Source organism: Rossellomorea sp. QJM3NY_18 (genome assembly GCF_056173145.1).
Genome location: NZ_CM149659.1, coordinates 2,796,660 through 2,854,330, shown reverse-complemented (window position 1 = coordinate 2,854,330; position 57,671 = coordinate 2,796,660). Strand labels below are relative to the sequence as shown.

The 57,671-nt window shown below is 42.9% G+C and carries 58 protein-coding genes; 48 read left to right on the top strand and 10 right to left on the bottom strand.

Features of this window, described 5'->3' with window-relative positions:
- Positions 1–53 precede the first annotated feature (53 nt).
- The 4 genes from AC0VXY_RS14780 (at position 54) to recO (ending at position 2,413) form a co-directional block, all read left to right on the top strand.
- Positions 54–452 carry a cytidine deaminase gene (locus AC0VXY_RS14780; protein WP_435990104.1) on the top strand — a complete coding sequence of 133 codons (399 nt, stop codon included), beginning with the start codon at positions 54–56 and terminating at the stop codon, positions 450–452.
- Positions 445–1,365 (top strand): GTPase Era, encoded by a 921-nt coding sequence (gene era / locus AC0VXY_RS14775; protein ID WP_475525684.1) that lies wholly within the window; start codon positions 445–447, stop codon positions 1,363–1,365. The genes AC0VXY_RS14780 and era overlap by 8 nt, the downstream gene beginning before the upstream one ends.
- A 106-nt stretch (positions 1,366–1,471) precedes the next feature.
- Positions 1,472–1,615 (top strand): YqzL family protein, encoded by a 144-nt coding sequence (locus tag AC0VXY_RS14770; RefSeq protein WP_224519495.1) that lies wholly within the window; start codon positions 1,472–1,474, stop codon positions 1,613–1,615.
- 45 nt (positions 1,616–1,660) lie between these two features.
- Positions 1,661–2,413: a DNA repair protein RecO gene (gene recO / locus AC0VXY_RS14765; RefSeq protein WP_435990106.1), complete on the top strand. Its 753-nt coding sequence runs from the start codon at positions 1,661–1,663 to the stop codon at positions 2,411–2,413.
- A 73-nt stretch (positions 2,414–2,486) separates the two neighbouring features.
- Here recO and AC0VXY_RS14760 read toward each other — a convergent pair whose 3' ends face one another.
- Positions 2,487–3,860 (bottom strand): glycine--tRNA ligase, encoded by a 1,374-nt coding sequence (locus AC0VXY_RS14760; protein ID WP_475525683.1) that lies wholly within the window; start codon positions 3,858–3,860, stop codon positions 2,487–2,489.
- A 464-nt stretch (positions 3,861–4,324) separates the two neighbouring features.
- On the opposite strand from AC0VXY_RS14760, the gene ccpN reads away from it, so the two are divergent.
- The 10 genes from ccpN (at position 4,325) to AC0VXY_RS14710 (ending at position 14,521) form a co-directional block, all read left to right on the top strand.
- The gene (ccpN, locus tag AC0VXY_RS14755) at positions 4,325–4,951 is read left to right on the top strand and encodes a transcriptional regulator CcpN (RefSeq protein WP_435994457.1); all 627 of its coding nucleotides are present in this window, start codon (positions 4,325–4,327) and stop codon (positions 4,949–4,951) included.
- Between the two features lie 13 nt (positions 4,952–4,964).
- Positions 4,965–5,777, top strand: coding sequence for a pyruvate, water dikinase regulatory protein (locus AC0VXY_RS14750; protein WP_435994459.1), 813 nt, complete (start codon positions 4,965–4,967; stop codon positions 5,775–5,777).
- Between the two features lie 711 nt (positions 5,778–6,488).
- Positions 6,489–6,962, top strand: coding sequence for a YaiI/YqxD family protein (locus AC0VXY_RS14745; RefSeq protein ID WP_475527873.1), 474 nt, complete (start codon positions 6,489–6,491; stop codon positions 6,960–6,962).
- A gap of 47 nt (positions 6,963–7,009) precedes the next feature.
- Positions 7,010–8,821, top strand: coding sequence for a DNA primase (gene dnaG / locus AC0VXY_RS14740; RefSeq protein ID WP_475525682.1), 1,812 nt, complete (start codon positions 7,010–7,012; stop codon positions 8,819–8,821).
- A gap of 33 nt (positions 8,822–8,854) precedes the next feature.
- Complete coding sequence (gene rpoD, locus AC0VXY_RS14735; RefSeq protein WP_435990108.1) at positions 8,855–9,985, top strand: RNA polymerase sigma factor RpoD; 1,131 nt, start codon at positions 8,855–8,857, stop codon at positions 9,983–9,985.
- A gap of 118 nt (positions 9,986–10,103) precedes the next feature.
- Positions 10,104–10,643, top strand: coding sequence for a hypothetical protein (locus AC0VXY_RS14730; RefSeq protein WP_475525681.1), 540 nt, complete (start codon positions 10,104–10,106; stop codon positions 10,641–10,643).
- 165 nt (positions 10,644–10,808) lie between these two features.
- On the top strand, positions 10,809–11,951 hold the full coding sequence (locus AC0VXY_RS14725; protein ID WP_475527872.1) for an acyl-CoA dehydrogenase family protein: 1,143 nt from the start codon (positions 10,809–10,811) through the stop codon (positions 11,949–11,951).
- A 254-nt stretch (positions 11,952–12,205) separates the two neighbouring features.
- Positions 12,206–12,580: a cytochrome c550 gene (cccA, locus tag AC0VXY_RS14720; protein ID WP_435990111.1), complete on the top strand. Its 375-nt coding sequence runs from the start codon at positions 12,206–12,208 to the stop codon at positions 12,578–12,580.
- Positions 12,581–12,695: 115 nt separating this feature from the next.
- On the top strand, positions 12,696–13,406 hold the full coding sequence (locus AC0VXY_RS14715; protein WP_435994463.1) for a tRNA (adenine(22)-N(1))-methyltransferase: 711 nt from the start codon (positions 12,696–12,698) through the stop codon (positions 13,404–13,406).
- Positions 13,403–14,521, top strand: coding sequence for a Nif3-like dinuclear metal center hexameric protein (locus AC0VXY_RS14710; RefSeq protein WP_475525680.1), 1,119 nt, complete (start codon positions 13,403–13,405; stop codon positions 14,519–14,521). Before AC0VXY_RS14715 ends, AC0VXY_RS14710 begins: the two co-directional genes overlap by 4 nt.
- A gap of 46 nt (positions 14,522–14,567) precedes the next feature.
- Here the strand turns inward: AC0VXY_RS14710 and AC0VXY_RS14705 are convergent, their stop codons facing one another.
- Both AC0VXY_RS14705 and vrrA read right to left on the bottom strand, forming a co-directional pair.
- Positions 14,568–15,524: a 4-hydroxy-3-methylbut-2-enyl diphosphate reductase gene (locus AC0VXY_RS14705; RefSeq protein WP_475525679.1), complete on the bottom strand. Its 957-nt coding sequence runs from the start codon at positions 15,522–15,524 to the stop codon at positions 14,568–14,570.
- Between the two features lie 182 nt (positions 15,525–15,706).
- A complete protein-coding gene (gene vrrA, locus AC0VXY_RS14700) occupies positions 15,707–16,447 on the bottom strand; it encodes a VrrA/YqfQ family protein (RefSeq protein ID WP_475525678.1) in 741 nt (246 codons plus the stop codon).
- 835 nt (positions 16,448–17,282) lie between these two features.
- On the opposite strand from vrrA, the gene AC0VXY_RS14695 reads away from it, so the two are divergent.
- Together AC0VXY_RS14695 and AC0VXY_RS14690 are read left to right on the top strand one after the other, a co-directional pair.
- Positions 17,283–18,590, top strand: coding sequence for a DEAD/DEAH box helicase (locus AC0VXY_RS14695; protein ID WP_475525677.1), 1,308 nt, complete (start codon positions 17,283–17,285; stop codon positions 18,588–18,590).
- Between the two features lie 69 nt (positions 18,591–18,659).
- Complete coding sequence (locus tag AC0VXY_RS14690; RefSeq protein WP_475525676.1) at positions 18,660–19,553, top strand: deoxyribonuclease IV; 894 nt, start codon at positions 18,660–18,662, stop codon at positions 19,551–19,553.
- Between the two features lie 57 nt (positions 19,554–19,610).
- Here the strand turns inward: AC0VXY_RS14690 and AC0VXY_RS14685 are convergent, their stop codons facing one another.
- Complete coding sequence (locus tag AC0VXY_RS14685; RefSeq protein WP_435990117.1) at positions 19,611–19,865, bottom strand: DUF2624 domain-containing protein; 255 nt, start codon at positions 19,863–19,865, stop codon at positions 19,611–19,613.
- An 89-nt stretch (positions 19,866–19,954) separates the two neighbouring features.
- Between AC0VXY_RS14685 and AC0VXY_RS14680 the strand changes: the two genes are divergently transcribed.
- From AC0VXY_RS14680 to AC0VXY_RS14660, 5 genes are all read left to right on the top strand, one after another.
- A complete protein-coding gene (locus AC0VXY_RS14680; protein ID WP_475525674.1) occupies positions 19,955–20,836 on the top strand; it encodes a YitT family protein in 882 nt (293 codons plus the stop codon).
- Between the two features lie 161 nt (positions 20,837–20,997).
- The gene (locus AC0VXY_RS14675) at positions 20,998–21,774 is read left to right on the top strand and encodes a metal ABC transporter ATP-binding protein (protein ID WP_475525673.1); all 777 of its coding nucleotides are present in this window, start codon (positions 20,998–21,000) and stop codon (positions 21,772–21,774) included.
- Between the two features lie 18 nt (positions 21,775–21,792).
- Entirely contained in the window at positions 21,793–22,650 is an 858-nt protein-coding gene (locus AC0VXY_RS14670) for a metal ABC transporter permease (RefSeq protein ID WP_435990120.1), read from the top strand.
- Between the two features lie 3 nt (positions 22,651–22,653).
- Positions 22,654–23,070 carry a Fur family transcriptional regulator gene (locus tag AC0VXY_RS14665; protein ID WP_475525672.1) on the top strand — a complete coding sequence of 139 codons (417 nt, stop codon included), beginning with the start codon at positions 22,654–22,656 and terminating at the stop codon, positions 23,068–23,070.
- A gap of 103 nt (positions 23,071–23,173) precedes the next feature.
- Entirely contained in the window at positions 23,174–23,536 is a 363-nt protein-coding gene (locus tag AC0VXY_RS14660) for a DUF1499 domain-containing protein (protein ID WP_475525671.1), read from the top strand.
- A 34-nt stretch (positions 23,537–23,570) separates the two neighbouring features.
- On the opposite strand, the gene AC0VXY_RS14655 is transcribed toward AC0VXY_RS14660, so the two are convergent.
- Entirely contained in the window at positions 23,571–24,140 is a 570-nt protein-coding gene (locus AC0VXY_RS14655) for a hypothetical protein (RefSeq protein WP_475525670.1), read from the bottom strand.
- Positions 24,141–24,573: 433 nt separating this feature from the next.
- Here AC0VXY_RS14655 and AC0VXY_RS14650 point away from each other — a divergent pair, with 433 nt between their 5' ends.
- Positions 24,574–24,957 (top strand): DUF4190 domain-containing protein, encoded by a 384-nt coding sequence (locus tag AC0VXY_RS14650; protein ID WP_475525669.1) that lies wholly within the window; start codon positions 24,574–24,576, stop codon positions 24,955–24,957.
- 87 nt (positions 24,958–25,044) lie between these two features.
- Here the strand turns inward: AC0VXY_RS14650 and ispG are convergent, their stop codons facing one another.
- The gene (gene ispG / locus AC0VXY_RS14645; protein ID WP_142245354.1) at positions 25,045–26,151 is read right to left on the bottom strand and encodes a flavodoxin-dependent (E)-4-hydroxy-3-methylbut-2-enyl-diphosphate synthase; all 1,107 of its coding nucleotides are present in this window, start codon (positions 26,149–26,151) and stop codon (positions 25,045–25,047) included.
- 123 nt (positions 26,152–26,274) lie between these two features.
- Positions 26,275–26,643, bottom strand: a complete 369-nt coding sequence (locus AC0VXY_RS14640; protein ID WP_475525668.1) for a hypothetical protein — start codon at positions 26,641–26,643, stop codon at positions 26,275–26,277.
- A gap of 58 nt (positions 26,644–26,701) precedes the next feature.
- Between AC0VXY_RS14640 and AC0VXY_RS14635 the strand changes: the two genes are divergently transcribed.
- Positions 26,702–27,877: an MFS transporter gene (locus AC0VXY_RS14635; RefSeq protein WP_475525667.1), complete on the top strand. Its 1,176-nt coding sequence runs from the start codon at positions 26,702–26,704 to the stop codon at positions 27,875–27,877.
- Positions 27,878–27,928: 51 nt separating this feature from the next.
- Here AC0VXY_RS14635 and AC0VXY_RS14630 read toward each other — a convergent pair whose 3' ends face one another.
- Complete coding sequence (locus tag AC0VXY_RS14630) at positions 27,929–28,696, bottom strand: DUF1189 domain-containing protein (protein ID WP_475525666.1); 768 nt, start codon at positions 28,694–28,696, stop codon at positions 27,929–27,931.
- A gap of 245 nt (positions 28,697–28,941) precedes the next feature.
- Between AC0VXY_RS14630 and AC0VXY_RS14625 the strand changes: the two genes are divergently transcribed.
- From AC0VXY_RS14625 to phoU, 11 genes are all read left to right on the top strand, one after another.
- Complete coding sequence (locus tag AC0VXY_RS14625) at positions 28,942–30,570, top strand: Na/Pi cotransporter family protein (protein WP_435990128.1); 1,629 nt, start codon at positions 28,942–28,944, stop codon at positions 30,568–30,570.
- 71 nt (positions 30,571–30,641) lie between these two features.
- Complete coding sequence (locus tag AC0VXY_RS14620) at positions 30,642–31,121, top strand: DUF456 domain-containing protein (RefSeq protein ID WP_475525665.1); 480 nt, start codon at positions 30,642–30,644, stop codon at positions 31,119–31,121.
- A 494-nt stretch (positions 31,122–31,615) separates the two neighbouring features.
- A complete protein-coding gene (locus AC0VXY_RS14615; protein WP_475525664.1) occupies positions 31,616–32,224 on the top strand; it encodes a superoxide dismutase in 609 nt (202 codons plus the stop codon).
- 106 nt (positions 32,225–32,330) lie between these two features.
- On the top strand, positions 32,331–33,545 hold the full coding sequence (locus AC0VXY_RS14610) for an MFS transporter (protein WP_475525663.1): 1,215 nt from the start codon (positions 32,331–32,333) through the stop codon (positions 33,543–33,545).
- A 231-nt stretch (positions 33,546–33,776) separates the two neighbouring features.
- Positions 33,777–35,903, top strand: a complete 2,127-nt coding sequence (locus AC0VXY_RS14605) for a peptidoglycan D,D-transpeptidase FtsI family protein (RefSeq protein WP_475525662.1) — start codon at positions 33,777–33,779, stop codon at positions 35,901–35,903.
- A gap of 309 nt (positions 35,904–36,212) precedes the next feature.
- The gene (locus AC0VXY_RS14600; RefSeq protein ID WP_435990132.1) at positions 36,213–37,121 is read left to right on the top strand and encodes a phosphate ABC transporter substrate-binding protein; all 909 of its coding nucleotides are present in this window, start codon (positions 36,213–36,215) and stop codon (positions 37,119–37,121) included.
- Between the two features lie 77 nt (positions 37,122–37,198).
- Positions 37,199–38,122, top strand: a complete 924-nt coding sequence (gene pstC / locus AC0VXY_RS14595) for a phosphate ABC transporter permease subunit PstC (RefSeq protein ID WP_098439856.1) — start codon at positions 37,199–37,201, stop codon at positions 38,120–38,122.
- Positions 38,122–39,009, top strand: a complete 888-nt coding sequence (gene pstA / locus AC0VXY_RS14590; RefSeq protein WP_034757612.1) for a phosphate ABC transporter permease PstA — start codon at positions 38,122–38,124, stop codon at positions 39,007–39,009. Before pstC ends, pstA begins: the two co-directional genes overlap by 1 nt.
- A gap of 18 nt (positions 39,010–39,027) precedes the next feature.
- Positions 39,028–39,843: a phosphate ABC transporter ATP-binding protein PstB gene (pstB, locus tag AC0VXY_RS14585; protein ID WP_475525661.1), complete on the top strand. Its 816-nt coding sequence runs from the start codon at positions 39,028–39,030 to the stop codon at positions 39,841–39,843.
- A 23-nt stretch (positions 39,844–39,866) separates the two neighbouring features.
- Positions 39,867–40,640: a phosphate ABC transporter ATP-binding protein PstB gene (pstB, locus tag AC0VXY_RS14580; protein WP_435990134.1), complete on the top strand. Its 774-nt coding sequence runs from the start codon at positions 39,867–39,869 to the stop codon at positions 40,638–40,640.
- A 54-nt stretch (positions 40,641–40,694) separates the two neighbouring features.
- Positions 40,695–41,354, top strand: a complete 660-nt coding sequence (gene phoU, locus AC0VXY_RS14575) for a phosphate signaling complex protein PhoU (protein WP_435990135.1) — start codon at positions 40,695–40,697, stop codon at positions 41,352–41,354.
- 66 nt (positions 41,355–41,420) lie between these two features.
- Here the strand turns inward: phoU and AC0VXY_RS14570 are convergent, their stop codons facing one another.
- Positions 41,421–41,774 carry a hypothetical protein gene (locus tag AC0VXY_RS14570; protein WP_475525660.1) on the bottom strand — a complete coding sequence of 118 codons (354 nt, stop codon included), beginning with the start codon at positions 41,772–41,774 and terminating at the stop codon, positions 41,421–41,423.
- A gap of 351 nt (positions 41,775–42,125) precedes the next feature.
- Between AC0VXY_RS14570 and AC0VXY_RS14565 the strand changes: the two genes are divergently transcribed.
- From AC0VXY_RS14565 to AC0VXY_RS14525, 9 genes are all read left to right on the top strand, one after another.
- Positions 42,126–42,827: a DUF4912 domain-containing protein gene (locus tag AC0VXY_RS14565; protein ID WP_475525659.1), complete on the top strand. Its 702-nt coding sequence runs from the start codon at positions 42,126–42,128 to the stop codon at positions 42,825–42,827.
- A complete protein-coding gene (locus tag AC0VXY_RS14560) occupies positions 42,824–45,145 on the top strand; it encodes a glycosyltransferase family 4 protein (RefSeq protein WP_475525658.1) in 2,322 nt (773 codons plus the stop codon). Before AC0VXY_RS14565 ends, AC0VXY_RS14560 begins: the two co-directional genes overlap by 4 nt.
- Positions 45,142–46,149, top strand: coding sequence for a nucleotidyltransferase family protein (locus AC0VXY_RS14555; protein ID WP_475525657.1), 1,008 nt, complete (start codon positions 45,142–45,144; stop codon positions 46,147–46,149). The genes AC0VXY_RS14560 and AC0VXY_RS14555 overlap by 4 nt, the downstream gene beginning before the upstream one ends.
- Positions 46,150–46,155: 6 nt before the next feature.
- A complete protein-coding gene (locus tag AC0VXY_RS14550; protein ID WP_475525656.1) occupies positions 46,156–46,737 on the top strand; it encodes a hypothetical protein in 582 nt (193 codons plus the stop codon).
- A gap of 57 nt (positions 46,738–46,794) precedes the next feature.
- Positions 46,795–46,944, top strand: coding sequence for a 50S ribosomal protein L33 (gene rpmG / locus AC0VXY_RS14545; RefSeq protein ID WP_064091498.1), 150 nt, complete (start codon positions 46,795–46,797; stop codon positions 46,942–46,944).
- Between the two features lie 141 nt (positions 46,945–47,085).
- Positions 47,086–47,652, top strand: a complete 567-nt coding sequence (locus tag AC0VXY_RS14540; protein WP_435990141.1) for a 5-formyltetrahydrofolate cyclo-ligase — start codon at positions 47,086–47,088, stop codon at positions 47,650–47,652.
- Positions 47,642–48,424: a DUF92 domain-containing protein gene (locus AC0VXY_RS14535; protein WP_475525655.1), complete on the top strand. Its 783-nt coding sequence runs from the start codon at positions 47,642–47,644 to the stop codon at positions 48,422–48,424. The genes AC0VXY_RS14540 and AC0VXY_RS14535 overlap by 11 nt, the downstream gene beginning before the upstream one ends.
- Positions 48,425–48,504: 80 nt before the next feature.
- The gene (locus AC0VXY_RS14530; protein ID WP_318019851.1) at positions 48,505–48,687 is read left to right on the top strand and encodes a hypothetical protein; all 183 of its coding nucleotides are present in this window, start codon (positions 48,505–48,507) and stop codon (positions 48,685–48,687) included.
- 138 nt (positions 48,688–48,825) lie between these two features.
- Complete coding sequence (locus tag AC0VXY_RS14525) at positions 48,826–50,349, top strand: rhomboid family intramembrane serine protease (RefSeq protein WP_435990143.1); 1,524 nt, start codon at positions 48,826–48,828, stop codon at positions 50,347–50,349.
- Here AC0VXY_RS14525 and AC0VXY_RS14520 read toward each other — a convergent pair.
- Complete coding sequence (locus AC0VXY_RS14520; protein ID WP_435990144.1) at positions 50,346–51,221, bottom strand: hypothetical protein; 876 nt, start codon at positions 51,219–51,221, stop codon at positions 50,346–50,348. The genes AC0VXY_RS14525 and AC0VXY_RS14520 overlap by 4 nt on opposite strands.
- Before the next feature lie 141 nt (positions 51,222–51,362).
- Here AC0VXY_RS14520 and AC0VXY_RS14515 point away from each other — a divergent pair, with 141 nt between their 5' ends.
- The 5 genes from AC0VXY_RS14515 (at position 51,363) to AC0VXY_RS14495 (ending at position 57,650) form a co-directional block, all read left to right on the top strand.
- Entirely contained in the window at positions 51,363–52,823 is a 1,461-nt protein-coding gene (locus AC0VXY_RS14515) for a spore germination protein (protein ID WP_475525654.1), read from the top strand.
- 145 nt (positions 52,824–52,968) lie between these two features.
- Positions 52,969–53,175: a YqgQ family protein gene (locus tag AC0VXY_RS14510; protein WP_435990146.1), complete on the top strand. Its 207-nt coding sequence runs from the start codon at positions 52,969–52,971 to the stop codon at positions 53,173–53,175.
- 5 nt (positions 53,176–53,180) lie between these two features.
- Positions 53,181–54,149 (top strand): ROK family glucokinase, encoded by a 969-nt coding sequence (locus AC0VXY_RS14505; protein WP_435990147.1) that lies wholly within the window; start codon positions 53,181–53,183, stop codon positions 54,147–54,149.
- A gap of 328 nt (positions 54,150–54,477) precedes the next feature.
- Positions 54,478–56,355, top strand: coding sequence for an LTA synthase family protein (locus tag AC0VXY_RS14500; RefSeq protein WP_475525653.1), 1,878 nt, complete (start codon positions 54,478–54,480; stop codon positions 56,353–56,355).
- 98 nt (positions 56,356–56,453) lie between these two features.
- Entirely contained in the window at positions 56,454–57,650 is a 1,197-nt protein-coding gene (locus AC0VXY_RS14495; protein ID WP_475525652.1) for a M14 family metallopeptidase, read from the top strand.
- Positions 57,651–57,671: the final 21 nt, after the last annotated feature.

Genomic DNA, 57,671 nt, shown 5'->3' with positions numbered 1-57,671 from the left:
TATGAAAATTGTAGTAAAATGAATGTGTAAGGGTTAAAAGGAGAGTTAAATCAATGAATGCAGAACAATTGATACAAGAAGCTAAACTAGCGAGGGAAAAAGCATACGTACCCTATAGTAAATTCAAGGTGGGAGCGGCACTTCTGTCAAAGGACGGTAAGGTCTATCACGGATGCAATATTGAAAATGCAGCGTACAGCATGTGTAACTGTGCTGAACGGACTGCGTTATTCAAGGCGTACTCAGAAGGCGATACAGACTATTCGATGATTGCGGTTGTGGCCGACACGGCAAGACCTGTTCCACCATGCGGGGCATGCCGGCAAGTCATTTCAGAACTTTGCCCGAAAGAAATGAAAGTCGTATTGACGAACCTGTCGGGCGATGTAGAAGAATTAACCGTAGCAGAACTATTACCAGGAGCTTTTTCACCGGAGGATCTAAATGAGTAATAATATCAGTAACACTGAATACAAATCAGGCTTTATCTCCATCATTGGAAGACCTAATGTAGGGAAATCCACTTTTCTGAACCGGGTCATCGGTCAAAAGATTGCCATTATGAGTGATAAGCCCCAGACGACACGCAACAAAGTCCAAGGAGTTTATACGACAGATGATGCCCAGATGATATTCATCGACACTCCTGGAATTCACAAACCGAAACATAAACTGGGAGACTTCATGATGAAGATTGCTCAGAACACTTTAAAAGAAGTGGACGTCATATTATTCATGGTGAACGTCGAAGAAGGATTGGGAAAAGGAGATCACTTCATCATAGAGAAGTTGAAAGGTGTAAAGACACCGGTCTACCTCATTCTTAATAAGATTGACCAGATCCATCCAGACGCCTTACTGCCTATTATTAAACAATACAATGACCTGTTCCCGTTTGCGGCGACTGTCCCGATTTCAGCACTCGAAGGAAACAACGTGGACCAGCTGCTGCATTTACTGAAGGATCAACTACCGGAAGGGCCTCAATTTTATCCTGCAGATCAGATTACCGATCATCCAGAACGTTTTATCGTATCAGAACTGATCCGGGAAAAGGTTCTGCACCTGACACGGGAAGAGATTCCGCACAGTATCGCAGTCGTGATCGACAAGATGGAGAGAAAAGAAGAAAAGGACCTCATTGACGTCATCGCCACCATCATTGTAGAGAGAGATTCCCAAAAGGGGATTGTCATCGGCAAGCAGGGTTCCATGCTCAAAGAAGTCGGAAAGCGCTCGCGTTTAGATATTGAGAACCTGTTGGGATCAAAGGTTTACCTCGAAATATGGGTGAAGGTACAGAAGGATTGGCGTAACCGATCTGCAAACCTCCGTGACTTTGGCTTCAGCGACGACGAATATTGATAATTAACAATATTTAGGCCACATGTTTTAGAGAGAAAATGCTCATTCTAATCACAAGAAAGCTTATGAAGTCTTGCTAGTTTAAATCCAGAAAGGTGGGTTTTTTATGTTAGACTTAACATGGAAATTTTTTTCGCAGACAGGAAGTATAGACACCTATCTCCTTTTTAAGGAGCTTGAAAAGGAATCATTTGAAGATCCTTACAGCTTTGAAGAAGAAACAGCGGAAGTAGATTTTCCTTTAACGTGATAAGTTTGTCATCACCCGGGAAAGTAGAGATCGGGAGGTGGCTAAATGCTGCAGAAGTGTGAAGGAATTGTCATTCGAACCAACCATTACGGTGAGTCGAACAAAATTGTTACCATATATACACGGGAATTCGGAAAGATTGGATTGATGGCTAGAGGGGCAAAGAAACCTAATAGCCGTCTATCCGCCATTTCACAATTGTTTACATATGGTTATTTCCTTTTTATTAAAGGAAGTGGGCTGGGTACCCTTCAACAGGGAGAGATGGCAGAGTCCCTGAGGCATGTGAGGGAGGATCTGTTTAAGACAGCTTACGCTACTTACATCGTGGACCTCCTTGATAAAGCGACGGAGGACCGAAAGCCGAACCCCTTCCTGTTTGAATTGCTTTACAAGACTCTTCACTACTTGAATGAAGACTATGACCCGGAAATCCTGATGCATATTTTTGAAATGAAGATGCTCCCTGTAATGGGGTTGTATCCTCACTTGAATGGATGTGCTGTATGTGGGGAGACCGATGGTGAATTCGCTTTTTCCTTTAAAGAAAATGGATTCATCTGTCATCGCTGTTTAAGTGAAGACCCACATCATTTACCGATCTCACAAAGCACTGTGAAGCTTCTCAGGGTATTTTACTATTTCGACCTCAATCGATTGGGAAATATATCGGTGAAAGATGAAACGAAAAGTCAGTTGAAGCGGGTAATCAGGACTTATTACGATGAAAACTCTGGTCTGACATTAAAATCCAGGAGGTTTCTTGACCAAATGGATAACCTTAAGGACTTATTCTAGTTTTATAGATGCTGCTTGTGATATAGAAAGGCCCATTCACATTTGTGAATGGGCCTGATTTTTTTAAAAAATTTTAGAATTTAATTTTCTCCTGCAAGAATGATTTCACTTCACTGATTGGCATTCTTACTTGATCCATTGTGTCACGGTCACGTACGGTTACTTGGCCGTCTTCTACAGAGTCAAAGTCAAATGTGATACAGAATGGTGTACCGATTTCGTCCTGGCGGCGGTAACGTTTCCCGATGGATGCCGTTTCGTCGAAGTCGATCATAAGATCTTGAGAAAGCTCTTCGTACACTTTGAATGCGTCATCGGAAAGCTTTTTCGAAAGTGGCAGGACAGCCGCTTTGAACGGAGCCAGTGCAGGGTGAAAACGTAATACGGTACGTGAATCGTTCTCGAGTTCTTCTTCTTCGAACGCATCGCATAGGAATGCAAGGGTTACCCGGTCAGCCCCAAGGGAAGGCTCGATGCAGTATGGTACATATTTTTCATTCGTTTGTGGATCCATATAGTGGAAATCCTCATTTGAATGTTCCATATGACGCTTCAGGTCGAAGTCTGTACGATCTGCCACACCCCAAAGCTCACCCCAGCCAAACGGGAATTTGTATTCAATATCCGTTGTCGCGTTGCTGTAATGGGATAATTCATCTTGATCATGATCACGCAGTCTCATATTGTCTTCGTTGATTCCAAGATTCAATAACCAGTTTTTACAGAATTCGCGCCAGTACGAGAACCACTCTAGGTCTTCACCAGGTTTGCAGAAGAATTCCAGTTCCATCTGTTCGAATTCACGGGTTCTGAATGTGAAATTACCAGGAGTGATTTCATTTCGGAAGCTTTTACCTACTTGCGCAATACCAAAAGGCATCTTCTTACGCATGGATCGCTGAACGTTTTTGAAGTTTACAAAGATTCCCTGTGCTGTTTCGGGACGTAAATAAATTTCATTTGTAGAAGATTCCGTCACTCCCTGATGCGTTTTGAACATAAGATCAAATTGGCGGATATCCGTGAAATCGTGGCTTCCGCAATCAGGACACGCAATATCATGCTCTTTGATGATTTCTTCCATTTTCTCGAATGAAAGACCATCGACGATCATCTCGATGCCTTTTGCTTCCAAGGCGTTTTCGATGATTTTGTCTGCACGGTGACGCGTCTTACATTGCTTACAGTCGATCATCGGATCATTGAAGTTTCCAACGTGCCCGGAAGCTACCCATGTTTGCGGATTCATCAGGATACTTGCATCAAGGCCCACATTATAAGGGGACTCCTGTACAAACTTTTTCCACCATGCTTTTTTAATATTGTTTTTCAACTCTACACCAAGCGGGCCGTAATCCCATGTGTTCGCAAGTCCTCCATATATTTCTGAACCGGGGAAAACAAACCCTCTGTGCTTTGCTAAGTTGACTACTTGTTCCATTGACATATAAGTCACTCCTTTTCATTATTTATGTAAATAAAAAAGCTCGTCCTTAGGCGCTTGAGGCCTAGGGACGAGCTTGTTACTCGCGGTTCCACCCTAGTTGATATACAAAAATGTATACCCACTTTAAAAACGGTAATTAGCTCCGGATTGCCGTCTCCATGCCATCTGGGCTTTCACTGTCCCCAGTCGCTTATCAGTTAGCAAGGATTAATGATCCATCATAGCCTTATTGGTTATAAGATGAAGACATTTTACCATGATAAAGAAATAAAAACAACTAATGATTTTGAGAAGAGAAAAGATTTGAAGTTTTGTTCAAAAGAAGATACTCTTTGTAAAGTGAATTTCAGCTATAGGTTGTCACGAATGGATGATAATATGCTCTTTTCATTTTGGTTAAATAGTATATAATATTTAATATAAAGTATAACATAAATTGTTAAACCGTTAGGTGGTGAGTAACAATCGAACTTAATAAGCGTCAAGAACGTATTCTGCAAATAGTGAAAGACAACGGACCTATCACTGGTGAACATATTGCGGATCAATTAAATTTAACCAGGGCGACTCTAAGACCCGATCTTGCCATCCTGACCATGGCAGGTTACTTGGATGCCCGTCCGAGGGTAGGGTATTTCTATACAGGGAAGACAGGGACACAGCTGTTGACGGAGAACCTGAACAAAATATTCGTCAAGGATTATCAATCGATTCCGGTTGTGGTGAATGAAAATGTTTCCGTGTATGATGCCATCGTAACGATGTTTCTGGAAGATGTGGGAACATTGTTTGTAGTGGACGCCAATACATACTTAGTGGGTGTCCTGTCCCGTAAAGATCTTTTGAGAGCGAGTATCGGTAAGCAGGAACTCAGTACATTGCCGGTGAATATTATTATGACAAGGATGCCCAATATCACGGTTTGTGAAAAAGATGACCAGCTGATCGGTGTGGCGAAGGACTTGATTCATAAGCAAATCGACTCTGTCCCCGTGATTAAAAAGACCGAAAATGGTGATTTAGAAGTCATCGGCAGGATTACGAAGACCAATATAACAAAAGCATTTGTTGCGTTGGCAGATGAATATTAGAAGGTGGTGAACGATCGTGAAAGAACCGATCATCTATGTAGTATCCGACTCGGTCGGTGAGACTGCTGAATTAGTCACAAAAGCGGCGATTAGCCAATTCAATGGTTCCAATACGGTCATTAAACGCTTTCCGTATATAGAGGACACCGAACATATCGATGAAGTGATTTCCTTGGCAAAGCTCAATCAGGGGTTGATTGTGTACACCCTTGTAAAGCCGGATATGCGTGCTTACATTAAAGAACAATCTGAAAAGGAAGAGCTCTATGCATTTGATATCATCGGTCCATTAATGGACAAATTTCAATCTTCCTACCAAAGGGAACCGTTGTTTGAACCAGGGACTGTCAGAAAGCTTGATGACGACTACTTCAAGAAGGTGGAAGCCATTGAATTTGCCGTCAAATACGATGATGGGCGTGACCCGAGGGGGATACTCAGGGCGGATATTGTTCTTGTCGGGGTGTCCAGGACGTCAAAAACACCTCTGTCGCAATACCTTGCACTGAAAAGGATCAAAGTGGCGAATGTTCCACTTGTACCGGAAGTAGATCCCCCTGAAGAATTATTTATGGTTTCACCCAAGAAATGCTTCGGATTAAAAATCAGCCCGGAGAAGCTGAATACGATCCGCAGGGAAAGATTAAAGTCTCTCGGTCTGAACGATCAGGCAAGCTACGCGAATATAAAACGTATAGAAGACGAACTGAAGTATTTTGAAAAAATAACGGACCGCATCGGCTGTCACGTCATCGACGTAACCAACAAAGCCGTCGAAGAAACAGCCAATGTCATCACAAATATTTACCAAAAAGCCAACGATTGATCGGCGGTCATTCGAATGACCGTGTACATAAAAAGATGATTCCCCCTAAAAAACGGAGGAATCATCTTTTATTTAGGCCATTTTCATAAACCAGAACTATTAGCAATATTTAAAATCGATATTTTCTGCAACTGGAGAATGATGGGTTGATTAAATTGACAATCTGTTTAGTTTTAGTGAAAAACTATCCTTTGAAAGTTGATTGGAGCGGAAGGTGCTCGACTCCTGCGGGAAACAACGAAAAGCGGAGGCGGCTTGCTCAGCCCCGACAAGCATAAGATGAATGGGCCGGGAAGGCGTTTTTTGCCTTCTTGGACCATTTAGCTTATGACCTCGAGGGGCTAGCCGCCGGAGCTGGACAAGGGTAGGGCACCACTTGCAGCCGAGGAGGCTCACCGCCAGCCCCGCGGAAAGCGAGCACCTGGAGCGGAAATCAACCACCACTCGCTTTTTTGTAAACAAAGTTTGATGAATTTCAAAGCATAAACAAAAACCTAAAGGAATTAAGTTTTAATAGTGGTCAAACTTGTCCGATTATACTATAATAAAAAATTGTGATAAAAATATTTAAAATAGGTTTAGACTAAACTCTTAAGGAATAAACTAATTATTGTGATATGTCAAGTCTCATCTGAGTTAAAATTCGACAATTTTAATCAAATCTCTGGGAAAGTTCTAAAAAGAGAGAAGGATAATGCGGAGTGATGTAGAATAGTTAGTAATAGCGAACATAACCCTACCGTATATGTAGATGCGGATGCCTGTCCGGTAAAACAGGAAATTATTAAAATAACAAGAGGTTATGGCTTTAAAATCATTTTTGTTGCTTCCCATGCCCACAGGAAGAACACACCTGATGAAGGTGAATGGGTATATGTGGATAGTTCGAAAGAAGCGGCAGACTTATACATCATGAATCATGTAAAGGCAGGAGAGGTCCTGGTGACACAGGACATAGGGCTTGCAAGTCTGGTATTACCGAAAAAAGTTTATGCCATCTCTCCCAGGGGAAAAGCCTACAGGGAAGAGAGTATTGTCACGGCACTCGATTATCGGTATGTCGCAGCCAAAGAACGCAGGAGAGGCAACTATGGTAAAGGTCCCAAGCGTTTTACAAATGAAGACAGAGAAACATTTTGTACGTCCTTCGATAAAATCTTGTCGGAAATTGCAGGAGAATCGTAATAAGTACAGAATGGATTAAGAGGGTAAATAAAAACAGGTGATAGAGTATGTCTGAAAGAATCCCTGAAGATAAGTTAAATAAAATTTTAACGTCAACCGATATTGTCGATGTTGTCAGTGATTATGTACAACTGAAAAAGCAGGGCAGAAATTATTTTGGTTTATGTCCGTTCCATGGAGAAAATACTCCATCTTTTTCTGTTTCTCCCGACAAGCAAATTTTTCATTGCTTTGGATGTGGTGCAGGAGGAAATGCATTTACGTTTCTCATGGATGTAGACGGCCTCAACTTCCTTGAAGCGGCTCAAAAGCTGGGATCAAGAGTCGGCGAAGAAATTTCCATCCAAACCCCTTCTTCGGATCAACCGCTTCCTCCTCAAGAGGATGAGAAGCAAATGATGGAAGCTCACAGCTTATTAAGTAAATTTTACCATCATCTCCTTCTGAATACAAAGGAAGGTCAGGAAGCATTGGAATATCTACTTGCAAGGGGCTTTACAACGGAAAGCATCACGAAATTCCAGATTGGATGGTCGCTCCCAAGTTGGGATTTCACGGTCAAGTTCTTGGAAAAGAGAGGTTACTCCCTCGAACTGATGGAAGCCGCGGGTTTACTCGTGAGAAGGGAAAGGGACGATTCCTTCCTCGATCGCTTCAGGGGAAGAATCATGTTTCCGATTGTGGATACAAAAGGGAATACTGTTGCATTTTCTGGCAGGACGATCGATGCGGATGACCAGCCTAAATACTTAAATAGTCCTGAAACGAAGATCTTTAATAAAAGCAGCATCCTTTATCATTATCATGATGCACGATCCATGATTAGAAGGAAACAGCAGGCGATATTATTTGAAGGGTTCGCAGATGTTATTTCATCAAGCGAAGCCGGGGTTGAAAACGGGGTAGCCACCATGGGTACTTCTTTGACGGAACAGCAAATAGGCCTGTTAAAGCGATTAACGGATTCCATTATCATTTGTTACGATGGTGACTCTGCCGGAGTGGAAGCCGCATTCAGAGCCGGGAAGCTTCTTCATAAGCATCAGTTGGACATACGCGTAGCCGTGATACCTGAACAATTAGACCCTGATGACTACATCACCAAATATGGTCCAGAAAGATTTCAACAGGATGTAATAGGGGCAAGTTTGACGTTCATGGCGTTTAAGCTTCGGTATTATAAACTGAATAAAAACTTAAATGATGAAGGAGATCGGCTTAAGTATATAGAAGACATACTTAAGGAAATTACTCAATTAAGTAAAGCGGTTGAAAAGGATTATTATTTAAGATACCTGGCAGATGAGTTTGAACTATCGTTAGAGGCTCTTCAACAACAGCTATCTGAATTGCAAGGTCCGGAAAACCGCGTTGCTAAACCACCTAAACAGGTCGGTATGCCAGGGAATTTCAAACAGCCCACACAGTCCAGGCTGCTGCCTGCATACCAAACCGCTGAGCGAAGATTGATTGCTTACATGCTGAAGGATCCGAATATCGCTTATAAGATTCAGGAGTGGCTTGCAGGCACGAACCTCAATATTGATGAGCATCAGGCTATTATTACTTATTTATTGGGTTATTATGAAGAAGGTCTGCCTCCAAGTGCCAGTTCGTTTATCGGATATCTTCCCGATGAAAGGCTCAGAAGGATCGTGACGGAAATCGAAATGATGTCCATTAGCGAGGAAAGTACGGATCAGGAATTGACAGATTACGTTAACCAGGTGTTAAAACATCAAAAGATGTTGAGAATAAAAGAAAAAGAAGTGGAAAGAAAAGAAGCGGAAAGACTAAAGGATTACAGGCAGGAAGCCCAAATAGCAATGGAAATCTTACAGCTGCGTAAGTCTCTATAAAGTTTTGTAAGGAAGTTGGAAGGAGGGGAACAAATGGCTGAAAAGTCAGCGCGTTCCAAACAAATAGCGTCAGAATTAACAGTTGATCAGGTGAAAGAATTTTTAGTAAACCAAGGTAAGAAAAGAGGAGTCCTCACATACGAAGATATTGCGGATAAATTATCCGGCTTCGAATTGGATTCCGATCAAATGGACGAATTCTATGAACACTTAGGTGAACAGGGTGTGGAAATCGTTAATGAAAGTGACGAAGATGATGATCCAGGTGCCACGGAGTTAGAGAAGGAAGAGGAAGAAGAGTTCAATCTGAATGATTTAAGTGTTCCTCCCGGGGTTAAGATAAATGATCCTGTACGTATGTACCTGAAAGAAATTGGGAGAGTCGATTTACTTTCTGCAGAGGAAGAGATCAGTCTTGCCAAGCGAATTGAAGATGGTGATGAGGAAGCGAAGCGACGTCTGGCTGAAGCGAACCTTAGACTCGTTGTCAGTATCGCAAAACGCTATGTTGGCCGCGGAATGCTATTTTTAGATCTTATCCAAGAAGGAAACATGGGCCTTATTAAAGCGGTGGAAAAGTTTGATTACCGGAAAGGGTACAAATTCAGTACGTATGCGACTTGGTGGATTCGACAAGCCATCACCCGTGCCATTGCTGACCAGGCAAGAACGATACGTATTCCGGTTCATATGGTTGAGACCATTAACAAGCTGATTCGCGTACAAAGACAGTTACTTCAAGACCTGGGCCGTGAACCTGCACCGGAAGAAATTGCTGAAGAAATGGATCTGACTCCTGAAAAGGTTCGTGAAATTCTCAAGATCGCTCAAGAACCAGTATCCCTTGAAACACCGATTGGTGAAGAAGATGATTCTCATCTCGGGGACTTCATTGAGGATGCAGAAGCTCAATCCCCTTCGGAACATGCAGCTTACGAACTGTTGAAAGAACAGCTTGAAGATGTCCTGGATACTCTTACAGACCGGGAAGAAAATGTTCTGCGGTTACGTTTTGGTCTGGATGATGGCAGAACCCGTACATTGGAAGAAGTGGGTAAAGTGTTCGGTGTTACCCGGGAACGTATTCGTCAAATCGAAGCGAAAGCCCTTCGGAAACTGCGCCATCCTAGCAGAAGCAAACGATTGAAAGACTTTCTGGAATAGAATCGCTCTTTACTGCCTCTATTGTGCTTAGAGGCAGTTTTTTTGTCCAATTTAAAGGGTTTTTCCTGATTGTTGCCGAATAGAACTAAAGGATGCAACTACAAAAGGTGTGACAAAAGTGACCAGAATAAAGGATTCAAAAACAGAGACCATTATCCATGAAATTCTTCTGTGGAAGCAAACGAAGATGCTTCCTGAACAATATTGTGACTATCTTCTTGCACTATATACGGAAGGAGCAGGGATCGATGACAATCAATCAGCGGAACCACAGAAAAAAACCTTCCTAAACGAATTCCTTATTTCCATTTCTACGTTAGTAATTTCATTATTTGTCATTTATTTTACTGAATTGTCAATCGTTTTGCAAACAGCGATTTTGGCAAGTTTTGTCGGATTATTAATGGGGGTAGGAATTTATTATACTAAGAAACAATTCTCGCCTTTACTTCTCTATACGGCAGCTGCGTGCATCCTGCTTCTTTCATCCATAGAAATAACGGAGAAGATCTTTGCAGGCAACACTTCGCGATTATACATAACCTTATTTATGAACTGTTTGATTTGGATAGGTGCAGGGGTGAAGTGGAGGCTGAATTATTTCACGCTGGCAGGATCGGTGGGATCGGCACTTGTAGGAATTTATATATTACTATAACTTCTGAAAATTTAAAAGTTTTTTAAAGTTGAGAAAATTCACGATTCCCTCTTATAATAAGAATGAGAGCGTATTCATAGATTCGTATGACTATGCTTGAAAGCGCTATCTGTACTGTAGAAGGCTGTGGCTTTCAGTCATCAAAGTTAGACAAGGGGGATAATGATGAATTTCGACTTAACACAAGAGCAAGCAATGATTAAGAAAACGATCAGGGAATTCGCTGAAGAAGAAGTGGCGCCCGGTGCGTTGGACCGTGACCGCACAAAGGAATTCCCAAAAGAAGTTTTCAAGAAACTTTCTGATCTGGGGATGATGGGACTTCCCTTTCCGGAGGACTATGGTGGAGCCGGAGCGGATACAGTAAGCTTTGCCATCGTAACAGAAGAACTCAGCCGTGCATGTGCTTCAACAGGGATTACGTACTCCGCCCATATTTCACTGGGAGGCGCCCCAATCAATTTATTTGGTACACACGAGCAGAAACAGGAATACTTAACGCCGATCTGTACAGGGGAATCATTTGGAGCTTTCGGCCTGACTGAACCCAATGCCGGTTCAGATGCGGGTGGAACCCAGACCACTGCTGAAGATAAAGGGGATAAATGGGTCATTAATGGGAATAAGTGTTATATCACCAATGCAAGTTATGCGAATCATCTCGCGTTAACGGCGATTACAGGCAGGAACAACGGGCATAAAGAAATTAGTGCCATCATCGTTCCTACTAAAGCCAAAGGTTTTACGGTCATCGATAATTATGAAAAAATGGGCCTTCATTCCTCCAATACAACTGAGCTGGTCCTTGAGGACGTGGAAGTCCCGAAGGAAAACCTTTTAGGGAAGCAGGGGGAAGGATTCAAGCAGTTCCTTGTCACTCTTGACGGGGGCAGAATCGGAATCGGGGCAATGGCTGTCGGTGTGGCTCAGGCTGCTTTTGACAAGGCTCTTCAATATTCGAAAGAAAGAAAACAATTCGGTAAAACGTTATCTCAATTTCAAGTTACACAATTTAAGCTGGCTGACATGGCAATGAAGATCGAACTCGCAAGGAACATGGTCCATAAAGCAGCCTGGTTGAAAGATCAGGGAAGACCATTTTCTAAAGAGGCTTCAATGTGTAAGCTTTACGCTTCGGAGATCAGTATGGAAGTAGCCGACGAAGCCATTCAGATCCATGGCGGATACGGTTACATGAAAGAGTATCATGTTGAGCGATACTTACGTGACGCGAAACTCCTTGAAATTGGAGAAGGCACATCAGAGGTGCAGAGAATGGTTATATCAAGGTTGATCGGCTGCCAATAGGGGCTAACTCCCATATAGGGAGGAGTGAGCTCTATCGGTCCACTGGGGGCTGATAGAGCTCACCTGTTTGTTAAGGGATACGTGAGAAGAAATTGAAGATGGAAACAGGAAAAAAGAAGGAAATGTGTCTAATTTGTGAGAAAGATGGAAAAGTTAATTGATAGTACTTTTACTTTGTCGGTTTTTACAGTAAAATATAAAGTGTTGAAAAGAGCACTAATTTTTGGATGTTGTACATAAAGGAGGTTAAAATCATGAATCGTAATCCAATCATTCCATTCGTACTGATCATGGCCCTTGGAATTGGTCTTGTTTTCTTCTTATCGATTGAAGGCCTTAACAATGCCGATGAAAAAGCGAAGGAAGAAAAGCATGGTGAGACTGCTGGCAAAGAAGGCGAAAAAGCTTCAAGCGGGGAGTTCGATCCGGAAGCTAAGTACAAGGAGTCTTGTGTATCTTGTCATGGTGGGAACTATGAAGGTGGCGCGGGTCCTGCTCTTAAAGGAACGAAGCTGTCAAAAGACGAGATCAAAGATAGAATCAAAAATGGTGGAGGGATCATGCCTGCTGGTCTTGTAGCAGATGAAAATCTTGATGCAATGGCAGACTGGATCAAATCACTTAAATAATCAATGAATAAAAAAGGTTCTTTGTCTTTGGGCAAAGAACTTTTTTTATATGGAAAAGTTGGTTAGAATGAGTATCAGATAAGCAGGACCAATAAAAATGAGTAAAGGTGAACAAATGAATATTCAACAATTATCAAAACGACTTGAAACAGTTGTTTCATACATACCGGAACAATCTAAAATTGCCGATATCGGTTCAGATCATGCCTACCTTCCCTGCTATGCAGTCAATAAAGGTATCGCTTCTTCTGCGATTGCCGGTGAGGTGGTAAAAGGCCCTTATCTTTCTGCGAAAAAACAAGTGGAAGATGCCGGATTGACCCGGGAGGTAGAAGTCAGATTAGGCAATGGTTTAGAAGTCATCTCTCCCGGTGAAGTCAATTGTATTACGATTGCGGGAATGGGTGGTGCATTGATTGCATCGATTTTGGAAGCAGGCAAGGACAAACTGACAGGCGGACCCAGATTGATCCTCCAGCCCAACGTGAGTGCGAAATCAATCAGGACGTGGCTGATGGATAATGAATGGGATCTGATCGGCGAGGAAATTCTTGAAGAAGATGATAAGTTATATGAAATTTTAATAGCAGAAAAAGGAAATCCACATACCCACTACTCCGAAGAACGTGAAAAAGAGTTACTGCTCGGGCCGTTCTTGATGAAGGATCGAAACGATGCATTCATTAAAAAATGGAATCAGGAACTCCGTCAGTGGAAGAATATCGTGAATAACATGGAAAAGGCAGAGCAGACTGAAGCGCTGGAAGTACGTAAAAATGAGCTTCTGCATAAAATCAAAATGGTTGAGGAGGTCCTTATCTCATGAAAACAGTGAACGGCCATGAAATAATTCAGCTTTTTGAGGAGTTCTCCCCAAAATATCTGGCTGAAAGCGGAGATCCCATCGGACTTCAAATCGGTAAGTTGAATGAGAAGGTTGAAAATGTCATGATCACCTTGGACGTGTTGGAAAATGTCGTGGATGAAGCGATCAAGAATAATGTCAAGTTGATCATTGCCCATCATCCCCCGTTATTTCGTCCCCTGAAATCTTTGCAAACTGATTCGTATCAGGGAAGAATGATTGAAAAGCTGATCAAACATGATATAGCCGTATATGCTGCCCATACCAATCTGGATGTGGCATCAGGCGGTGTGAATGATATGCTCGCTGCTAAGCTCCAGTTACAGGACCCTTCTGTCCTTATGCCTACCTATCAGGAAGAAATTCGTAAATTGGCTGTATATGTGCCCAAAGAACATGCAGGGGAACTGAGGGAGGCATTAGGGAAAGCCGGCGCCGGACATATCGGGAATTATTCCCATTGCAGCTTCTCCTCCGAGGGACAGGGGAGATTTCTACCCGGGGAGGGAACCGATCCTCATATAGGAAAGCAAGGCGCCCTTGAAGAGGTTATAGAAGAAAAGGTGGAGACGGTTTATCCTGTTTCCCTGGAGAAAAAAGTATTGAAAGCGATGTTTACCCATCATCCATATGAAGAGATCGCTTATGATATCTACTCCCTGGAAAACGGGTCTAAAGCCCTTGGACTGGGCAGGATAGGATATTTAGCAGAGGAAATGAGCCTGAAGGACTTTGCACTATTTGTGAAGAAAACAATAGGCATGGATGGAATCAGGTTGATTGGGGACGGGGAAGCAAAGGTGAAGAAAGTGGCGGTACTCGGCGGAGATGGAAATAAGTTCATCGGAAAAGCCAAGAGGCAGGGTGCCGATGTATTCGTTTCCGGTGATATCTATTATCACACGGCCCATGACGCCATGATGATGGGGCTCAATGTTGTGGATGCAGGTCATCACATTGAAAAAGTGATGAAAGAGGGAGTAGCCGCTCATTTAGCCAAAAGATGCTCGGAAAAAGGGTATATTGTGAATATCTTCGCTTCGAAAGCTGAAACGAACCCATTTACGTATATGTAAAAAAAGAAAGGCCCCTTGCCATTTCGCAAGGGGCCTTTCAGCACTCTTATTTTGTTCCCATTTTCGCTTTCCGGACTTTAGGGAGTATTTTATTTAAAGGGACATTGCGCTCTCTTGTCCAGGTGGATTCGTCATTTGGATCAAAAGCTTCCAGGAATTTAATGACTTCTTTTACAATCGGCGTTGGAGTGGACGCACCGGCCGTGACAGCGACGACACTCGCATCTTTGATCCATTCTACGTCTAGCTCACTGATGTCCGAAATGCGGTGGGCAGGTGTACCTGCGATATCAATCGACACTTGTGCAAGGCGATTGGAGTTATTGCTCTTCGGATCGCCGACGACAATGAGGACATCGGCATCCCCGGCCTGCTCTGCCACTGCCTCCTGCCGTACTTGTGTAGCCAGGCAGATTTCTTTGTGCAGTTCGACATGAGGATACATTTCCTTCACTTTATCCATTGTATCGAGCACATCCCATTGACTCATGGTCGTTTGGTTCGTCACGATGATCTTATCGTTGTCGATGGATAATTCTTCAACGTCGTCGGCTGTTTCGACGAGATGAACGATTTCGGGTGCGACACCGACCGCCCCCTCAGGCTCGGGGTGCCCCTTTTTCCCGATATAAATCACATCATAGCCCTCGGCTTCTTTGGCGCGGATCAAGTCATGTGTCTTTGTGACATCAGGGCAGGTAGCATCCAGCGTGACCAGTCCTTTTTGCTTGGCAATTTCTTTCACCTCAGGAGAGACTCCGTGGGCGGTGAAGATCACCGTTCCTTCCTTCACCTGTTCAATGATTTCTTTTCTATTGCTGCCATCGAGGGTGATGATACCGTCTTCTTCAAACGCATCCGTTACATGTTTGTTATGGACGATCATCCCAAGAATATAAATTGGACGAGGAAGCGATTTGTCTAATGCGGCATTTCTTGCAATGACCATTGCGTCTACCACACCATAACAATAGCCTCTCGGAGTAATCTTAACAATATCCATTTATAAATATCCTCCTACATGAGAGAGTCTTTTGTCTTCATTATAAAGGAGAAAGGTCCGTCTGACAAAGAGAACGAAGTGAAACGCTATTTTTACATGATATCCAATCATTGGATCCCTCAGGAGGCGCTTCAAAAAAATAATCCCTGTCAGGTGATGGAATACCTTTAGGGATGCGGCCTTTATATATATAGTTTTGGTTTTGATTGTGATTTAGACGGTGCGTCATCTTCCCAATCTTCTTCATCATTGATTTTTACAGAAGGTTTTTTTTTCTTTTTCTTAACAGGGATTTCTGCTTCAGGGATATCATCACTTTCTTCATTTTTTATCTCTGTCGATGGTTCATCAGGCGTTTCAGCCGACATATCCTTGAACCCGCGGTACAGCTTCCACAGAGAAGGGATATTTTTGACCATCGGACCGTATTGCTGAAACATCGGACCCAATTGCTGGGCTGTCTGCAACATTTGTTGAGTGTTAGACAGAAAGGAATTGACATTGCCGGGATTCAAGAGTGTTTGCATGATTCCCCCTGCTGCCTGCGGTGATCGCTCGAATCCGGTTTCACCGGCAGAAGACCTCGTAAATTGTTCTAGAAGTCCGCCACCGCCTGCATTGCGATTTTCTCCTTTTTTCAGGAACTTCGACAGCAACCCTTTGCCTTGCCCTCTGCCTCTTCCTCTTTGATTCATTCCCATATTAAAGCCTTGATTTGGATTTTGCCTTCCAAATTGAAAAGGCGGGGGCTGTGTCTGTCCGATCCCGAAATGATTCCTGCCAGATTGCTGCATGCCGAACCCGTTACCTTGCCGTTGTCCCAACCCGAAAGTGTTTTTCACGGGTTGCTGTAACCCGAATCCGTTACCCTGGCGCTGTCTCATTCCGAAAGGATTTCGCATATCCTGACCTTGGTTTCTCATTCTTCTAGGCGGCATAATGACAGCCTCCTTTCATTTCAATAAATTCGTTGTCATTATAGAGTATGCAACAGGTCAAAAAAGGGTATTGTGACAATAACATCTGAAATAAAATCAAGTTGACCTAGATGTTTTGCTGAAAATTGATTATAATGATTAGATGTTCTTTAAATATGACGCTTGCTAACGTTAAAATAAAATTCACTTTTATTATTAGGCAATTTTGTCAAAGGTTATTTTTCCTATAGCTCTGTCATTGAGTGTGTGCTGCAGGGTGAGGTGAACTACTTCGCTTTCCGCGGACGTACGGCCGAGCCTCCTCAGCTCTCGCTTCCGGGGTCTCGGCACGCCCGTTTTCCGCAGGAGTCTCCGCAGTTCACCTTACCCTCTAAACAAGTATTTGGTGACAGAGCTAAATGGGTATTATGGAAATCTGTGAGCAATAGATTTTTTACTATTAAAGATAATTAATCTGCTGTCTTAATAGGATGCTGGAAAGCGATTATGACATTGATAACAGTTATAGTAAATAATTCAACCATTGAAATTGATTGGAGCGGAAGGTGCTCGACTCCTGCGGGAAAAGCGGGAAAGTTGAGACCCCACAGGGCTTCAGCCCGAGGAGGCTCAACTCACGCCCCGCGGAAAGCGAGCACCTGGAGTGGAAATCAATTACTGCTCGCTTTTTTAATAGCAACAATGTTAAAGATAATAGCCTAATATAAACAAGTGATCCGTACATTTTATATAAATCTGTGGTGATGATGTGAACGGCATAGACATCCATCCCGATGACAGCGTAGATAAAAGGATATGAAGATAAAAGGAGATGTACTCAATGAAAAAGAATTTATTTCTGCAATTTGGATTTCAGTCTTTCATCACTGAAGCTGTAGAAGAACTGGGTTTCTATGAACCAACTGAAATCCAGAAGAAAATGATCCCTCTGATTTTAAAAGGACAAAGTGCGATCGGCCAATCTCAAACGGGAACGGGGAAAACCCACTCGTATCTATTACCGATCATCGAAAAGGTAGATGCAGCTGCTGAACAGGTACAAGCTGTCATCACTGCACCTACCCGTGAATTGGCACATCAGATTTATCAGGAAGTACTTAAGATTACAAAGGGTACTGAGATTGTATCCCGTTGCTATATCGGGGGGACGGACAAACAGAGAACGATCGAGAAGTTAAAACATCAGCCTCATATCGTTGTCGGCACGCCGGGACGGATCAATGACCTGGTGAAGGACCAGGCACTATTTGTCCATACAGCGAAGCTTCTTGTGATCGATGAAGCTGATTTGATGCTCGATATGGGATTCATTGAAGATGTGGATCAAATTGCTGCGAAGATGCCTGAAAAACTACAGATGTTAGTATTTTCTGCCACGATCCCGGAGAAGCTGAAGCCTTTCCTGAAGAAGTATATGGAAAATCCCCAGTATGCCCACGTGGAACCGGAACAGCTGTCGGCAAAAAATATTGAACACGTGATCGTACCTTTGAAGAGCCGTGATAAAACCAATCTCCTTTACAATATTTTAGTGGAGATAAATCCTTACTTAGGGATTGTGTTCACCAACACGAAGCAAAAGGCGGATGAAGTAGCCGATGCCCTGATTGCCAAAGGATTGAAGGTCGGCCGTATTCACGGTGATCTTTCTCCACGTGAGCGTAAGAAAATGATGAAACAAATACGGAACCTTGATTATCAATACATTGTGGCAACAGACCTTGCCGCCAGAGGGATCGACATCGAAGGGGTAAGCCATATCATCAACTATGAACTGCCTCAGGATCTGGATTTTTATGTTCATCGTTCAGGCCGTACAGCACGTGCGGGAAATAGCGGTATTGCCTTTACCATTTATACGCCTTCGGATGAAGATGCGCTGAATCGTCTGGAGAAGCTTGGAATCAGCTTTTCCCATCGGGACATTAAAAAAGGTGAATGGTCCGAGCTGCCTCCTCTGAACAAACGTAAAAACCGTCAAAAATCGAACGTTGATGAAATCGATGAAAAGGCGAAATCGTTAGTCCGTAAACCGAAGTCGGTTAAACCGGGATATAAAAAGAAAATGAAATATAAAATGGATCAAATCAAGAAGCGGGAAAGAAGAATAAAAAACAGAAACAAATAAGGGTTTGAACGTGATTCATTTGTACACATTCGATACAATAAAGAGAGATTTTCTTAGGAGTTGAGAAGAATGGTTAAGATTGGATCCCATGTTTCCATGAGTGGAAAGAATATGTTACTTGCTTCAAGTGAAGAAGCCGTTTCGTATGGTGCGAATACCTTTATGATTTATACAGGTGCACCACAGAACACGAGAAGAAAAAAAATCGAAGACCTGAATATTGAAGCGGGTCTTGCTCATATGAAAGAAAATGGAATAGAGGACATCATCGTGCATGCTCCTTATATCATCAACATCGGAAATACGACCAACCCGTCTACATTCGAATTGGGAATCAATTTCCTTCGCTCTGAAATGGAGCGCACAGAAGCGATCGGGGCAGGACAAATCGTCCTTCATCCTGGTGCTCATGTCGGTGCGGGAGCAGATAAGGGAATTGCGAAGATTATTGAAGGCCTTAACGAAGTATTGACCAAGGATCATAAAGTTCAAATTGCCCTTGAGACAATGGCCGGAAAAGGCTCTGAATGTGGGAGATCCTTTGAGGAAATCGCTCAGATCATGAATGGAGTAGAACTGAATGACCGCCTCTCCGTCTGCTTTGATACATGTCATACACATGATGCAGGATATAATATCGTAGAAGACTTCGATGGGGTATTGGAAGAATTCGATAAAATCGTAGGCATCGACCGCTTAAAAGTTCTTCACATAAATGATAGTAAGAATGAATGTGGAGCGGCTAAGGACCGACATGAAAACCTGGGATTTGGGCATATCGGATTCAAGGCACTGAATTATATTGTGCATCATCCGCAGCTAAAGGATATTCCGAAGATATTGGAAACACCTTATGTAGGGGAAGATAAGAAAAATAAAAAGCCTCCATATAAGTTTGAAATCGACATGCTTCGTAATCAAACCTTTGATGAAGAGGTATTGACGAAAATAGTGAATCAGTAAAGATTGGAGGAGGTCATGTCTCGAGACTTGAGGCCGCCTCCTCTTTCTTTATTTTCATTACCGGATAAGCTGCAAAAAGAGCTGGTTGATTTCCTTGGCTTTCCTAGGTCCGATGATCTTGGCCAGATCCTTCACCAATCTGCTTCTCTTCGTATCATCGAAGATATTGATGTTTTTCCCTTTCACGCTCTGAACGATACTTGTTGCCTGTTGCGACGTGAGAGAAATATTATATTGTTTTGCATACTTTAATAACTCATCATTTGTAATATGATTGATTTTGTGATTAATCACATTTTGTAATAGTTTCATGTATATCACTCCTCAAATGATACATATGTATCTCACATCAAGAAAGTGACACTTTTATTAGAAAATAAGTAAAAGGAAAGGAATTGACAATGACTCAAAGAGAACATAAGAAGGAAAGTCCCCTTCATTTTATTTATCGTTTGCTTTTCATAACGGTCGGAGCCGGTCTCGCCGCTGTATCGATTGAATTGTTCCTTGTTCCCAATAATATCATTGACGGGGGGATCATTGGTGTTTCACTGATCCTGGATTATTTGGTTTCCGATTCCATCCCTTTTCTTAACTTTTCAACCCTGTTGGTTCTGTTGAATCTTCCCTTTATGTATTCTGGCTACAAACATATCGGAAAGACGTTTGTTGTATCGTCATTGTTTGCGGTAGTGTCCCTGGCTGTCATTGAAAGTCTCCTTCACCATATAGATCCATTCGTAACCGAGGAGATATTGGCAACCGTCTTCGGTGGTCTGATTCTCGGAGTGGGTGTGGGGCTGGTCATCCGTCATGGGGGTTCACTCGACGGTACCGAGATCCTGGGGATCCTCATGACAAAGAAACTGCCTTTTTCCGTGGGTGAGTTTGTGATGTTCATGAATATTTTCATTTTTGGCTGGGCAGCATTCGTCTTCGGAATCGAAGAAGCGATGTATTCGGTCATGACATACTATATCGCATTTAAGACGATCGATACGGTCATTCAGGGGATGGACGAAACCAAAGCGGTCATCATCGTGTCTGATCATTACCTGGATGTGTCTGATGCAATCCTGCAAAGGCTCGGCAGGGGAACGACCATGTTAAAGGGGCGGGGAGGCTATACGGATAATGACAAAGAGGTCATATATGTCGTGGTCACCAGGCTTGAAGTAACGAAATTAAAATCGGTCGTTTCGGACGTGGATCCGGATGCATTCATCACCATCATGAGCACCCAGGAAACAAAAGGTGCACGTTTCAAATCTGCCATTCATTAATATGTAAAAAACCATCCCATTATGAAATGACAGGACCGTCCAAACAAGAGGGCGGTCCTTTTTGAATGAAGACCGGAATTATTTACAATTGATGTTGCATCCTGTATACTACCCTATGTACTTTTAAATCGTAATGATTCTTATAAAGAGAGTTGATAAATATGGATAAGACAAATCCAGTGATAAAAATAGAAGACGTAAATTTCCGCTATGAGCGTGAAAGAGTGCTTGAAGATATCAATTTGAGCATTCCAAGAGGTGCTTTTCTCGGAATCGTCGGGCCGAACGGTTCAGGGAAATCCACCTTATTGAAGCTTGTCCTTGGCCTGCTCCGGGTGAAGCAGGGGAATATTGAGCTGTTTGGGATCCCGCAGCATAAATTTAAACAATGGGACCGTATCGGCTTCGTATCGCAAAAGGCAAACAGCTTCAACACAGGATTTCCGGCTACCGTTTATGAAGTGGTAGCCAGTGGACTGGCGAAAAAGGCAGGATTGTTCAAGCGGGTTTCAGCAGCATATAAGCAAGATGTGATTCAAGCCATCGAATCAGTCGGCATGGGTGAGTTCGCCAAACGGAATATCGGAGAATTATCAGGTGGTCAGCAGCAGAGGGTCTTCATCGCAAGGGCCCTCGTGAGTCAGCCTGATGTGCTGATCCTCGATGAACCGACAGTGGGAGTCGACAGCCGTAACGTCCAAAACTTCTACGATATGTTAGAAACATTGAACAAAGAATTAGGTATCACACTTGTGCTGGTCACCCATGACATCGGGTCGATCTCTAATAAGGTGACACATGTTGCCTGCTTAAATAAACATTTACATTTCCATGGTAAAACAGAAGAGTTTGAAAAGCTCAAAGAAAATCAGCTTTCCTCTTTTTATGGTCATGATGTACATTTTTTGAATCATGAGCATGAACATCAACATTCATGATCGATCGGAGGGAAGAGAATGCTTCAGGCTATTTTTCAATATGAATTTTTACAAAATGCATTTCTGACAGGAATCCTTATCGGGATCATCGCTCCGTTACTGGGGGCATTCATCGTAGTAAGGAGATTATCCCTGATTGCCGATGCTTTGAGCCACGTGACGCTCTCAGGCATTGCGGCAAGTCTGTACTTAAGCAAAACGGTGCCCGGGTTTTCAGGGTTGAATCCCCTTTACTTCGGAATGGCTTTCTCCGTAATAGGTTCCTTATTCATAGAACGATTAAGAATGGTATACAAGCATTACCAGGAGCTTGCGATACCAATCATCCTGTCTGGGGGAATCGGGATAGGGGTCATATTTATTTCACTCGCAGATGGTTTCAACACGGATTTATTCAGTTACTTATTTGGGAGTGTCAGCGCAGTCAGCAGGGGGGATCTGTATCTGATTGGTGGAATCAGTGTCCTTGTCATCGGAGTGGTTTTCTTATTGTATAAAGAGTTGTTCCTATTATCATTTGATGAGGACCATGCAAAGGCATCCGGGATCCCTGCGAAGGCGATCCACTTTATCTTTATGATCATGGTCGCCCTCGTGATTGCGGCCTCCATGCGCATTGTGGGAATCCTTCTGGTATCGTCTCTAATGACATTGCCCGTTGCGGCAAGCATCAGGATTGCGAACGGTTTTAAACAGACGATCGGATATTCCCTTTTATTCGGGGAGATTTCGGTCATCGTCGGGTTAGTGAGTGCCTTCTATTTGAATCTTGCTCCCGGGGGAACGATTGTCATCACGGCCATTCTGATTCTCCTCTTGACGATCCTCATCAAGAAATTGAGGTCGTCCAGTCATTCTTCTAAAGGTGAGGTGTAGAAAGTGAATGTAACGGAAGCAATGGAACTGTTAAAAGCAAAAGGATATAAGCATACTGGGAAACGGCAGCAATTACTTGAGCTGTTCTCAAGCTCGAATAAATATTTAACGGCCAGGGACGTGCTGGAGTATATGAAAGCCGATTATCCCGGTCTGAGCTTTGATACCATTTATCGTAATTTAAGCCTTTTCGTAGAACTGGGCATACTGGAAGAAACAGAATTATCCAGTGAAAGGCATTTCCGGATTACGTGTGAAAGTCATCATCATCATCATCACTTCATTTGTATGGATTGTGGGAAAACGAAAGAAATTCATACATGTCCCATGGAAGCGTTGAAAGAAAATTTAGCTGAAACCGGCTATGATATATCAGGACATAAATTTGAAATCTACGGTAAATGTCCACAGTGTCAATAGGGATCCCTCGGGGTCTCTTTTTCTTTTGTACATCTTAACGTGTTTAACCTTGCGTAAAGGAGGGGAAAAATAGGTATATAGAAGGAATAGAGGAGATGTAGCCATGGAATCGGTCCCTTTCACACACTGCCCCACCAATAAAAAAAACTGCGTAAGTACGATAGACCTTACGTCTTACCACAGGATTGCACCCCTTCCCGTAAGCTGGGAAGTAGCAGAGGTGAAAGCAAGGATACACCAGACGCTGAATCAATTTGATCATGTGGAAATCAAGGAAGAAAGGACGCATTATGTGCATGCCGTCTTCACTTCCAAGTGGATGAAATTCAAGGATGACCTGGAGCTTTTTATTGATGAAAGTACCCATCTTTTGCATTTTAAGTCGGGTTCACGCCTTGGGTATTATGATTTCAAAGTGAATCGAAGGCGCGTGGAACGATTTAAATCCTTGTTTAAAAAGGCATAGAAAAGAGCCTCAGAATCGAGGCTCTTTTCTATGATCAACGTTGTTGCAACAGCCAGTTTTGTACCCAGGAATCCGCTTCCTTCCAGTCATTCACTCGAATGACTCCATCAGGGATCGGTTTTTGATTATAAGGCGTGTTAAATAATATAACCGGGATGGATAACTCTTCGGATATCGCTACTGCATTATCATGCTTATCTTCGAAGAAAATGTCGACTGCATGTTTTTTAGCAGTGGATATTTTATCGTGAGAACCGATCAATTCAATATGGTGATACATAAGGTCCTGTGCATCGAACCATTTCTTCGTAATATCGATGAGGTCGGTTCTTCTTGCACTGATAAAGTAAAGTTCGTGCTTCTCTTTCCATTGATCCAGGATCGTTTTTGCGCCGGGAGCAAGGGGAGATTCTTTGTAGATGAGCGGTTCTGCTTCTTTAAACCATTTTCCAAAGGTTTGGGGTGATATGTCCAAAACCTTTGTCAGTTCGTATTGGGTGATGTCTTGTAAGGTTAAATTCAATTGAAAATGATCATTTATGTGAGGCAGTAAAGATTCAGGTGACGTAACTGTCCCATCAATATCGATTCCAAAACGTTTCATTCTTTATCATACTCCCCTTTATAAAAACTCCTTCAAGTCTATCACATTCCTGCCCTATTTGGCAGAGCGCTGAAATGAGATGCCTTATTTCTTTAAAGAGTACATGCTTCGAAAGTTGATTGGAGTGGAAGGTGCTCGACTCCTGCGGGAAATGCGGGAAAGTTGAGACCCCGCAGGGCAAAGCCCGAGGAGGCTCAACTCACGCCCCGCGGAAAGCGAGCACCTGGAGCGGAAATCAGCTATTACATGTTTCTGGAAAATACCAACATACATTACTAAATGAAGGATTACATGACAAATACCGAATACCAATGGTTCTGATATCAAGATGAAAATTTGATCATAACAAAAATGACAAAGATTAGCATAGTAAAATGGCTGAACTGACACACAATAAGAAGGCTCCCAAACACAGAAAGTGAGGGATTGCTGTATGAGTGATGAACGACGCGAATTAAACAGCGTTGATCGAAATCTTCATGATATCGACGTGTATTACGACAATCCGGAAACAGATGTGAGTAGAGATGATTACCGTGAAGAAACAGCAGCAGAAATTGCTGCTCCAATGAATGTGAGCCGCGGCTTTGAAGATGATGCCACTGAAGATGCGACAACATCAGGTCGCGTGTTAGGATACTCTGCACTTGCACTATCCATTCTTTCCTTATTTATTCTCCCGGTCATCATGGGAGCAGCGGGGATCGTCCTTGGGTTTGTGGCAAGACGCAGGGGAGCAGAGATGCTCGGTGCCTGGGCAATCGGAATTGGGGCCGTATCGATAATCGTAGGATTATTTGTACTGCCGTTCTTTTAAACTAAATCGTTTTTCTTGAAATTGGGAGCGTTTCAGGAAACTAAAAAAGAGGGCTGATCATTGATCAGTCCTCTTTCATTCACAGGGTTAGACTTGCTCCTGCTCTTTCTTTTCGGCTTCCTGCTTTGCGAAGTATTCTTCCGCAATCTTGTCAATTTCTTTCTTTAATTCCTCTACCATGGTCTCTTCAGGTACTTTACGTACGGTTTTTCCCTTACGGAATAGGAGTCCTTCCCCTCTGGCACCGGCAATCCCGATGTCAGCCTCTCTGGCTTCACCAGGTCCATTCACTGCACATCCCAGCACAGCGACCTTGATCGGTGCTTTAATCGTGGAAATGTATTCTTCCACCTCATTGGCAATTGAAATCAGGTCAATTTCAATACGGCCGCAAGTCGGGCACGAAATCAATGTAGCGGCATTTGCCGCCAATCCAAATGACTTCAATAATTCTCTTGCCACTTTCACTTCTTCGACGGGATCCGCACTCAAGGAAATCCGGACCGTGTTACCGATCCCGAGACTCAGGATGGCTCCAAGGCCAGCGGCACTTTTAACGGTACCTGCAAACAGAGTGCCTGATTCTGTGATCCCGAGGTGAAGCGGGTAGTCGAAGGCTTTCGCAGCTTTCGTGTAAGCCTCGATGGCTAAATTCACGTCAGAGGCCTTCATGGATACGATGATGTCATGGAAATCGAGGTCTTCAAGGATTTTAATATGGTGAAGGGCACTTTCCACCATTCCATCAGCTGTCGGGTATCCGTATTTCTCAAGGATTTTTCTTTCCAGGCTCCCTGCGTTCACTCCGATTCGAATCGGGATGCCTTTTTCTTTTGCTGCCTTGACTACTGCCTCGACTTTTTCACGGCGTCCGATATTCCCTGGATTGATCCGGATTTTATCAGCTCCGCCTTCAATGGCTTTCAGGGCTAATTTATAGTCAAAATGTATATCGACAACAAGCGGGATGTTGATTTGCTTCTTAATATCAGCAATGGCGTCGGCTGCACGTTCATCCGGGCATGCGACACGTACGACCTGGCATCCTGCTTCTTCCAGACGGTGAATTTCTTTAACCGTTGCTTCAACATCATGCGTTTTGGTCGTGGTCATACTTTGGATGACCACTTCGTTATTACCGCCGATCGTTAAATTTCCTACTTTGACAGGACGTGTTTTTGTACGATGTATAATTTCACTCAAGTGTAATTCGCTCCTTTAGAAAGGTTCTCAAAGTTTCATTATAAGTAATACGAAGCTATTGTAACAGTGTTTTGTGTAAAATGACAAGAAATAGGTGTTTATTACATGGCCAAGTCATTGATAATTCGGTATTTTATAGGTTTTCCCTATTTGGATCTTGGCCGGGGAGACATCATTCAATTCTTCAAAGTCGGTGATCACCTGGTCGATGGAAACGGGAATGGATCCATCAATAAGATCTTCCACAAGGCTCAATACGGTATCGCCCGGTTTCACTTCCATTTCTACATAAGAAAGGGAGGAGGGATCTTCTTCTCTTTTAACAGGTTCTTGAGGGAGTTCCCCTTGATTCCCATTCACTAGGGGATGTGAGGTGGCGACTGTCGCTTCTTTATACAGCAGACGTAACGTCCCCTTATTTAAATCATAATAAACACTGTATAGAAGAATGATAATACCAAAGAAAATTGCCATTCGTTTCATCTATATTTCCTCCCGATTAGTGTGATGTCTGAATGGACCCATGAAGGAGTTGTGTGATATGAGAGAGAAGCTTCTCCCATTTGTGATCGGTTTACTGCCCATACTGATGGTACTCGGGAATTCCATGCTGATTCCCATTCTTCCTGACATTGAAGCAGATTTGCATTTAGGGGGCAGATGGTCCGGATTCATTTTAAGTTCATTTACAATCCCTGCAGCTTTGGTCATCCCCTTTGCAGGGATATTGTCTGATCGCTATGGGCGTAAACGGTTAATCAGCATTTCTTTATGGATTATGGTTCTTGGAAGTATACTGTGTATCTTTAACGGAGATGTCATTGGCCTCTTTATGTTCGGCAGAGGACTGCAAGGTGTTGGTGCAGCTGGGACGATGCCTCTCGCTATGGCATTGATCGGTGATCTTTATCAGGGGGAGGAGCGCTCAAGGATGCTTGGTTCATTGGAGGTATTCAATGGTATCGGCAAAGTTGCAGCTCCACTTATTGGTGCCACCCTCGCCCAATTTGTTCTTTGGGATCAGTCTTTTTGGGTGTTCCCGGTGATTTCTTTAGTGATCTTAGTCGGTCTGCGCCATACAGTTAATTCAAAAAAAGGTGTTCGGAAATTGGATGTGAAAGCATTCATCGCCGTTTTTTTATCAAAGGGAAGGCTGCTGATCCCTCTCTATGTCATCGGGGGAACGGGCTTATTTTTATTATTCGGCATTCTCTTCTATCTTTCCTACCATATTGAAAATACTTTTCATATTGATGGGTTTTTCAAAGGGTTTTCGTTCATTTTCCCTCTTGGTGCGATGACGATCTGTTCGTATTGGTGCGGAAAAAGATTGAAGACCGATGAGGAATTGGGTTGGACCTATTTGAAATGTGGGCTAATCACGATGAGCATCCCTTTAGGATTATTGATCTTTTTTTCTTCATTGGGATCTTTGATGTTTTTTCTCACCATAAGCTTTGGGGGATTAGGGTTGATTCTTCCTGTCATCAATACGTTCATTACGGGAAGCGTATCTGAACAAGAAAGGGGGATGGTCGTCAGTCTTTATGGTGCTGTAAGATTCGGAGGTGTGGCTTTGGGCCCTGTTGCCTTCGGCGTGTGGAGGCAGGATCCGACACATATGTATATCATCACATTTGGATTCACATTGATGAATATCCTCCTATTTGCATTTCTTGCTATACGGACAAAAGGGGAGGTCCGTACTGAAATCTAATAGACCGTTCAACGAACAAAAGTCCCCGTCAAGTGGAAACGGGGACTTTGTTTAATGGCGTATTTTCCTTTGAGGGATTTCCTTCACTACTAAATACAGGATGACGGTAATGACAAACCAGTCCAATATTGGAGCAGCGGGGATCCTGGTTTGTAATAATTCCATTAGGGTAAAAAATACGGTAGAAACCGAAGCCGCATAAGCAGTGATGCGAAAGCTTTGGCGGTATTGTACATTTCGTTTCAGGATATTTGCAAAAGTAACACCGATGATGGCGAAAATGGTTACTTTTAAGAATGTCATTCCGGAGGTGAACACATAAAGAATGCTTAATGCCACGGGGATCAATATCCATTTCAGATCGTTGAGTGAATTCAGGATGTCGAGTAACTCATCCTTTGTTACAGTGCCGTCACCAAACAATGTATAGGATGAGGACTGAACATGTCCCTGGCTTATGACCACAAAGTCATTCTTAAGGAAGGCAACCGTATTTTCATTCCTGTCAAGGTTTCCTTCTTTCATTTGACCAGTATCATCCAAGATGATGGTGATGCCATCTTTCTCGAGGGTCACGGGTTCAGACTGATCAGATGATAAGGTGCCATTCTCGATTGAAAACGATGGCAGTTCTTTATCCAGAATTAATGTATCAAGGGCATTGGTTGCGAACGATACAAATTGTACAGCTACAGGAATGATGGATATAAGAGCAAGCAAAAAAATGAAACGGATCGTCTTACCGATTCCCTGGAAACGGAATTTTGCAATATCTTTTGGGGAATAGATACTTTTATACAATTGCTGAAATACATTCATTTAAATTTTTTCTCCTTTCGTGCATACCCTATCTATTTTAAGCTTGTCTTCATGCTTCATCAAGTATGGACCCTGGTAATAATTTATAATTAATATCGTTTGTAATGTAAATGTAATAAAAGTCGACTTTTATTAACCTATTGTAAATTCGGGGCGAAAAGTATTTACGTATGCCCCGTAATATATTAAAAATGATATGGGGTTTTTGTTGTTTAATGTCGAAAATATATGTAGGGGTTGAAAAAATGGAATTAAATTGGCAGGAAATGTTGTTTCAGTTCTTTGGAGGACTAGGTATTTTCCTCTTTGGGATAAAGTATATGGGGGATGGCCTTCAGAAGTCAGCGGGTGAACGCCTTAAGGAAATCCTGGATAAGTTCACGACCAATCCGTTCATGGGAGTTTTGGCGGGTGTTTTTGTTACAGTCTTGATCCAGTCGAGTAGTGGCACGACGGTCATCGTGGTCGGACTGGTAAGTGCAGGTTTCATGACCCTCAGACAAGCAATCGGTGTCATCATGGGTGCCAATATCGGTACGACGGTGACAGCCTTCATCATTGGTGTTGACATTGGGGAGTATGCCCTTCCGATTATTGCCGTAGGTACCATCCTGTTATTCTTCTTCAAGAATAAAAAAGTCCATAATCTTGGACAAATGATCTTTGGCTTCGGTGCCTTATTCTATGGGCTCGAATTAATGGGTGGAGGAATGAAACCTTTACGCTCATTGGAAGCATTCCATGATTTGACCGTTAGCATGAGTGATAATCCGATTCTTGGAGTGGTCGTCGGGACATTGTTTACAGTGGTTGTACAAAGTTCTTCTGCAACGATTGGTATCCTTCAGGAGCTGTATAGTTCCAATCTCGTTGACCTACAGGCGGGACTGCCGATTTTATTCGGTGATAACATCGGGACAACCATCACAGCTGTATTGGCTGCACTGGGTGCATCAGTCGCTGCCAGGCGTGCTGCGGCGGTACATGTACTATTTAACTTAATTGGAACAACCTTATTCTTGATCATATTGCCGTTCTTCTCAAAGTTTGTCATCTTTCTACAAACTACATTCAACCTGAATGAGCCAATGACCATTGCATTCGCTCATGGTACTTTCAATATAACGAATACCATCATTCAATTTCCTTTCATCGCTGTATTGGCGCTGATTGTAACGAAGTTGATACCGGGTCAGGACTCGATCGTTGATTATAATTCTAAACATCTGGATCCTGTATTCATCGAACAATCGCCATCCATTGCGTTAGGCCAGGCGAAAGAAGAAGTTCTCCGCATGGGAACATTTGCCGTTAAAGGATTACAGGAAACAAATGAGTTCTTAAAGACAAAGAGCTCGAAAAATTCAGAGGCAGCTTATCAAATAGAAGGCGCCATCAATAATCTTGATAAGAAAATCACGAATTATCTTGTTGATCTATCATCTGCTTCGCTTTCGGAATCTGAATCTGAGCGTCATTCGATCCTGATGGATACAGTTCGGGATATTGAACGGGTGGGTGATCATTTTGAAAACATTGTTGAGTTGGTTGAATACCAACAAGCCAATAAAGTGAAAATCACGGATGATGCCATGTCCGATCTTGAAGTCATGTTCAATCTGACAATTGAAACAGTGGAAAAAGCGATCAAATCTTTGGATTTGAACGACACTGAAATTGCAAGAGAAGTGGCGGAGAAGGAAGATCAGATCGATAAAATGGAACGTAAGCTACGCAAACAGCATATCCTGCGTTTGAACGAAGGAAAATGTTCGGGACAAGCTGGTATCGTATACGTAGATATCATCAGTAATCTAGAACGTATCGGGGATCATGCCGTCAATATTGCTGAAGCAGTATTGGGAGTAGAATAAGTTTCTTTCCTGACCTCTTTGGAATTTGTCAAAGGGGTCAGTTTTTTTTATACTCAAAAGGGGGTGTTAACGTGGACATCGTTTATTGGAGTATCATTATCATACTCATGATTTTATCGTTTGTCGGGCTTGTGTACCCGATTTTGCCAAGTGTCGTTTTATTAATGGGAAGCTTTCTGCTCTATGGGGTGTTTTTCAGCTTTGAACCATTCAGCTGGTTGTTCTGGACTGTGCAGATCCTGTTTGTTGCCCTCTTGTTCGGTGCAGATTATATGGCGAACCTGATCGGTGTCAAAAAATTCGGAGGCACGAAGGCAGGAATATGGGGAAGCACCATCGGACTGCTCATTGGTCCCTTCGTCATCCCTGTCATAGGAATATTGATCGGACCTTTCCTTGGCGCCGTCATAGGGGAGTGGGCCGTTCATCGCTCTAACCTGAAGACTGCAGTTAAAGTGGGGGTAGGGTCTGTAGTAGGATTTATCTCAAGTGTCTTCACAAAAGGATGCATTCAAATCGTAATGGCCATCTATTTCTTTTGGGTTATTTAATGGCTATTTTCATACAATAGTGTAAGCATATAAGAGACCTTGTGTTGATTGGAGCGGAAGGTGCTCGACTCCTGCGGGAAACGCTGGACAGTCCGAAAAGCGAAAGCGGCTTGACCAGCCCCGACAAGCATAAGCTGAATGGGCTAAGAAGGCGTCCTTTTGTCTTCTTGGACCATTCAGCTTATGACCTCGAGGGGCTAGCCGCTGTAGCTGGACAGGTGAGACCCCACAGGGCTTTAGCCCGAGGAGGCTCACCGCCAGCCCCGCGGAAAGCGAGCACCTGCAGCGGAAATCAACTACTTCTCGCTAATCAAAAATGACAAAATAATATCCCAATGACTAGTCAGCAGAAAAGAGGGGCATTTTATCCTTGTAAGTAAAAATTGAGAGATTGAAGGCAAAATATTTGAACAGATATAGTAGTTTTGGTAATCTTATACTGAAACGGCCTGAATATAGCTATTCAGGAAACTATACATAGGGAGGAATTTATAATGGCTTACGAATTACCGCAATTACCTTACGCATATGATGCATTAGAACCTCATATCGACAAGGAAACAATGAACATTCACCACACAAAACACCATAACGCATATGTGACGAAAGTAAATGATGCACTTCAAGGACACGACGATTTATTAAGCAAATCCATTGAAGATCTTGTTTCTAACTTAGACGCTGTTCCTGAAGGTGCTCGTACTGCAGTTCGCAATAATGGTGGCGGTCACGCTAATCACTCTCTATTCTGGACGGTATTATCACCGAATGGTGGAGGCGCTCCATCTGGAGAGTTAGCAGATGCCATCTCTTCCAAGTTCGGAAGCTTCGATTCATTTAAAGAAGAATTCGCAAATGCTGCTGCAACTCGCTTTGGCTCAGGCTGGGCTTGGCTTGTAGTAAACAACGGTGAATTGGAAATAACAAGTACACCAAACCAGGACAGTCCTTTAATGGAAGGGAAATCTCCTGTCTTAGGTCTTGATGTTTGGGAGCATGCTTACTACCTGAACTATCAAAACCGTCGTCCTGATTACATCAGTTCATTCTGGAACGTTGTAAACTGGGATGAAGTAGCGAAGCGTTATTCAGCTGCTAAGTAATTTTATTCATACAGGAAGAGAGGTTCTTTCAGGAACCTCTCTTTTTTTTGTATAAGTTTCTTCCCTTTTTCACAAGATAGGGGTACGTTAAAGGGGAGTTTTACACATGAGCAGCTTTAAAAAGATACTAGGTGACATTGATTTAACGAAAGATCTGACTTTGCTCCTGTTGATCGGGGGATTATACTCTTTGAGTATTGCCCTCTCGAACACATTCGTGAACATATACTTATGGAAACAGTCAGGTGAATTCATTGATTTGGGTGTTTATAATTTAACCGTTGTCATCTTTCAGCCTCTTACATTTATTTTAGCTGGAAGGTTGGCAAAGAAAGTGGACCGGGTGATTGTATTACGCTTCGGTGTTATTTTTTTGGCTCTCTTTTACATATCCGTATTGGCATTCGGAGAATCGGCAGAAGATTATCTTGTCGTGTTGGGAGCATTACTTGGGATCGGCTATGGTTTCTACTGGTTAGCCTTCAATGTGTTGACTTTCGAAATCACCGAACCTGAAACAAGGGATTTCTTCAATGGCTTCCTTGGTACCCTGACTTCCGCCGGGGGAATGATCGGACCGATCCTCGCCGGTTTCATCATTTCAAGGTTTGCTTCCTTTAAGGGGTATACCATTGTATTCGGAATCTCTCTTTTGCTTTTTTTCATCGCGGTTATTATGAGCTTCTTTCTTAAGAGGAGGCCGGCATCCGGACGTTATCTATTCCTCAGGATCTTGGAGGAAAGAAAGCACAATCACAATTGGCGCTTCATCACAAATGCCCACTTTTTCCAGGGGCTGAGGGAAGGAACCTTCATCTTTATCATTTCGGTGTTTGTCTTCATCAGTACGGGAAGTGAATTTGCCATTGGTACCTTTGGCTTGATCAACTCAGGCATTGCCTTTGTAGGGTATTATATCGCTTCCCGGGTCATAAAGAAAAACCTGAGAAAACGTGCTATTCTTTTAGGTGGAATCCTCCTGTATCTTGCCATATTCCTGATCGTATTTGATGTTACGTATACGAAATTATTGCTTTATGCTGGTGTCATTGCCATTGCCTACCCCATCCTGCTGGTCCCTTATATCTCTATGACATATGATGTGATCGGTACGGGATGGAACGCTGCTGAAATGAGAATCGAGTACATTGTGGTCAGGGAAATCTTCTTGAATCTGGGAAGGATCGTCTCTGTTCTTGCTTTCATCGTAGCCGTGACTTTCTTTAATCAGGCAGAGAGCATCCCGATACTCCTATTGATACTAGGGGCAGGGCATACATTGATTTATTTGTTTGTACGGAAAGTCGTGCTGCCTTTATAAGGGACTTAATACAAAGAGAGGGAAAGATTTCCTCTCTTTACTTATGGCTAGATTATCCTTGAAATTTTCTATAAAATAAAGGGATAGGATAAAGATGATTCTGTTCCCTCCTTGTTAGATGTCCAATCAACCAGGAACGAAACAAGAGCACAGAGAGATTTTTACATAGAGGAAGGGTTGGAAGACTTGAAAAGAAATAAGAGAAAAAGAAAGACGCATGTTCCCGTCAGGATGAATTTGCTGTTCTTTGCCGTGTTCTTATTATTTTCCCTTCTTGTACTTAGACTTGGACTTGTTCAGATCGTGAATGGGGAGAGCTATAAAAAAGAAGTGGATAGAACGGAAGATGTCGTGGTCAATACAGGTGTGCCACGTGGGAAAATGTATGACCGTTACGGGAATGTGATCGTCGATAATATTCCGCTGAATGCCGTCACGTATACACGGGCAAACAATACCAAGATCGATGAAATGATCGAAGTTGCGTCCAAACTATCCAGGTTCATCGAAAAAGATACGGGAGACGTGACTGAGCGGGACAAGAAGGATTATTGGATCATCAAGCATCCTGAAGCAGCCGATGCAAAAGTCTCGGCCGGGGAAGTCAAAAAGCTCCAAAGCAATGAAGAACTGTCTGAAGATGACATGAATAAAAAAGTGTATCAAATGAGACTCGACCGGATTTCCGAGAAAGAGCTTGATTCACTCACAGAAAATGACCTTGAGATCATCGCCATTTACCGTGAGTTCTCCAGTGGTTATGCGCTTAATCCACAGATTGTGAAGAATGAAGGAGTCACTCCGGAGGAATTCGCAACGGTCAGTGAGCATCTGAGTGAACTACCAGGTGTCAACACGACGACAGATTGGAAGCGTTCCTATGTATTTGATGATACGTTACGAACCATTTTAGGGAACGTGTCCTCTTCAAGGGAAGGATTGCCAAAGAATTTGGTGGATTCCTATTTAGCTCAGGATTATAATCGGAATGATCGCGTAGGTAAGAGCTATGTAGAACTTGAATATGAAGATGTTCTTCAAGGAAAAAAGGAACAAATCAAGAACGTAACCAAAGGCGGAAGTGTACTGGAATCGGTCCTTGTGCAACAAGGACAGCGAGGCAAGGATATCGTCCTTACCATCGATATGGAACTCCAGCGTGAAATCGAAAAAATAATCGAAGAAGAATTAAGTAAACAGATTGTTCATCGGGACGCATCTCCAGACCTGGATCGGGCGTATGTCGTCATGATTGACCCGAATACCGGGGAGATCCTGGCGATGGCTGGTAAACAATATGTCAAGAATTCTGAAACGGGCAAGTACGAAATGCGTGACGCTGCACTTGGAACCTTTACATCTTCCTATGAAGTGGGTTCCGTTGTGAAAGGCGCTACGGTATTAACTGGATATATGACCGGTAAATTGACGCCGGGTGAGGTTCTGATTGATGAACCATTAAGAATCAAAGGGACTAAACCGAAAACATCCTGGTTCAATAAATACCAGCAAATCCCGATGACCGATTTATACGCATTGGAGAAGTCCTCCAACGCCTACATGTGGAAGGTTGCCCTGAAAATTGCCGGTGGCCGGTATGTACCGAATGAGCCGATTGTGAACAACCCGGAAGCGTTCGATGTGTTCAGAAATCACTACGCTCAATTTGGTTTAGGCGTCCCGACAGGCATCGACCTGCCCGGGGAATCGGCCGGTTTGACAGGAACCAAGACAGATCCCGGTTTCTTACTGGATTTGGCGATCGGTCAGTTTGATACGTACACAACCATGCAGCTGGCACAATATGTTTCCACCATCGCGAATGACGGATATCGAGTACAGCCTCACATTATGAAGGAAATAAGGGAACCGACCAATGAAAAGGAAAGCCTTGGCCCCATCCTTTTCGAGAAAGAGACGAATGTACTGAATCGCATTGATGCGACGCAGGAACAGATCAAACATGTTCAAAAAGGTTTCTATCGTGTTTATCATAACCCTGAAGGAACGGGTTACTTATTTCATGACGCACCATATAATGCAGCGGGGAAATCCGGTACAGCTGAGACGTATATAGACGGGGAACTGAGTTATAACACCACGTTGATTGGATATGCGCCTTACGATAATCCTGAGGTGGCGTATGCCACTGTGGTGCCGGCCTCTCATATCCAGGCAAGCGGCGTGGCCGATCCATATGTGAATAAGTACATCTCAAGACGGGTGATGGATAAGTACTTTGAATTAAAGAAGAAGCGTGCGGAAGAAGAGAAAGATCCCACTTCAGTAAACAAGAAAGTCGAGAACGCGGAAGAGGCAGAAGAGCAAATGCAGAAGGAAAGAGAACAGAATAACTAATTAAAAAGCTGATCCATGGGAAATTTGTTCCATGAATCAGCTTTTTTTATTGTGAATGATCACATGAAACCGTGAATCGGTTTAATAAATTCATCAAACATAGACATTTTTTAATGGTCGTACATAATTCATCGATCATTACACAATACTAGTGTCAATAAGGGTTTTAAGCTTTTATGAACCGCGGAATCATGAAAGGGAATGTCGAATTTACAAAACCTTTACAATCGATTAAAACACCATTAACACTCATCTATTAATCTAGTACTCGTAGGACAAAACAACCAATATTCTAGGGGGAATTAAAGAATGAAGAACTTCAAGAAATACGGACTGCTTTTAATCATCGCAACGCTCGTAGCATTTGCCGCTGCATGTGGGAATGGAAGCAGCACAGATGAAAATGCTGGAGACGACAAAAAAGGTTCAGAAACAGCTGGCTCAATCGTAGTTTCAGGTTCTTCTGCAATGCAACCACTTGTTGCAGCAGCTGCTGAAGAATTCATGGCAGAAAATCCGGATGCAGATATCCAAGTGAACGCTGGAGGATCTGGTACAGGATTATCCCAAGTTTCTGAAGGATCCGTTCAAATCGGTAACTCGGATGTATTCGCTGAAGAAAAAGAAGGAATCCCGGCGGACGAGTTAGTTGACCATAAAGTAGCGGTAGTTGGTATGACTGCTGCAGTTAATCCTAATGTTGGTATTGAAGACATTTCTAAAGAAGATCTTAAAAAAGTATTCACTGGTGAAATCAAGAACTGGAAAGAACTTGGTGGTAAAGATCAAAAGATCACTCTTGTAAACCGTCCGGATTCTTCTGGTACACGTGCTACATTCGTTAAGTTTGGTCTTGATGGAGAAACACCTGCTGAAGGAATCACGGAAGATTCATCAAACACTGTAAAGAAAATCATCAATGAGACTGATGGAGCCATCGGCTACCTTGCATTCTCATACTTCACGGATGACAGCGTGACTCCACTATCAATCGATGGTGTTAAAGCAACTGACGAAAATGTTCAAAAAGGTGATTTCCCAATTTGGGCTTATCAACATTCTTACACTAAAGGGGAAGCTGAAGGTTTAGCTAAAACATTCCTTGATTATATGATGAGTAAAGATGTTCAAACTGGATTACTGAAAGATCAAGGTTACATCGCTGCCACAAAAATGGAAGTAGAGCGTGACGCTGAAGGGAAACAAACGAAAAAGTAAAGATGATGCAATTAAATAAATTGATAGGGTAGATGCTTGAAGGCATTTACCCTATTATCTCGTATTTAGGGGTGTTTATGGATATGGAAAACAAGCTACCTGCCTCAAAGAGGCTGATTAAAAGTAATAGATCTTGGATGAACGGTGAATTTAAGGGAAGATTCTTAGTGACATTAAGTGCAGTCATCATGATTGCCGCAACAATTTCCATCACCATTTTCTTAACATCAAAAGGGTTGCAGTCATTTATTAAAAATGGTGTAAGTCCAATTGAATTCTTAACCAGCCCGGATTGGAAGCCTACAGGTGAAAATCCAATGTATGGTGCTCTTCCGTTCATTTTCGGTTCCTTTGCGGTTACGATTCTTTCTGCATTAATTGCAGCACCGCTTGGTATCGGAGCGGCTATCTTTATGACGGATATCGCCCCATCATGGGGAAGGAAAATCATGCAGCCGATTGTAGAGCTCCTTGTCGGGATCCCGTCAGTTGTTTATGGATTTATAGGACTTACAGTATTGGTCCCATTTATTCGGTCTAATACTTCCGGTATCGGGTTTTCACTGCTTGCCGGTATGATCGTATTATCCGTGATGATTTTGCCGACCATCACTACTATTGCCACAGACGCCATGAGTTCATTGCCGAAAAGCCTTCGCGATGGATCATATGCATTAGGGGCAACAAGATGGCAAACGATTAGAAAGGTATTAATCCCTGCTGCATTGCCAACCTTATTGACAGCTGTCGTACTGGGTATGGCGAGAGCATTTGGTGAAGCACTGGCTGTTCAAATGGTCATAGGAAATACAAGAGATCTTCCTCAAAGTATAGTAGACGCATCAGCGACGTTGACAACGATCATTACGTTAAATATGGGACATACCACTTATGGAAGCGTAGAGAACAACACGCTCTGGTCGATGGGCCTCATTCTATTAATCATGTCATTCATATTTATCTTATTGATCCGCTACTTATCATCGAGGAGGAAAGTCTAATGAATAGTAAGAGAGCAGACAAAATCGCCACAGGTGTTTTCATTGGTATAGCAACAGTCATCATTGCGCTATTAGTCGCTTTATTTTCTTATATATTAGTAAAAGGTCTCCCATATGTGACATGGGACTTCCTGACAACTCCATCCAGTGCTGTCCGTGCCGGTGGAGGAATCCGTGACCAATTATTCAATTCATTCTATATCCTGATCATCACGATGATCATAACGGTTCCACTAGGTGTCGGCGGAGGCATCTATATGGCTGAATACGCAAAGCCAGGTAAGATCACGAATACCATCCGTTCTTGTATTGAAGTACTGGCCTCATTACCATCTATCGTCATCGGAATGTTTGGACTATTGGTGTTCGTAAATACAACGGGTTGGGGATATACCATTATAGGTGGAGCCCTGGCACTTACGGTATTTAATCTTCCTGTATTGGTTCGTGTAAGTGAAGATGCCATCAGGAGCGTACCCCGTGAGTTGAAAGAAGCGAGCCTTGCTCTTGGGATCACCAATTGGCATACCGTTAAAACTGTACTCATCCCTGGTGCATTCCCGTCTATTTTGACAGGGGCCATCCTTGCATCGGGCCGTGTATTCGGTGAGGCAGCTGCCTTATTATTCACAGCCGGACTGTCGACTCCAAGATTGAACTATATGGATTGGAATCCAGTTTCGCCTACATCTCCTTTGAATCTTTTCAGACCGGCTGAAACCCTGGCTGTTCACATTTGGTCGGTTAACACCCAAGGGTTGATTCCCGATGTAGATGAAAAAGCAGCAGGCGCTTCTGCCGTCTTGATTCTTTCGGTGTTGATCTTTAACCTGGGTGCACGATTCATCGGAAGCTACATTCATAATAAAATGACAGCGACAAAATAATAGAAGGTGTGATAGTACATGTCGGTTCAATTAGAAACGAAACAGAAGCGCTCTTCAAGAGTAGCGGATCGAATCAAAAATGAGACCATCATTGATGTTCAGAATTTAGATTTCTATTACGGCGATAATCACGCCGTTAAAAATATAAACATGGAAATTGAAAAAAATGCTGTGACAGCATTGATCGGTCCTTCCGGTTGCGGGAAATCGACCTTCTTAAGAACGGTTAACCGCATGAATGATCTGGTGCCTATCGCCCGTGCAGAGGGGAAAATCATGTACGAGGATGTAAATCTTCTGGGTAAGGATATTGATGTAGTAGCCCTTCGCAAAGAAATCGGGATGGTTTTCCAGAAGCCGAATCCATTCAGTAAATCCATATACGAAAATATTGTTCATGCATTGAAATTTTCCGGAATCAAAAAGAAGAGTGTCTTGAATGATATGGTAGAGGAAAGTTTGACCAAAGCGGCACTTTGGGATGAAGTAAAAGACCGTCTTCATACTTCGGCACTCTCATTATCAGGTGGACAGCAGCAGCGGTTATGCATCGCAAGGACCATTGCAATGAAACCGACGGTCATGTTATTGGATGAACCATCCTCGGCCCTGGACCCGATCTCAAATGCCAAGATTGAAGAATTGATCACGGATTTGAAGAAAGAGTACACGATTGTCATTGTCACCCATAACATGGGCCAGGCATCCCGTGTTTCTGACAAGACGGCATTCTTTTATAATGGTGATTTAGTGGAATTCGACCAAACCGAAAAGATTTTCACCAATCCATCGGAAAAAAGGACGGAAGACTATATTTCAGGACGTTTCAGTTGATCAATTAGTTGGAGGGGTTTCGTGTGTCAATAGCTGCAACGAAAAAAACGGCATTTAATGTAAACGACTTAAATTTATGGTATGGAAATAACTATGCTTTAAAAAACATTACGTTTCCTATTTATGATAAAGAGGTTACCGCAATCATTGGACCATCAGGATGCGGGAAATCGACATTCGTCAAAACATTGAACTTAATGAATCGTTCGGTGCCCGGGATTAAAATGTCCGGAGAAATCAATTACAACGGGACGAATATCCTCTCAGACAAGGTCGATTTAGTTGAATTGAGAAAAAAAGTGGGGATGGTGTTCCAAAAAGGAAATCCATTTCCGCAAAGCATTTATCACAACATTACGTTCGGACCGAAAGTGCATGGGGTCAAAAAGAGGAAAGAGCTAGATGAAATCGTGGAATCAACGTTAAAGAGTGTTGCATTATGGGAGGAAGTAAAGGATCGATTAGATGCCCCGGCCATGGGTCTGTCGGGTGGTCAACAACAGCGTCTGTGTATTGCCAGGGCACTTGCGACAAAACCTGAAATCCTTCTGATGGACGAACCGACCTCGGCTCTCGATCCCATTTCCACTGTCAAAATCGAAGAACTGATCAGTGAGCTCAAGAAACAATATACGATTGTCATTGTCACTCATAATATGCAGCAGGCGGCAAGGGTTTCTGATAAGACAGCTTTTTTCCTATTAGGGGACTTGATTGAACTGGACGAAACGGATAAAATATTTTCTAATCCTAGTGACAAAAGAACGGAAGACTATGTATCGGGACGATTTGGTTAACTTGCACTTCGAGAAAAATGGTTCTTCATCATTACTTAGCAAAGGGGAATAAGTATGGCGATTAGAAGAAATTTCGATAATAATTTAAAAGAGTTAAAAGACAAACTCTTCGATATGGCGGATCTTGCTAAAGTATCTTTAAAAGAGTCTGTGGTAGCCTTGAAGACACAAGACATTGAAAAAGCAGAGGAAATCATCAAAAAAGATCATATCATTAATCAATATGATAATGAAATCAATAATCTTGCCATCATTCTCATTGCGAAAGAATCTCCTGTAGCAACGGACTTGCGGAAAATCATCTCTGCATTAAGGATCTGTTCTGAAATTGAACGGATCGGGGATATGGCTACGAATATCGCGAAGTCTACCCTGCATATCGGAAACCAGAAATTGATCAAGCCGATTGAAGAAATTCCGAGAATGCTCTCGATTGCTGAAGAAATGCTCGAAGAAGCGCTGACGGCTTTCTATACTGAGGATGCTTCCATGGCGAAAAAAGTGGCAGATCGTGATGATGAGGTAGACGAACTGTACGGCCAACTGGTAAAAGAACTGATGACGTATATCCCGAACTATCCAGATGAAATCAGTCAAATTACGCAACTGGCGTTTACGTGCAGATATATTGAACGTGTAGCGGATCACGTCACGAATATTTGTGAAAATGTCATATTCTTAGTGACCGGTGAACGGTTTGATCTGAATAACTGAACTAAAATGGCCAATATATATTATAAACGGCTTACTCCAACAGTTGAGTAAGCCGTTTTTCTGGTTCTAAGCATTTATTGTTCGCCGACATGAGTCCTGAATGATAGAGAGGACTTCTTGTTTAGACAGTGTGGATTGTTTTGTGATCTGATCCACTTTTACCCCCTGCTTATAAAGGGATATGACTTGATTCTTAATAATTTCGTTAATTGGACTCTTGTGAAGGGTCATATCGCCATCCAACATGAGCTCTTCTTCCAATACGCTTATTCGCTTCTTCAATTTATAATGCTCCTGCAGAACATTCATCGATAATTCTTCCATATCTTTTTCAATATCACGATACCGATCCCGTTGGAAAAACGAAATGACAAGTAATAGGATAGAGAAGCTTACTAATCCAATGAATAGGTAAGTCACTTTATCACCCCAAGCTGTATTCTTCTCCTTTATTTATAGCACAGATCATGTTCCAACTCTATATGATACGTGGATAAATGTGAGGGATATACCAATATTTTGTCGAATGTCGTGGCAAGATCCACAAAGAAAAATGTCGTTATGGAAATGTAATCGCTTTATTATCATTTCAGCATACTAAATCATAAAAAAAATGCACGTTTAATCCTATTGCCATCATGTGTAACAAGATACGACAAAATGCGTTTATTGTAGGTTTTTCAATACGGTGTTACGATAAATTTAAGATTAATTGTCATAATATTTAGATTGAATTCATATAATAAATGTTTCGTTTTAGGAGGAATGGTTTTGATCACAGAAATAATCAAGTTAAAAGAACAAGGTGTGTCATTCAGGAGGATTGCCAAAGAACTGAATACAACCGTGGGTAAGGTACAATATCAATGGGTGAAGTACCAGAAAGCATTGGAGAATAGCCCGGTTCCAGCAGATGTTGAAATGATAGAACCGGAAACACCGAAGAAGCGTGTAGGAAGAGCAGCTTTTGGCAGGAAGATGCCTAAGGGCAGAGTGAGAAACCCGAGAGCCACCGAGTTATCGATTACGTTTTCAACTTCTTCCAGGATCTATTGTTATTGGAACATTTCCCATGACTGGATCCGGCATGTGAAGGCTCATTTTAAGATGAACTCCGACCCACAGCCATTTGTTCTTCGATTATATGATATTACTTCTATTTCTTTTAATGGTCATAATCAACATCACCATTCGGATTCGTATGTACCATTTACAGAAACCGATTGGTTCCTGAACGGATTAAAGGAAAACCGGAGCTACTGCATGGAAATCGGTTTGCGGCTACCGTCAGGGGACTTTGTTGCCTTTACCCGTTCCAATGTCATTCATACCCCGAGAACCTCTCATCAACAGGAGGCGCACAGTATGAAAGAGTTGGTGGAATACGAGCAGGGATTAATCAAGGAACCAAAGTGGGTGGAGCATGTCAGCACGTATTCGTATTATGTCATGAATGGGGAGGAAAAGGCATGAAGGCTCTTTCAGAAATCATCGTGTATCCAACATGTAATGAATATTCATATTCTCAAGTGTTTGAGCGGGAAGATATGCTTACTGCATTACTTTTAGAGAATGGAGAATTGATCGAATTCCTTGATCGGAATGAGAGTGGTTCCATTCCTGTCGTGTTGAATCCTCTCCTTTTCTCCCTTTTTATGAGCGAAGAGTTTAAAGAGAGGGCGAACGCTATCATTCAAAGCAACCTCCTGCAAGCAGGCTCTCATGATAAACATAAGTGGCAGTTCATCTATTCACAGTGGTCAACTTATGACATGAATCTCGTACAAGCCTACAAACATCTCGCATTGGAAGGAAAAGCAACCGTCATCCCTACGGCGGTAAGTCCTTTTCCATTAACCCATTACCGGACTCCACGGGCCATTGAATTCCAGGTTCGGATGAGTACATTACTATTCAAGCAATATTTTCAAATGATTCCTAAGACGTTCTGGTTACCTCAAGCCGCGTATGTACCGGGGATTGATCTTTATCTCACTCAGCAAGGCATTGACTATACATTCATTTCTTCCTTTTCCTATGAACATAGTGAGAAGGAACAGAACAGAGGTGTGATCAGGACGCCGAGGGGATTGAAGCTCATTCCTGTTGAGGAGGGCATTGACTCCCGGGAAGAAAACGATCAACCACTTTCAATCGTATTCGTAAAGACGCTATCAGACTATGATGCATTACTGAAACTGGATAGAGGGAATGCCCGTCATACAATGGAAATCATGCTGGAAGAACCTACCGCTCTTTCAAGGGTGGGCTTCGGGTATCTTGGAATGGAGAAGCCAATCCCGATCATGGCAGATTCAGCCATTCGGAATATTCGGGTGGTTCATCGCATGGAAGAGCAGTTGGAGAATATGGTTGCGTTGTCAGCCGAAACAGAGTGGGCCTTTCAGATTATAAGGGAATGGGTATCGAGCATGGAAGGGTTTAAAGATGAGAATGGATTAACTACGGTTCATTTCGACCGGTTGCTTGAACAAGTCATGGATGGGCATAAGGATGGACATCTCCTTCTTCATCGCAAGAGAATGATCCCTTTTCCATCTGACGACATTCTGGAGAAGCTCTCCATCGGAATGAAGGGTGACGTGGGAGAGAAGCATGATTCAGTGCTGATCCTTTCCTGGGAGTATCCGCCGAATATCGTGGGTGGGTTATCGAGACATGTGTATGATTTAGCCAACAATCTTGTAAAAAAAGGAAAGCATGTGCATGTTCTTACCACTAAGGCAAATGATGCACTTCCCCAGGAGCAATTGGAAGGTGTCACGATACATCGGGTGCATCCTTTGCATCCATATGAAGAAGATTTCTTTAAATGGGTATTCGATTTGAATCAGTCCTTCATTCAGTACGCGCATGACTTGATACGAGATGAAAGAATCACACATATCCATGCCCATGATTGGATCGTATCGACATCAGCGATGAAGCTGAAAGACTATTATTCCCTTCCTCTCATTACAACGATCCATGCTACCGAACATGGCAGGAATCAAGGGATTTACACCGATTTGCAACACAAGATCCATGGGGAAGAGCAGCTTCTCATCGGTGCTTCTGATCATCTCATCGTCTGCAGTGAGCATATGAAAGACGAAATCAAGAGCTTATTCACGATAGAAGCACCAATCGCTGTCATACCAAACGGTGTGGAAATGGAGAAACTGGACCAGTTATCCCCCTATACCTTTTCCAAACCATCGACGCCATACTTTTTTTCAATTGGAAGGATGGTTCATGAGAAAGGATTTGATACCATCATCCGTGCAGCCTCACGGTTAAAGGAAAAGGGTTATAACATCTCCTTCGTCATAGCAGGGAAGGGTCCGATGCTCGAGCAATATCGAAAGACGGTTATCGAGGAGCAGCTTTCTGATTCCGTATCATTTGTCGGATACATTTCGGATCGTGAACGAAATGACCATTTGAAGAATTGCCTGGCCGTCATCTTTCCAAGTTTGTACGAACCGTTTGGGATTGTTGCCCTGGAGGCGATGGCCTTCCGGAAAGGCGTGGTCGCTTCCAATACCGGTGGACTGAAGTCCATTGTGAAACACGAACAAACCGGCTTATTATTTGAACCCAATCAGGAACATAGTCTCTATACTCAATTGATTTCATTAATTGAAGATCCCCAAAAATCGGAACAGCTGGGTGAACTGGGTTTTAAAATGGCACAGTCCATGTTCAGCTGGGACCGGATCGCAGATCAGACCATTCATGTATATGATGATGTGCTTCTTCAATCAAAAGTCGAGGGCATAAAAAGATGAAGGCGGTTATATTGGCAGGTGGAGAAGGCAGGCGATTAAGGCCATATACGATGTCCGTTGCGAAGCCCATGGTCCCGATACTGAATAAGCCAATACTTGAATATAGCATTAACCTCCTAAGTTCTTATGGAATAAAAGATATATTGATTACGACTTGTTATAAAAGTGAGACCATTAAAGATTACTTCGGAAACGGGAAACGGTTCAATGTGAATATCACATATCTTGAGGAAAAATCCCCACTGGGGACAGCGGGTGGCATATTCCTCGCACGGCACAGGCTGCGAGAACCGTTCCTGGTTCTTAGCGGGGATGCTTTTACCAATATTCCCATCGACAAGGTCATTGAATTCCATTATGAGAAAAGAGCGGTCATGACCGTGGTGTCAAAGGAAGTGGTGAATCCAAAAGAATATGGAATCTGTCATACGGACGAAACCCGCAAATTAGTCGGTTTTATCGAAAAGCCCGAAGAGTGGACGGGTAATGAAGTCAATACAGGTGTATATATGCTTGATCCACGGCTTTTGGATCGATATGCCCACATTGGTGCCAAAGATTTCGGGCAGGATTTCATTCCCCGGCTTTTGTTGAATAATGAAGAAGTATACGTGTTTAAGACCAGTGCTTATTGGAGAGACATCGGTAACCCGGAAGAATATAAATGTGCAAGGGACGATCTTATGAGGGGACATTTCTCTCCTCCCTCTTTTAAGAAAGGATTCCATCATTCAAAGGGCTTGATGGAGCCTTTCATCACCCGTCTGCAGGTAGCCTGTCCAAATGGAAAGAAACCGATGGTGCTTGCAAAACTGCTTGAGACGGTTCCGTCTTCCTCCAGTCAGAAAGAAATCGTATTCGACCACAGGGATGGGGGCCGGACGAAAATCATAAGTGATCCAAAGAGAGGATTTATCATCTATTCCAATGCGGACAGAAGAAATCTGGCAAGGGAGTTTGCAAGATATTACGGAAAGAAAATAAAAATCTGGCAAAAGGTGTAGAGGCTAATGAGGGAGAATCTGAATCGAACGTTTCATATTCAAGGAATTGCCTGGAACAAGAAAAATGAGTATACGCCCGTCCACTCTGAGAAATGTTCTTCCCTAACGGATATTAAAGTAAGAGTGAAGGAAGAGGTTGAAGGGTGGGGTGAATCTTATGTATTCGAAATGGAGAATATGTCAAAAGAAAATCGCCAGCTAAAAGTTTTCTTTCTCATCGAGTGGCTCGCCTGCAAGGAAGATGGAGTGGGGGTTCTGTCCCTTTCGAAGGATACATTCTGGAATTACAGCGGAAAACGGGTTGCCATCACCAATATTGTTTCCTGTGCAGAATCTGTAAAGAAAACAATCTATCCTCTTAATCTGAAGGGGCTCAAACTTTGGAAGAAATCCTTAAGCAAAGGTAGCTTATACTACCATCCCATAACAAATGGCCTCAATATGATGGTGTATATGCTGGATTTCTCTTTCAAGCCCTTCGAAGTGAAACAGGGGAAAGTATATGCCGTTGAAGGTGAGATGGAAGAAGAGGTTGCAAATTTAAGTGATAGAATAAAAAACGGACTAGCATTTCCCGGGGAAAAGTGATATTATATAAAAGTCGTATGAATAGTAGAAGATGTATATGTTTGGAGGGAAATTATAATGCGTGTAAACATTACTTTGGCTTGCACAGAAACTGGTGAGCGTAACTATATTACTACTAAGAACAAGCGTAACAACCCAGACCGTTTAGAGCTAAAAAAATATTGCCCGAAATTAAAGCGTGTGACTCTTCACCGCGAAACGAAATAAGCAGCCGGATTTTATCCGCTGCTTTTTTTTATGCTTTATTAGGTTCTAATTTATACTGAAGAGTAGCTGGCGTAAGGGCTGTCGCATTTATGCGTGAAATCCGTTAAAATAATTTCAGGATAGTAAGCGTGGAGGGATCATATGTCTAAAAAGGAAAAGCGGAAATCTCAGCTGCAAGTTTTAAAATCCATTGGTCATATTGCATTTCAACAAAAATGTTTCGAAATAGAACAGCGCCTTTTTGGGTCTCCCGAGTGGAAGCGAAGCAGCATTGTATCAATTACCATTTCAAAGCCTCCGGAACTCGATACTTGGAATATCATTAAGAGAGGCTGGGAAGAGGGAAAGACAGTCGTCGTGCCAAAGTGTCTCCCGGAGAACCGCCAGTTGGTTTTTTATAAACTGAATGATTTTCATCAGTTGGAACAATCTTATTTTAATTTATATGAACCGGACCCGGAGAAGTCCGTTGCTGTAAATAACGAATCCATTGAATTGATGATCGTACCGGGGTTATCTTATACCAATGCGGGTTACCGTCTTGGGTTTGGTGGGGGATATTATGACCGGCTGCTTTCAGTCTTTTCAGGAACCACAGTGTCTCTTGCCTTTGAAGAGCAAATGGTCGAATCATTGCCGATCGAATCCTTTGATATGCAGGTGTCAACCATATTGACGGACTTGAGACGGATCGATTGTGAAGATTGAGTTCTTCTTTCTTCTTCTCTTTATCCCTGCCATCGCGATTGGAGGATGGAGGACCAAGAATTTAAGTATATCAGGGGCTTGGATGGCGGTGTTGGTCGGGCTTTTCATTGGTATCGCATATGGTTTCCGGGGCTTGTTTGTATTGGGGGCATTCTTCCTTTCGTCAAGTATATGGTCTCATCTATTCAAAAAGCACAAAATCGGGATAGAGGACCGGCTCGCTAAGACGTCCAAACGAGATTGGCAGCAAGTATTGGCAAACGGCGGACCTGCAGCACTATTCGCCCTGTTGTTCAGCATAACAGGGGAAAACGTATGGTCATTTGCTTTTGTTGCATCGGTTGCAGGGGCAAATTCGGATACCTGGGCTTCTGAAATTGGTCCTTTAAGTCAGAAACAACCGTTTTCCCTAAGGTCGTTCCGGAGAGTTCCAAAAGGCACATCGGGAGCCGTTTCTCCTATCGGTACAATCGCGGCGGTCCTGGGTGCAGCTTTTATCGCACTGGCAGCCCTGGTCATGCTGGTTGGTATGGATACCACACTCTTTATATTGATCACACTTTCCGGGTTTCTTGGAAATCTCCTGGATACATTGCTGGGTGCGTATGTACAATTGGATTACAGGTGCCGGGTGTGCGGGATACAGACGGAATCCACTGTCCACTGCAGACAGCCTACCGAAAGAACGAAGGGCTACTGGATGAATAATGAACTTGTCAATGCCATTTCAAGCTTAATGTCCGGAGTGATCCTTCTTCTCCTCTATTGGTAGCAGGCAAAAAAATGCCAGGTTTAGATAAATTTATGGGATAAGCCAATCGGTTATGATCCAAACTATAAGCAGGAGGGATCATGATGAACGGATGGACAAAATGGTTAGTGCTCGGAGGTTTGGTTCTCTTTTTGGTTCCGAATCGATATCGTTTGTTAAACTTGTTATTAGGGAACTTTCTACTACGGAAATTTGCTGTAAGAGCGGCCATGGGAATCCCCGGTATTCGCTCGAAGTTCATTCAGGGCGCATTCCGCTCTTGACCAAAAAAGGCTGCAGGAGGGCCATACCCCATCCTGCAGCCTTTTTTGTTTACACATTAAAAACAGGTTCGGTATAGTAGGGGGAGACACATTGAAATTTCGGTAGGTTAAAAGAGTAAAAAGAAAGTAGTGGATGTTGTGGATTTACGATATCATTATTTATTTTGGAAAGTAGCCCACTATTTAGTGGAATATAAACAATATCGGATCCTGAATCTTTCCCCCGACCAGGATGAAATATGGTTGGAGAATTCAGGAATGAAAGAAGGAAACATCGTCCGGATCGTTCGAAAGGACCTGGATTGGGGTAACTGGGTCAAGAGAGATTTGGAATTGACCTCCATGAATGGAGAAAAAATCAGGAAAACCCTGAAGAAAAGACAGCTTCATATAAAGAATCTCTACATATCTACTTTTCCACCTGTCGATGGGGATCCAGATCTATTCCTCGACCCGGTGAACCGTCATAAAACGACCATCCAACCTATCCTGCTAGATGGAGATGAAAGTGTGGAAAAGCTAAAAGCCCATCCACTTTTCAATGATGGAGACTGGGAGCTCCCCCCTGAAGTATTGGTAGCCAATGTTAATTGGATCAAAAATATGGCCATGACGTCTTCCTCCAAGCAAATTCAGAAAGAGAGACAGTTATTTGAAAGAGGGAAACCGTTTTTTACTTATCTCTTTATTGCTGTTCAAGTGATCATGTTCCTCATTCTTGAAATGAATGGAGGGAGTAAGGACCCCGAGACGCTCATTCAATTCGGTGCAAAATATAATCCTCTTATGATAGAAGGGGAGTGGTGGCGCCTCATCACACCAATCTTCCTGCATATAGGATTACTGCATCTCTTGATGAACACACTCGCTCTTTATTATCTCGGAATGGCAGTGGAGAAAATGTTCGGCAGGCTCCGGTTCGTTCTCATTTATATACTGTCGGGAGTCGCAGGCACGCTTGCAAGCTTCCTGTTTACATCCAATCTTTCAGCAGGGGCAAGTGGGGCGATCTTTGGTTGTTTCGGTGCTCTCCTGTACTTTGGGGTATTACATCCAAATGTTTTCTTCCGCACCATGGGAACCAATATCATTGCGGTCATCTTATTGAATCTGGTCCTGGGATTCAGCCTTCCCGGCATTGACAACGCTGGCCATATCGGGGGTCTTATTGGAGGATTCCTTGCGGCAGGGATCGTCAGTCTGCCAAACGCAATCCGGCCGGTGCGTCAGCTCCTGTTTCTTCTTGGAAGCATTCTTATAACAGGTATATTGGTATGGAATGGCATCGGAGAGGATTCAAGTTCCTGGGATGTCGATACGGCAAATGGGGTCGCCCAGGAAAAGATATCGAATCAGGAGTGGGCGGAAGCCGAGGACCTTCTTACCCCTGTAGTGGAAGAAGGAGCTCCGAATGCACAAACCTATTTCTACCTTTCCTATGCTGAAATCAAGCAGAATAAATTAGCACCGGCGAAGAAGCATTTGACCTCTGCAATAAAGGAAGATGATCGATTTCATGAAGCCCACTACAATCTTGCCTTGATATTGATCGATACCGGGGAAAGGGAAGAAGCTTACCTCCACGCAAAAAAAGCCTATGAATTAAATAGGCAGGATGAAAAGTATGAGAAACTTTATAAAGAGTTACAAGGGAGCAATTAAGATATCAACTGTCTGAGTAAGGACGCGCCCCCATAACGATCAACGAGCAGCACAAGGACTTCTTTTTTATCTTTTTTAACTAATAGTAGAGGAATGGCACTGTCGATGGATTCCACCACAGAGCCGTCCTCTTTTTTAATCCCTAAATAATAGTTTTTATATAGTCCTTCCCATAGATTACCGATCAGGCGATCCCATTCCTTTCTGGTGAAGCCCTCCAAGGGACGGCCATCGTACATCGCGAGACTGGTCAGTGGGATGGGGGTGTATTCATCGACATTGATGCCCATGGAGGAAAGGGCATTTTCCCATAAATAATCGAGTTGTTGGGACGTCACTTTGTCCAGGATGTTCTTCCATTCTTTTTCCGTGTCGCTCCCGGGTTGCCTGAAGGCATTTAATGGACTGAAATTGGAATCGATCACGTACAGCGTATCTTCTGACATTTTCTGGGCGCTGGTGAACTCTGTGTCTGATTCATGTATTTCAGAATAGTGAAACGTTACTGCTTGGAGAATACTGCTCTCTTTCCCCTTTATGGTCGATTCCTCATCAATCTGATCTGTATCCTGTTCCCATTCATTCATCAGACCCTTCAATCTCCCATTCATATATAAAAAGCCGACATCCTGACGTAAATAAGCGGGAGTATCAAGCTTTGAAGAGACCTTCCAATTTACCTCATAATGATCATTTTTCTTTTCCGGTTGGAGCATTAGAAGCGTCGTGGCCGATTCATAAGATACGTTTTCATTAATGGGAAAGAAAATGATGCTCTCCCGGCTTTGCGGCTTGTAAATAAATTGAATGCCCACAGCCACTATACACATGAGCACCAGAAATGGCATTGCTTCTTTCAGCCTATCCTTCATTTTGTTCACTCCAGTGGTTTGTCCATTTTCTACATAGTATGAATCGATGGGATTGAATATGATAGGATGTATGATTTCAGGCTTCTTTGTCTAGTATGGTAAAGATGGAAAATCATGTAAAGGTATTGGAAGTGAAGGCTAATGTCGAATGAGAAGAAAAAGCCTGTCTCTATTCAGATTGAAGAAAACACCAATTATTTAAGGGATACTTTAGCAGTAGACAAGAGCTTTGATGTCATTCAGTTGGATCTGGAGTATGCAGAAAGAAAGATGGCCATGTTTTTAGTGGATGGCTTCGTTAAAGATGATATTATGCATTATCTGATGAAGCTCTTATCTGGACTCAGTCCTGAACAATTGGAAGAGGATACGCTAGAAAAGCTTTTAAAAACGTATATTCCTTATATAGAGATTGAACAAGTAGATGACTTGAATCAGGTGATCGATTTAGTACTGGCAGGTCCGACAGCACTTGTCGTGGACGGCATTGACAAGGTTATTATGATTGATGCCAGGACGTATCCGGTCAGAGGGCCTCAAGAACCTGATTTAGAACGGGTGGTAAGGGGTTCAAGGGACGGATATGTCGAGACGATTGTATTTAACACAGCATTGACAAGACGGAGGGTGCGCGATCCTTCTCTTCGCATGGAATACATGCAAATAGGCAGAAGATCTAAAACGGACATCGTTGTCAGTTATATAGAAGACATTGCCGACCCTAAGTTGGTGCATAAAATCAAAGATGCACTCTCGAAGATCGATACAGACGGCCTTCCCATGGGGGAGAAAACGTTGGAAGAGTACATTGCGGGACGGCATTGGAATCCCTATCCGCTGGTCCGGTACACGGAAAGACCTGATACTGCGGCATCTCACCTATATGAGGGACATGTTCTCATCATGGTGGATGGTTCTCCGAGTGTCCTCATCACCCCGACCACGTTTTGGCATCATCTTCAGCATGCTGAAGAATACAGGAATAAACCTTCTGTAGGGGCTTATCTGCGTTTTGTAAGGTTTATTGCGGTGTGGACATCGATCTTTTTACTGCCCCTTTATTATTTATTTGCGATCCATCCGGAGCTGCTGCCGGAACCCATGGCCTATATCGGTCCGAATGATGTAGGGGAAGTCCCGTTATTCCTTCAGTTTTTAATCATTGAAATTGGGATCGATATTTTAAGGATGGCCGCCATACATACCCCGTCTTCCCTGGCAACCGCCCTTGGCCTCGTTGCAGCTTTGATGATCGGGCAGGTTGCGGTTGAAGTCGGGCTGTTCATTAATGAGGTCATTCTTTACCTGGCGATCGCTGCCATCGGAACGTTCTCGACCCCGAGTTATGAGATGAGTCTGGCTAATCGACTGGTGCGGATTTTCCTATTGATATGTACGGCTTTATTTGGTGCATATGGATTTGTAGTGGGTGTATTCTTATGGATCATCATGCTCTCAAGAATGAGTTCGTTTGGCATTCCATATATGTGGCCATTTATTCCCTTCAATCTCAGGGCATTCAGGGATGTATTCATTCGTTCCCCGATCCCCCTTAAGAACAGGCGGCCGCGATTTCTGCATCCGAAAGATCCGGATCGTTAGAAACGATAGAAAAGAGATTTTCTTACTGGATATTCCTTTAAGGAAATCTCTTTTTGTTTTGTGTCCGTACTGGTTTGTTTAGGATTGAGAAGAAAGCGGTTTTCACTTATACTTTATAGGGAAGAAGAGAAAGCAGGTGTATGGCATGAAAACGATTTATGATATCCAACAGTTACTCAAAAATTATGGAACGATTATATATGTTGGACATCGTCTTTCCGACCTGCAACTAATGGAAGGCGAATTAAAGGAACTCTATCAATCCCAACTGATCGATACCCGGGATTTTCAGACCGCTTTATTTTTGTTGCGTCATGAAATAGAAATTGAAAAAGAAAAACAGGACAGGTGATAAAAATGACAGAAAAATGGTTAGTTGGAGTTGATTTAGGAGGAACGACAACAAAGATTGCGTTCTTGAGTAAATACGGTGAGCTTTTACATAAATGGGAAATCCCCACGGATAAATCGGAAAACGGAAAAAATATCATTGTGAATATTGCGAAAGCGATAGATCAAAAGCTTGAAGAATTGGATCAGAGCAAGGATAAACTGGTTGGGATTGGTATGGGTGCACCTGGACCCGTCGATACGGCTAAAGGAATCATTTACGAAGCGGTCAATCTAGGCTGGGAGAATAATACGCCTTTAAAAGATTTGCTTGAGGTCGAAACAGGATTACATGCAGTCATTGACAATGATGCAAACTGTGCGGCACTCGGTGAGATGTGGAAGGGTGCAGGCGATGGGGCGAAGGATATCGTATGTGTGACATTAGGTACGGGCGTAGGGGGCGGTGTGATCACAAATGGCAATATCGTTCACGGTGTGAAAGGAGCAGGTGGTGAAATCGGCCATATCACCGTCGTACCGGAAGGCGGATACCAGTGTAATTGCGGGAAGACAGGGTGTCTTGAAACCGTTGCCTCAGCGACCGGTGTCGTCCGCCTCGCAAACGAAAAACTCGATGCCACAGGGGAAGAATCAACGCTTCGGGCCCTGAGGGATTCCCACGGTTCAATCAGCGCCAAGGATATCTTTGATGCAGCAAGAAACCAAGATGGACTTGCCTTGGCAGTCATTGATCAATTAGCCTTCTATCTCGGGTTATCACTTGCGAATCTCGGAAATGGGCTGAACCCTGAAAAAATCGTGATTGGTGGGGGAGTCTCTAAAGCAGGGGACATCTTATTAAAGCCGGTCATTACATTTTTTGAACAGTTTTCATTTCCGACGGTCCGCACTTCTACACACTTAAGTATTGCCACGCTTGGAAATGATGCCGGTGTGATCGGGGCAGCCTGGTTGGTCAAGAACAAGATTTGATTTGACCTTAAAGTGAAATTCGAAAGAGAGCTTTCCTTTATGGAGGGTTCTTTTTTTTATTTGGAATAGTAGTCTAAAACACCTAATGACAAATGAACTGTTTTTAATTAATGAGGTTTTATTGAAACTTTTAATGGTTTCATCCGTCTAATAGTATGGGTAGGAGAATAAGGCATCAATCATTATACACCCCCATAATGTATCCACGTTAAACGTTATGTAAATAAATAATGAAGATGAGTCAAGGTTTCGTTAGGAATGATTTCCCTATTAAAATAATGAAAGTGTTACATACGATTGAACCGTTTGTAGCAAGGAGGTTGAATAAATGAATGTAAAGAAAATACCAAAGGTACCGCTTATCATTATCGCAGCTTTGTTCCTTTGGATCAAAACGTATATTGTCTACAAAACCAGTTTTGATATAAAGATAGAAAACGCTCTCCAGGAACTGATTCTATTCATTAATCCACTAAGTTTCTTACTATTCATCTTCGGAGTGGGCTTACTTCTTAAAAAGGATAAGTCTCGCACCCGGTATATCATCACTGCAAGCTTCGTCCTCTCGTTTATCCTGTACGGAAACGTAGTATTCTACCGATTCTTCGATGACTTTTTGACATTGCCTGTCCTATTCCAAACAAGCAATTTCTCTGATTTAGGCACGAGCGCCAGTGCAATCATGAGCTGGAAGGATCTTTTCTATTTCACCGATGTGATCGTATTGATTTTCATTATAAAGTTGAAACCAACCTGGTTTTCTTTACAGAACTATTCTAAAGCCAATCGACGGGCTTATTTCCTCGTTGCAACAGCACTGGTTTTCTTTAACCTTGGATTGGCAGAATCGGAAAGACCTCAGCTTCTGACCAGGACATTTGACCGTGAAATGCTGGTCAAGAATATCGGAACATATAATTATCATGTATACGATCTTTTCCTGCAATCCAAATCTTCTGCCCAGAGAGCTCTTGCGGACGGAAGTGAACTGGCAGATATCGACAATTACGTCAGAGCGGGTTACACCCGGCCCGATAAGGAAATGTTCGGGGTGGCAAAAGATAAGAATTTAATCATTGTGTCCCTTGAGTCACTGCAGAACTTTGTCATCAACAGTGAAGTGAATGGACAGGAAATCACTCCTTTCCTTAATGATTTCATAGGGGAAAGCTACTACTTTGATCAATTCTACCATCAAACCCAACAAGGGAAGACGTCCGATTCCGAGTTCATCATGGACAACTCCCTTTATCCGTTGAACCGTGGAGCGGTATTCTTTACCCATTCAGGGAATGAATTTGAGTCCATGACGGAAAAACTGGGGGAAAACGGATATTATACATCAGCTATGCACGCAAACAATAAAAGCTTCTGGAATCGTGACATCATGTATGATTCCCTGGGGTATGACCGATATTATTCGTTACCTGATTATGATGTGACAGAAGAAAACTCTGTGAACTGGGGGATGAAAGATATCCCGTTCTTCGAGCAATCTGTGGAGCATATGAAACAAATGCCTCAACCGTTTAGTACGAAGATGATTACATTAACGAATCATTATCCTTTCACGCTTGATGAAGAAGATCAGTTGATCGATCCTTATACATCCAAGGACGGTACGGTGAATCGTTATTTCCAGACGGTCCGTTACATGGATGAAGCGGTGAAGAACTTCATTACGGACTTAAAGGAGTCCGGTCTGTATGACAATTCCGTCATCGTGATGTATGGAGACCATTATGGGATTTCAGAGAATCACAATAAAGCGATGAGTCAATATCTCGGTAAAGACATCACCCCGTTTGTAAGCACTCAGCTCCAACAGGTGCCACTGATCATCCACATTCCCGGTGAGGAAGGGAAAACCATTTCCAAGGTTTCAGGACAAATCGACTTAAAGCCGACCATCATGCACCTTCTCGGAATCGATACCAAAAAGGACATTCAATTTGGTTCTGACCTCTTCTCCCATGAACATGAGGACCTGGCCATACTCCGTGACGGACGGTTCATCTCGAAAGACTATGTGTATGCAGGTGAAAAATGCTGGAATAAGGAAACGGAAGAAAAAACCGATATGAAATATTGTGAACCATTCAAAGAGCGTGTTACTAATGAGCTGGAATACTCCGATAAGATCATTTATGGAGATCTGCTCCGCTTTTATGGGGAAACCGAATATCGTGATGACGATGAATCATAAAGTTAAAGCTTGCGAAAGGTTTCGCAGGCTTTTTTTGTCATGAATTTTTGAACCATTCATACATGTAAGTAAGGACATATGAATGGGGAGGTTCCATTATGAAAGTGAAAGTGCGCAGTGGCGATACCCTCTGGTACTACAGCCAACTGTTTTATATCCCGGTCCAGTTAATCATCGATTCAAATCCTTCCGTTGATCCGAATAGATTGAAAATCGGTACAGAGATACAACTTCCAGGATTCAGGAAAGAAAATCATTCTATTAAACAGGGTGATTCTTTTTGGTCCCTTGCCCAAAACCGGAACATCGGTGTCGATGCGTTACTTCTAATGAACGAAGGTGTTAATCCCAATGGATTACAAGTTGGTTCAACTATCATTCTTCCCTCCAGGGTGGTTTCACCCATCGTCAATGGTAAACAGGCCTACGGTTCACCAAGATTTGAGGGAGATGTACAACGTTTAAAAGAGCTCTATCCCTTTATAAAATTAAGATCGACAGGCGAAAGTGTAGGTGGAAAAGATCTCATCGAAATAAGGATAGGAAGCGGAAAGAAGAAAGTTCATATGAATGCTTCTTTTCATGGGAATGAGTGGATCACCACATCTGTCCTCATGACGTTTATCAATGATTATTTACTTTCCTTGACCAACAGTCAGCTTATGAGGGGAATACAAACCCTGCCCATATATGCAGATGTGACGTTGTCACTCGTCCCCATGGTGAATCCCGATGGAGTGGACCTTGTTCTGAACGGTCCCCCCGGCGATAAAAGAACGGAAGTGATCGCTCTCAATAGGGGAAGTACCGATTTTACCGGATGGAAAGCCAATATTAGAGGCGTGGATCTGAACAATCAGTTCCCTGCCAAATGGGAAGTCGAGCAGGAAAGGAAGGAGGAGAAAGAACCTGCTCCAAGAGATTTCCCAGGATATAAGCCACTCTCAGAACCTGAAACCATCGCAATGGCTAAGCTTGCCCGGCAAGAAAAATTCGATCGACTTCTTGCCCTGCACACCCAGGGGAAAGAATTTTACTGGGGGTATGATGGATTGGAGCCTCCGGAAGCCGCTAAACTTGCAAAAGATTTCACCAGAGTGAGCGGGTATGAATCCGTCCGTTATATTGATAGTTACGCTGGATATAAAGATTGGTTTGTCAAAGAATTCAAGAAATCAGGGTTCACCCTTGAATTAGGAAGAGGCATCAACCCCTTGCCCCTATCACAATTCGATGAAATCTATCAGGACGTACTCGGTATTTTACTCGTATCAATCTATCGGTGGTATGAATGAAGAAAATACTCGAAAAATCTT

What these genes read in the sequence shown, in the direction of transcription:
- AC0VXY_RS14705 (WP_475525679.1), bottom strand. Translation starts at nt 15,524, where the DNA reads ATGGATATTGTTAAGATTACTCCGAGAGGCTATTGTTATGGTGTGGTA.
- AC0VXY_RS14780 (WP_435990104.1), top strand. Translation starts at nt 54, where the DNA reads ATGAATGCAGAACAATTGATACAAGAAGCTAAACTAGCGAGGGAAAAA.
- AC0VXY_RS14540 (WP_435990141.1), top strand. Translation starts at nt 47,086, where the DNA reads ATGTCTAAAAAGGAAAAGCGGAAATCTCAGCTGCAAGTTTTAAAATCC.
- AC0VXY_RS14655 (WP_475525670.1), bottom strand. Translation starts at nt 24,140, where the DNA reads ATGAAACGTTTTGGAATCGATATTGATGGGACAGTTACGTCACCTGAA.
- AC0VXY_RS14675 (WP_475525673.1), top strand. Translation starts at nt 20,998, where the DNA reads ATGGATAAGACAAATCCAGTGATAAAAATAGAAGACGTAAATTTCCGC.
- dnaG (WP_475525682.1), top strand. Translation starts at nt 7,010, where the DNA reads ATGTCTGAAAGAATCCCTGAAGATAAGTTAAATAAAATTTTAACGTCA.
- AC0VXY_RS14510 (WP_435990146.1), top strand. Translation starts at nt 52,969, where the DNA reads ATGAAAACGATTTATGATATCCAACAGTTACTCAAAAATTATGGAACG.
- AC0VXY_RS14670 (WP_435990120.1), top strand. Translation starts at nt 21,793, where the DNA reads ATGCTTCAGGCTATTTTTCAATATGAATTTTTACAAAATGCATTTCTG.
- AC0VXY_RS14515 (WP_475525654.1), top strand. Translation starts at nt 51,363, where the DNA reads ATGTCGAATGAGAAGAAAAAGCCTGTCTCTATTCAGATTGAAGAAAAC.
- rpmG (WP_064091498.1), top strand. Translation starts at nt 46,795, where the DNA reads ATGCGTGTAAACATTACTTTGGCTTGCACAGAAACTGGTGAGCGTAAC.
- phoU (WP_435990135.1), top strand. Translation starts at nt 40,695, where the DNA reads ATGGCGATTAGAAGAAATTTCGATAATAATTTAAAAGAGTTAAAAGAC.
- AC0VXY_RS14625 (WP_435990128.1), top strand. Translation starts at nt 28,942, where the DNA reads ATGGAATTAAATTGGCAGGAAATGTTGTTTCAGTTCTTTGGAGGACTA.
- AC0VXY_RS14500 (WP_475525653.1), top strand. Translation starts at nt 54,478, where the DNA reads ATGAATGTAAAGAAAATACCAAAGGTACCGCTTATCATTATCGCAGCT.
- AC0VXY_RS14560 (WP_475525658.1), top strand. Translation starts at nt 42,824, where the DNA reads ATGAAGGCTCTTTCAGAAATCATCGTGTATCCAACATGTAATGAATAT.
- pstC (WP_098439856.1), top strand. Translation starts at nt 37,199, where the DNA reads ATGGATATGGAAAACAAGCTACCTGCCTCAAAGAGGCTGATTAAAAGT.
- AC0VXY_RS14690 (WP_475525676.1), top strand. Translation starts at nt 18,660, where the DNA reads ATGGTTAAGATTGGATCCCATGTTTCCATGAGTGGAAAGAATATGTTA.
- AC0VXY_RS14605 (WP_475525662.1), top strand. Translation starts at nt 33,777, where the DNA reads ATGAATTTGCTGTTCTTTGCCGTGTTCTTATTATTTTCCCTTCTTGTA.
- AC0VXY_RS14635 (WP_475525667.1), top strand. Translation starts at nt 26,702, where the DNA reads ATGAGAGAGAAGCTTCTCCCATTTGTGATCGGTTTACTGCCCATACTG.
- AC0VXY_RS14495 (WP_475525652.1), top strand. Translation starts at nt 56,454, where the DNA reads ATGAAAGTGAAAGTGCGCAGTGGCGATACCCTCTGGTACTACAGCCAA.
- AC0VXY_RS14610 (WP_475525663.1), top strand. Translation starts at nt 32,331, where the DNA reads ATGAGCAGCTTTAAAAAGATACTAGGTGACATTGATTTAACGAAAGAT.
- pstA (WP_034757612.1), top strand. Translation starts at nt 38,122, where the DNA reads ATGAATAGTAAGAGAGCAGACAAAATCGCCACAGGTGTTTTCATTGGT.
- AC0VXY_RS14685 (WP_435990117.1), bottom strand. Translation starts at nt 19,865, where the DNA reads ATGAAACTATTACAAAATGTGATTAATCACAAAATCAATCATATTACA.
- AC0VXY_RS14615 (WP_475525664.1), top strand. Translation starts at nt 31,616, where the DNA reads ATGGCTTACGAATTACCGCAATTACCTTACGCATATGATGCATTAGAA.
- AC0VXY_RS14695 (WP_475525677.1), top strand. Translation starts at nt 17,283, where the DNA reads ATGAAAAAGAATTTATTTCTGCAATTTGGATTTCAGTCTTTCATCACT.
- AC0VXY_RS14680 (WP_475525674.1), top strand. Translation starts at nt 19,955, where the DNA reads ATGACTCAAAGAGAACATAAGAAGGAAAGTCCCCTTCATTTTATTTAT.
- AC0VXY_RS14600 (WP_435990132.1), top strand. Translation starts at nt 36,213, where the DNA reads ATGAAGAACTTCAAGAAATACGGACTGCTTTTAATCATCGCAACGCTC.
- rpoD (WP_435990108.1), top strand. Translation starts at nt 8,855, where the DNA reads ATGGCTGAAAAGTCAGCGCGTTCCAAACAAATAGCGTCAGAATTAACA.
- AC0VXY_RS14640 (WP_475525668.1), bottom strand. Translation starts at nt 26,643, where the DNA reads ATGAAACGAATGGCAATTTTCTTTGGTATTATCATTCTTCTATACAGT.
- pstB (WP_475525661.1), top strand. Translation starts at nt 39,028, where the DNA reads ATGTCGGTTCAATTAGAAACGAAACAGAAGCGCTCTTCAAGAGTAGCG.
- AC0VXY_RS14715 (WP_435994463.1), top strand. Translation starts at nt 12,696, where the DNA reads ATGAATATTCAACAATTATCAAAACGACTTGAAACAGTTGTTTCATAC.
- AC0VXY_RS14555 (WP_475525657.1), top strand. Translation starts at nt 45,142, where the DNA reads ATGAAGGCGGTTATATTGGCAGGTGGAGAAGGCAGGCGATTAAGGCCA.
- AC0VXY_RS14630 (WP_475525666.1), bottom strand. Translation starts at nt 28,696, where the DNA reads ATGAATGTATTTCAGCAATTGTATAAAAGTATCTATTCCCCAAAAGAT.
- AC0VXY_RS14760 (WP_475525683.1), bottom strand. Translation starts at nt 3,860, where the DNA reads ATGTCAATGGAACAAGTAGTCAACTTAGCAAAGCACAGAGGGTTTGTT.
- AC0VXY_RS14520 (WP_435990144.1), bottom strand. Translation starts at nt 51,221, where the DNA reads ATGAAGGATAGGCTGAAAGAAGCAATGCCATTTCTGGTGCTCATGTGT.
- era (WP_475525684.1), top strand. Translation starts at nt 445, where the DNA reads ATGAGTAATAATATCAGTAACACTGAATACAAATCAGGCTTTATCTCC.
- AC0VXY_RS14530 (WP_318019851.1), top strand. Translation starts at nt 48,505, where the DNA reads ATGATGAACGGATGGACAAAATGGTTAGTGCTCGGAGGTTTGGTTCTC.
- AC0VXY_RS14710 (WP_475525680.1), top strand. Translation starts at nt 13,403, where the DNA reads ATGAAAACAGTGAACGGCCATGAAATAATTCAGCTTTTTGAGGAGTTC.
- AC0VXY_RS14505 (WP_435990147.1), top strand. Translation starts at nt 53,181, where the DNA reads ATGACAGAAAAATGGTTAGTTGGAGTTGATTTAGGAGGAACGACAACA.
- cccA (WP_435990111.1), top strand. Translation starts at nt 12,206, where the DNA reads ATGAATCGTAATCCAATCATTCCATTCGTACTGATCATGGCCCTTGGA.
- AC0VXY_RS14660 (WP_475525671.1), top strand. Translation starts at nt 23,174, where the DNA reads ATGGAATCGGTCCCTTTCACACACTGCCCCACCAATAAAAAAAACTGC.
- AC0VXY_RS14650 (WP_475525669.1), top strand. Translation starts at nt 24,574, where the DNA reads ATGAGTGATGAACGACGCGAATTAAACAGCGTTGATCGAAATCTTCAT.
- recO (WP_435990106.1), top strand. Translation starts at nt 1,661, where the DNA reads ATGCTGCAGAAGTGTGAAGGAATTGTCATTCGAACCAACCATTACGGT.
- vrrA (WP_475525678.1), bottom strand. Translation starts at nt 16,447, where the DNA reads ATGAGAAACCAAGGTCAGGATATGCGAAATCCTTTCGGAATGAGACAG.
- AC0VXY_RS14550 (WP_475525656.1), top strand. Translation starts at nt 46,156, where the DNA reads ATGAGGGAGAATCTGAATCGAACGTTTCATATTCAAGGAATTGCCTGG.
- AC0VXY_RS14770 (WP_224519495.1), top strand. Translation starts at nt 1,472, where the DNA reads ATGTTAGACTTAACATGGAAATTTTTTTCGCAGACAGGAAGTATAGAC.
- AC0VXY_RS14725 (WP_475527872.1), top strand. Translation starts at nt 10,809, where the DNA reads ATGAATTTCGACTTAACACAAGAGCAAGCAATGATTAAGAAAACGATC.